This is a genomic window from Streptantibioticus rubrisoli, from assembly GCF_024436055.1.
GTDB classification, from domain to species: Bacteria; Actinomycetota; Actinomycetes; order Streptomycetales; family Streptomycetaceae; genus Streptantibioticus_A; species Streptantibioticus_A rubrisoli.
In genome coordinates this window covers 1-56,624 of the sequence record NZ_JANFNH010000008.1, presented here as the reverse complement: position 1 = coordinate 56,624, position 56,624 = coordinate 1, and the positions used below count along the sequence as shown (strand labels likewise).

Sequence of the window (56,624 nt, the reverse complement as noted above, 5' to 3'; positions counted from 1 at the left end):
GCGCTTCGGGCCGTTCCACCAACGGCCGTTGCAGCAGGTCGATCATGGCGGACGCCGTGTCGTGAACAACAATCTTCATGGCTCGGAACGGTAGGACCTCACGCCACGTGAGGAGCAAGCCGCATCGACGCGGAGCATCTCCTTGCCGGACAGGGGACGGTGCGTACCGCGAGCCCGGTGACGGCGGCGAGGGGTGGCGGCTCACGCCCCCGTGCGCCTTCCCGCCCTGGCGCAACAGTCATCATGATCGAAGCATCGACAGCGCACGAGACGGGGGAACACACGGTGACCCTTCCCATCCGCCGGACCGACTGGTGCCACTCCGGCGACGAAACGGCATCCACGCAGACATCCCACGGATTGATCGTCTTCCTGAACGGCACATCGAGTTCTGGCAAGTCGAGCATCGCCCGGGAACTGCTCACGATCCTTGACGAACCCTTCTTCCACCTGCCGGTCGACGCGTTCCATGCCATGCGAACGTCTCGCGAGTTTCCGGCCGAGCGGCTACCGGCGATACTCAAACGCACCTGGATGGGTTTCCACCGGGCGGTGGCCGGAATGGCCGCCGCGGGAAACAACGTTGTGGTGGATCATCTCTTCAGCGAGCCCTGGCGCCTTGATGACTGCCTTGATCTGTTCTTTCCCGAGGACGTTGTCCTCGTCGGTGTGCACTGTCCCCTACCGGAACTGGAACGGCGCGAGCACGCGCGCGGCGACCGCCCGCCGGGTCTGGCCGCCCGCCAGATCGACCAGGTGCACGCCCACGGGGTGTACGACATCGAGTGTGACACCAGTGTCGCCAGCCCCCTCGACTGCGCGCGGCAGATCAAGGACTTCCTGCCGCACCGACCGGCTCCCACCGCGTTCCAGCGGCTCGCCGCCGCTCGTCGGCGCGGTGCATGAACGCGGTTTTGTCGCGAGGCGGACCGCGGGGGCTGGAGCGGTCCGGCCGAGGTGGCCGGAAGTCGTGGTCGAGGGCAGCGTCGAGGGGATTCGGTATGCGTAGGTCGTCATGATATGCGTCGGGGAAGGTCCCGAAGCATCGGGTACCAGGACGTGTATGGGGGACATCATGCGGCGCTGGCAGGAAGTGCCCGCCTCGCTGGATCAGCGAGCGCGGCAACTCGTCGGGCGGCGGCGAAGGTTCAAGGCCGCTACCGGAGTTGGTGCGCGGGATGAGGCGAAGGATCACGGTGGTGCGGACGGTGCCGCCGGACCGGGCAATCGGCGGACCGGCGGGCGTACCTGTGTGACGATCGGTTGCGTTTCGGTGCTGGCCGCCGCCCTGGTCGCCGTGCTGCTGGTCACCCGGCCATGGCAGTACGAGGAGACCGGTACCGGCACGGTCCACGTCAGCGCCCAACCGGCATTCGTCTTCCAGCGCGGGCAGTGCCACCGGTGCCTTGTGCAGCGCCAGGCAGGCGAGCTGCGTGCCGGGTACAGCACGACCAGCACCGTGTTCGTGGATGTCAACAGCACGGGCTGGGAGGTCATCGAGGCACAGTGTCTGCTGCGGTACCACGGTTACGATCCCGGCGTGCCCGACGGGGAATACGACATGCAGGCCATGAACGCCACCGAGCGCTTCCAGCGGGACCACGGCCTGGTGGTCGACGGCAAGGTGGGGCCGGACACCTGGCGGGAACTGCGTCGAGACGATGGGCGGGGAAGCCACGGGTACCAGCGCGGCCACGCTCACCGATCCGGCTGGACAGACAAGGAACGGCCGGACCAAGGCCAAGGCGGCTGACCCGGTTGGGGCCCCGTCGCCGTCGCCTCAGCCGCCGTGCTTCTCCTCCTCCGGTGCCCACACCTGGCCCAACAACGCACCGCCGTACACCACGAAGCCCACACCGATCAGCCAGGACTGCACGACCAGCACGGTACCCAGAGCGCCGTAGCTGACCGCGTTGCTGACGATCAGTGGAGCGAAGACATGGATCGAGAAGCCGCGCAGCCCCACCAGGCCCGCCATGGTCGCCGCGGCGCCGGGCAGCAGAGCCCGCCAGTGCACCCGGCCGCCGATCAGGAACCACTGCCCCCACCAGAAGAACAACACACCGAGCAGCAGGGTCAGCGTCACCCGGATCGCCGACTCCCACCAACGGCGTTGCAGCACCAGACCCGTTTGCACCTCGCCGTACAGATAGGCGGTCATGGCGACCAGCCACACCGCCTGCCGCCAGACCTTGTGCCACCGTCCGCTGGGCAGCAGCCAGATCTTCTCGTAGCCGGTCTGCACGCTCGCGGCGAAGGTCAGGCCGAAGACCACCAGCGCCAGAACGCTGAACGCGCTGGTCGCGCTGAGCACCCGGGCCGGTGTGGCGAACAGGCGCTGCACCGAGTCGGCCGGACTGCCCGACAGCCCCATCCCGTCGACCACCCACAGGGCGAACCCCCGCCGTTTGAGGGGATTGGCCGCGGCCACCAGGATCAGCAGGGGGGCCAGCGTGACCACGGCCAGGGCGGCGAAGCCCATGGCGCGGTGCATGAGTTCCACCCTCTTGCCGTCGCGCCACAACTGCTCGGCCCTGGACAGCCGCCAGATGTGGTGCAGGCGCTCTCGCGCGCTGGCCATCACCTGGTGCCTCCCGGCACGGCAAAGGGTGGAGCGTCGGTGGCCATGGCGCCTCTCCTAGTAGTCGGCGAGCCCTGGAACGCCATATCCGCAAGCCCTTCATCCACCCTCTCGATATTCCCACGCGGATCGCGGCCGGTGGCTGACCCGTCACCTCGAGCGTCCATCAGATTCGCTGGTGGGATTGGGCAATCCGGGGTAGTGGCGGTGATGCGGGAGTGCGCCGCGGACACGGATCATGGTGACACTCCGACGCCTGGGAGGTGATCCGTCGGTGGAACAGCCGGGTGAGGACTCGGGCGCCGCTGAGAACCGGCGGTTCGGTCATCCAGGGCGGCCGGTGGACCGGCGGTCGCCGTTCTTCGTCGGCATGTGGGCCGCTGCCGGAGTGGCGGTTACGGTCGCGGTGGCGGAGATGGTGCTTGCCGTCCGCGCGGTGCTGGTGCTGATCGCACTGGCGCTCTTCCTTGCCGTCGGCCTGGATCCGGCGGTGCGCTGGTTCGGACGCCGCGGGCTGCCCCGCTGGGCGGCGGTGCTGGTCATCGCGCTCGCCGGAGTGGGTGTGCTGACCGGTTTCCTGTCTTTGGCCATCCCTCCGTTGGCCGATCAGGCCGAGCAGTTCGCGCACAGACTCCCCGGTTATCTGCATGACCTGCAGCGCGCCAATTCGTTCCTGGGTCATTTGAACCGGCAGTTCCATATCCAGCAGGCGCTTCAAAAGCTGCTCACCAGTGGCGGTGCGTCACTGGCGGGCGGACTGTTCGGGGCGGGCAAGCTGGTTCTGGGCGCCCTCGCCTCGGTGGTGGTCGCCGCAGTCCTCACGGTGTACTTCCTGCTGGGGCTGCCCACGCTCAAGGGCACGTTCCTGCGATTGGTTCCGGCCTCACGGCGGACCCGGGTCGAGCTCATCACTGACGAGGTGTTCGCCAAGGTCGGAAGGTATCTGGTCGGGCAGGGAATGCTCGCACTCATCGCGGCGGCGGGTACGCTCGCCTGGCTGGAGATCTTCAGCGTGCCGTACGCCCTGCTGCTGTCGTTCTTCGTGGCCCTGCTGGATCTCGTGCCCATGGTGGGTTCCACCATCGCGGGGGTGGTCGTGTCGTTGGTGGCACTCACCGTCTCCCTGCCCGTCGCCGCGGCCACCGGGGGCTTTTACACCGCCTACCGGCTCGCCGAGGACTATCTGCTGTCTCCGAGGATCATGGGTAAGCAGGTCGAGGTCCCCGCGATGGTCGCGATCGTCGCCGTACTGATCGGCGGCAGTCTGCTGGGAATCCCCGGCGCCCTCATCGGAATTCCGCTCGCCGCGGCGATCCGGCTCATCCTCGAAGAAGTGGTCTATCCACGCCTCGATGCCTCATAGGCGCACCTTGACGAGTTCGACGACCACATCGGCGGCAGCGTCCAGGTCGTCCACGGGCTGGCGCCTGGAGTGGTGACCCGAAGATCGGGTGGGCGGTGGCGCGCGGTAGAAAGGGCGCATGGCACTTCGCAGGCAGGGCATACGCAGGCAGGGCGTACGCACCGACAGTTCGGAGGCGTCCGTGAGGAGGCGCTTCGTCGGGGCGCTGATGTCGCTCATGGCCCTGTTCTTCCTCGTCTACGGCCCCTGCGGCTTCGCGTACGCCTCCCGGCTGGCGGGGACGCCGGGCACCTTCAAGGTCCTCTACTGCGCGTCGGTGCGCAGCGGCAGAGGCAACAACACCGTCTGCGACGGCACGTTCCAGTCCACCGACCGGCGCGTCACCGACGACGAGGCGGAGCTGGTGAACGACGTGGACGGCTCTGACCTCGGCGATCAAGTGCCCGTGACGAGAGCGAACCCCGGTGACTACTACATGGCAGGTCCCGCGTACGCCGTCGGGTGGCTCTGCCTGACGTTCGCTGGCGCCTTCCTTCTGGCGTGCGCGATACCGGCCGTCTGGACGGGCCAGTCCCCGCGGGCCGCTGTTCCCAGGTATCCCCGGCTGGCCCGTGGGGCTGCGCTCACCGCGCGTGCCGCCATGGTGTGTGTCGGCGTGTCCGGTGCGACGGCGCTGGTCCTGGCGGCGTTCTAGGAGCGCGTCGCCGCTACAGCCAACTGACCCTCGCTTCGGTGAGTTCGGCGCCGTCGGCCGGGGGCTGGCCGAGTCCTCCGGACCACACGGAGTTCAGGAGTCGTTCGACCACTTCCAGGATCTGCGGTACGCAGTCGCGCAGTCGCGCCGCGTCCGTTGGCGCTACCTCGGCTTCGGGCACGCCCGCGTCCGCCAGCACACCTGGCAGGTCCGAGAGCTTCTGCCCAAGCCATTTCAGCGGATCGGCGGACAACTCCCTGACGAACACCCGTCGCCCCGGCTCCCAGCCGTCGAACCTCGGGTGATGGTGCGTCCTGTTGAAGCTTCCGGTCGGCCCGGCCACCGACTCCAGCAGGTCAACTCTCCATACCGGTCGGTCGATTGAGATCGGGCGGGCGGAGTAGATCGAGCCCTTCAAGGCTCCCTCCGCGAGCATGCGCAGCTCAAGGCGTACGCCGTGCTCGGCGCCTTCCTGCCCCGGTTCGGGATCCGGGTCGATGAAGTACAGGTCGCTCACCACGACGCCGATCCGGTCAAATCCAAAGGCGTACAACACGAGAGACCGCCCTTCGGTTGCCTTCCCTGGCTGGGTGACTGCCGGTCAGGCCTCATGGTAGACGGCAACCGCGAACTGGGCACCAGGGCAAGGTCGTCGACCGCTTTCCCCGGTGCGCCCCATCCGGCGGGACGCGGGCGGTCGCGCGCCACCGGGGTGCCCGCATGGCGGCGCAGCCTACGGGTAGGCGAAGACCCACGCACGTGACAGCCGCCCAACCCCAAGGAGGCGTCATCACCATGGGCATCGGAGGATGCATCGGTCTCATCGGCTTGGGGGCGATTCTCACCTTCGCAGTCGACTGGCATGTCAAGGGAATCAACGTCGCCCTGGTCGGCCTGATCATGATGGCTGTCGGCATCATCGGCCTCGCCACTTACGTCAGCATCTTCAAGCGGCGGCGGATGCAGCCGCCCAGCCCCGCCGCACCCGTCATCGACGTTGAGGAACACCGCTTCTGAGCGGCGGCGCAGCGCGCCGGGCCGAGGGTGCCGCCCGTATCCTGTCGCGCGCCGCCCGAGCGGGGATCGGCGCGCCTGCGAAGCAGGCGCACCCGGCAGACCGAAAAATAGGTTGCGGGCAATCGAACGGTGGACAATCGAGACGCTACGATAGATGTCATGACGAACAGCGCGCCAGCCGGGATGCCGAAGCCACCACGCCTCGATGACCAGCTGTGTTTCGCGCTGCACGCCGCTTCGCGGGCGTTCGACAGCCTGTACCGGGTGCTGTTGCGGGAGTCAGGCCTGACCTACCCGCAGTATCTGGTGCTGCTGGTGTTGTGGGAGCACGGTGAGGTGGCCGTCAAGAGCCTCGGCGAGCGGCTGCGGCTGGACTCGGGGACGCTTTCCCCGCTGCTGAAGCGGCTGGAAGCGGCCGGGTTCGTGGAACGCCGCCGCAGCAACGAGGACGAGCGCTCCGTGCTCGTACGCACCACCGAGGCGGGCGACGCGCTGCGCGGCCGGGCCTGCGACGTCTCGATGGGTGTCGCCTCGGGCACCCGGTTGAACCTGGCCAAGGCCATCGCACTGCGCGACAGCCTCAACGAGCTCACCGAGGCGCTGGACCAGGCGGTCAAGAACACCTGACGCTAACGGTCCCGCTGTGGCCTGTGTGCCGTGAGCCGCCGAATGTCCTCGTCGCCGTAGCCGAGCGCGCTGAGCACCTCGTGGTTGTGTTGACCGAGGGTGGGCGGGGCCGAGCGCGGCGTTGGGCGGACGCCTTTGAAACTGACCGGGAAACCGACCTGCTCCAGCGGCCCGACGACGGGGTGTTCCACGGTCTGCACCATGCCGAGCGCGGCGGTCTGCTCCGACCCGTACACCTCGTCAAGGCCGCGGATCGGCGTGACGGGGATGCCGCCTGCCCTCAGTGCGTCACACCAGTGCTCGACGGTGTCATCTCGAAGTGTCTTCTCCAGTTCGGAGTTGAGCTCCGCGCGGTGGGTGACGCGGTCGCGGTTGGTGTGGAACCGGGGGTCGGCAGCCAGGTCGGGACGACCGATGAGGTCGCACAGCCGCCGCCACAGGGCGTCGTTGCCGACCGCGATCACGAAGTGTCCGTCGGAGGCCGGGTAGGCCTGGTACGGAACGAGACTGGGATGCCCGGAGCCCAGCCGGTGTGGTGCCTCCCCGGTCGTGAAGTAGCTCGTGGCCCAGTTGACGTGCAGCGCGAGCTGCGACTCGTAGAGCGAGGTGGTGAGGTACTGCCCGACTCCCGTACGGGCCCGTTCGACCAGCGCCGAGACGATGCCGATGGTCCCGAACAGCGCCGCGCCCAGGTCCCCCATGGCGTAACCGGCCTTGACCGGCGGGCCGTCCGGCTCACCGGTCAGGGACATCAGGCCCGCCGCCGCCTGCGCGACCATGTCGTAGCCGGGTTCCGAGCGCAGCGGTCCGGTCTCGCCGAACGCCGATATGTGCAGGACCACCAGCCTGGGGTAGGCGGCGCTGAGGCGGTCGTATCTGAAGGCCTCCTGGAGTGTGCTTCCGGGGCGGAAGTTCTCCACGACCACATCCGCTTCGGCGATCAGCCGGTATGCGGCCTCCTGGCCTTCGGCGGACTTCAGGTCCAGGGTCACCGAGCGCTTGTTGCGGTTGGCGGCCAGGTAGTACGCGGCGTCGGGGCCGTTGAACGGCGGACCCCACCGCCGGGTCGGGTCGCCGCCGTCGGGATGTTCGACCTTGACCACATCAGCGCCCAGGTCGGCCAGCGACATGGTCACATACGGCCCGGCCAGGATCTTGGAGAGGTCGACAACCCGGATTCCCTTGAGCGGGTTCGCGCCTGGTGCGGTCATCTGGCCCTGCTTTCCGTTGACGGGTCATCAGTCGGCGACGAGCAGTTGGTACGGCCCCGGCAGGACGATCAAGCGGGTGGCCATATTCTCGCCAGGACCGACGGCGCGGAAAACATCCCCGTCACCGGTCCAGCTAGTTCGTCGTGCGGAAACCGTCGCGCACCGTGTCGAAGACAGGGCGATACCGGCTCCAGTCGCTGCTGGGAGCCGAGAGGTAGATGGCGTGCTCGGCGCCGCCCTCGCGGCCGAAGCCAAGGTCGACGGCCTGGAACTGGCGGGCCCGCCCCCGGAAGGTGAACTGCCAGAGGGCGGCGGGCTGCCCGAGATAGCTGGTGTTCTGCATGCTCACCCGCTGGTAGCCGGGCAGCTTGGCTTTGACCTGCGGCTCTATTTGCTGCCAGTGCTGCAGGGGCGAGGCGCTGGCGGGGTCGATGACGTCGACGGTCAGGCCAACGAGACCGCTGGGATCGAGGTACTGGATCTCGGTGCCGGACTTCACCTGGCGCCGCCAGCCGTCGGGTACCGGGAACGAGGCGCCGAGCTGGTCCTCCTTGACCAAGTGGTATCCGTGGGGCACCGGTGGCGGCGTGGGCGTGCCCCGCTCGGTGGCCGGTGCGGACGGCGTCACCCCGGGGCCGGGGTCGGACGGGGCGGGCGTGGTCTCGTTGGTAGCGCCTGCCGTCCCATGGCCAGCCAGGAAGAAGTATCCGCAGCCCGCCGCCACGGCGACGGCCACCGCGACCCCGGCCAGCAGCAACGTACGGCCGCCGCGCTTCGCGGCTTCGGCGCGACGCCTTCCGGTCGGCTCGGGCACCCCGGCGGGCGCGGGCTTGGTCGTACCGGTCACCGACGACGGGGTCGGCTGCGGCTCGGTGGGCGGTTCGGGCGTCCCGTCCGTCGGCGCCTCCTGCGCCAGCTCGCGCAGGACCTGCTCGACGTACTCGGCTCCTGGCCGGTTCTCCGGCTCCTTGACCAGCAGCTTCGCGATGAGGTCGGCCAGCGGGCCAGCCTGCCGGGGAGGTTCGAGCGGATCCGCGGCGATGGCGTACGCGGTCTCGACGGGCGTGTCCTTGCGGAACGGCGGCCGCCCTTCCACCGCCTGGTAGAGGGTGGCACCCAGCGCCCACAGGTCCGAGGCGGGGCTCGGGCTGCCGCCCTTGAGCCGCTCGGGCGGGAGGTAGTCGATGGAGCCGATCAGCTCACCGGTCCTGGTCAGCGTGGAGGTCCCCACGGCCTGGGCGACGCCGAAGTCGGTGAGCACCACGCGTCCGTCGGTGCCCAGCAGGACGTTGGCGGGCTTGATGTCGCGGTGCAGCACTCCGGCCGCGTGGGCGGCGCGCAGCGCGGCGATCATGCGGCAGCCGATCCAGACCGCCTCGGTCGGCGCGATGGTGCCGTTCCGCTTGAGCAGTTCGCCGAGGGTGGACGAGGGCACGTACTCCATCACGATGCACGGCGCACCGGCGTCCTCGACCACGTCGTGGATGGTGACGACATCGGGATGGGTGATACGGGCCGCGCTGCGCGCCTCGCGGCGGGTGCGCTCGTGCAGCGTCGCGATCTCCTCGTCGGACAGCTGCAGCGGGGCGTGTACGCGTTTGACGGCGACCTGTCGGCCGAGCAGCTCGTCCTCGGCGCGCCAGACCGTACCCATGCCGCCGCGGCCGATCCGCTCGAGCAGCCGATACCGTCCGGCGACCAGCCGACCTATGTCCGTCTCCGGTCCCGCCACCGAATCCGACACCGTCCTGTCCTCCAGCTTTCATTCCGCTTAGACGCCCCACAGTAGTCACTGCCGTCCCAGCAGGAGTCCCCGCCCACCATGTGGGCGGGGGCGGAAGGTCGGCGACCCGCTCGGCGAGAGCCGCGATTGGGCGCCGTTGTGGCCGTGTGGCCAGCGGAATCCGCGCCGGTGGGGGTGGGGTGGCGATCGTGATGGCGTGTGCCCCGGCCGGTTGATCACCAACCCGTTCCGCTTCGGATTCCGCTACGGCCCGGTGCCGGTCTGCGCGAGTACCTGTGCGGCTGCCCGCCCGTCCCTCCAGCCAGGCCGGGACCGGCAGCAGCGGCCTGACAGCGGCCCACCGCGCGTCCGCCGTGTCCGACGGATACCACCGAAGACGTTCACCGCTGTCAGCCGCGTTCCCGTGCATATCCGCGCTCATCCAGACGATCCGCTGGCGCTCCGCCCACCGGCCGACGTCCTCGCCGCACACCTGCTCCCACCAGCACGGATGAGGTCATCGTCGGTAGCCGGATTGATTGATTGATTCCAGCGCGACCAACCCGAAGTCGACCTGCCCACAGGCGAGTTGACACCCCTGGAAGGTCTCCATCAGCCTGTGAGGCGCTTGGCGACTCATCCGATCAACGACGAACGGAAGGAGCACCACCATGCGCAAGAGACTTAGACGTACCGCTGCCGCCGTGCTGACGGCGGTGCTCGCGCTCTTCGGCGTCCTCACCTCGGTCACCACCGCACAGGCAGACCCCGGCCAGTGCACTACGCACCCCAACGGCCCCGAAGGCATCGCCACCTGTTCGGCGGTGCCCGCGGGCACGGTCTGGCAGGCCCAGGTCGTCTGCATGTGGCTGGACGGAGATGGCATACCGCACGAGTTCGGGGTGGTCGGGAACACGGTCACGGGGAACGGGACATCGACGGGGTTCTGCGGCTTCGGCTACTACGCGACGAAGTACATCTCGGCCGTCGTCCTGAGCGGGCCACCGGTCGGCGGGCCCTCAGGCCAGATAACGGGCCTCGCCAACAAGTGCCTTGACGTGCGGAACGCGCGAACGGCCAACAGCACACCGGTCCAGCTCTACGACTGCAACGGCTCCGGCGCCCAGCGGTGGACCGTCGCCTCCAACGGCACGCTGCACGCCCTCGGCAAGTGCCTGGACGTGCGGAACGGCGGCACCGGCAACAGCACACCAGTCCAGCTCTACGACTGCAACGGCTCCGGCGCCCAGCAGTGGAAGCCGCAGCCGAACGGCTCGGTAGTGAACCCGCAGTCCGGCCGCTGCCTGGACGTGCGGAACGCGGGCACCAACAACGGCACGCCAGTCCAAATCTACGACTGCAACGGCTCAGGCGCCCAGCAGTGGCATCTGCCCTCCTGACGACTTCTCAGTAGGCTGCGGTCTACTGGCACATGCGCCTTCGCGCTGTCACTGCACGTGAGGTACTCCGTGCGGCCCAAAGGGCGATCAGCCGGGTCGATCACGGTGACACATCGCCGAACTGACGCGACGGATCAACCCCTCCCCCACCGAAGACAGCGAGATCAGGGCCTCCTGGTCGCTCGGACCGGCTTCAACGCCCACCGAGCCACCAAGAGGCTCTGCCTTCATACGCTGCCACCAGTGGGTTTGACATGCCGGGATCTTCAACACAACCGGGTCCGGCGGCCGTTGGCCCGCTCCTACACCAGATCGAAGGGTTCCGGGAGGTGCCCTTCCCAGATCTGGCCGGAGGTCTGCTCGGGGTAGGGAACCGTCTTCGATTCGGCGTCCAGGACCCGAGTGAGCTGCTGGTCGGGGCGGTAAGCGGCCCAGCCGGGGTCGCCAGTGGTGACGAAGCCGATCCATGCCTGTTGGAGCTCCCGCGACACCGCGATGGCCTGTGGGCTGGGTGGGTCGCCGAGCAGCCCTTTGCCGTTCGGGCTGGCCAGCGTGCCGAATGCCAGGGGCACGTCCAGGCTGTGACAGGCACCCAGGGCCCCTCCGAAGGCCGGGGAGGCCAGTCGCAGTTCGAAGAGGAACGAGCTACCGCCAGCGGCGGCGTTCGCCTGGGCCAACTTCAGTGAAGGTATCCGGAAGAGAGCGTCGGAGTACACCGATTCCACCAACTGCTCAGCATTGCCGTGCGGGTGGGCGGCACGGTAGGCGTGGGCGCCGTCCGGTGCCGGGGCGAACAGGTCCAGGGCGGTACGGGCATCCTCGTCGGTGAACGTGCCCAGCCGTCCGCTCATGACGGTGAACAGACGGAATTCGTCCCGGGCATGTCCGACGAGGAGCTCGATTCCGTCCGCCCGGCCACTGGCCAGTGCGGCCCAGGGCGTCTCGCGCAGGACTTCACCGTCGACGACGGGGCATACGGCAAGACCGGTCTGGGAGAGCCGCCCCCAACTCCCGCGGTAGCCAGGGAGATCGGCGCTGAGGGAGGTGACCTCTTCAGCCAGGCGTAGGGGGCTGACATCGGCGAGGGACGCCGCGGTGGGCGTGGCGCCGAGCCGGTGCGCGAGCTCGGCGGCCACCTGTTCCGCCAGCGCGGGGGTGCAGTGGAGGCCGGGTACCGAGTGGGTGATGGCCCGTCGGAACAGGCCGCGCACCGGCTTCATCGTCAGCAGGGCAGCGATCGATCCCGCCCCTGCCGACTGTCCGGCGACGGTGACCTGGTCCGGGTCCCCGCCGAAGGCAGCGATGTTCCGCCGAACCCAGTGCAGTGCCGCGATCTGGTCCAGGAATCCTCGGTTGGGGGGCGCACCGTCGAGGAGCGCGAACCCCTCCGCGCCCACCCGGTAGTTGACGCTCACCACGACCAGTCCCGCCCCGGCCAGCGCCGCCGGATCGTACATCGGGTCGCCCGAGTCGGCCGCCATGTAGCCGCCGCCGGGAATCCACACCAGCACCGGCAACCGCGCCCTACCCGGATCCGGGGTGCAGACATTGAGGGTCAACCAGTCGGTGCCTTCCGGCGAACTCGCCGGGACCGGCCCGGACTGCGGTGGCACGGGGCCGAACTCGGCCGCCCTTCTTGTCCCTTCCCACCGCCGCGGCGGAACGGGGGCGGCGAAGCGGAGTGCGTCCACCGGTGGTTGGGCGTAGGGGATGCCGCGGAACTCCGCGTGCCCCTGCCGCCAGCGGCCCTCCACCACACCCTGCGCGGTTCGCACCCTTGGCCGTTCGGGCATGTCGCCTCCATCCTCAGCGGACCTCCAGGGTTATAGGTCAGATGTATTATGTCAATCGTATGGGAACGCGAACCCCAACGGAGAAGCCCACGATGCCGAAACAGGTGGATCACCGCGAACGCCGCGAAGCGATCGCCCGAGCACTTTGGCGGGTGGTGGAGCAGCACGGCGTCGCACACCTGACGATGCGCGAGGTTGCCCAGGAGGCGGGCATCTCCCTCGGGCAGTTGCAGCACTACTTCACCTCCCGGGAGGCGATGCTCTCCTTCGCCATGGACTTCGCGGCAGAGCAGACATCGCTGCGCGTCGACCAGGGCCTCCAGGAGCTGGGGGATCAGCCGCACCCGCGCGACGTACTGCGAGTGATGCTTACGGAGATGCTGCCCCTGCACGCCGACGCTCGCGCGACCAGCCGGATGAGCGCCGCCTACGTACTGGAGGCGCTGCATGACAGCACCGTCCATGCGCGGGCGCGGGAGGGGATCACTCAAGGGCGCGCCCTCGTCGAGCAGTTGGTCCGTCAGGCGATGGCCGACGGATACATCCAGCCTGACCGCGACCCGGTGACCGAGACCAATCTGCTGCTCGCCCTCACTGGTTTCACCACACTGATCGAACTGGACGTGATCGAGCCCCAGGACGTACTGACCGCCGTCGACGAATACCTGGACAGACTGTTCACCACGAGCGTGCCGCCACGACCGGCACCGGCGGCCACCGAGCAATCGACGTGATCGCGCCCACCGGCGCCCCATCAGGTGTGCCCGCCCGCGGGCCGCGTGGGTGTCACCGTTGGCCGACCGCCTCGGTGGACTCCGCGTACTGCGCCAGCCCGTAGCCCAAGGACCAGTCGATCGACTCGTTCTCGGTGACGGTGACGAACACGTTCCGGGGCTCGGTTCCAGCGTATTCGTGGGCGAGTTCGGCGATCCGCCGGTACAGCGCCCGCTTCTGCGCCGCGCTGCGGCCGGAACGCATCGTGATCGCGACGTACACGATGCCTTCGTCACGGGGCACGCCGAGGTAATCGCCGTAGCGCAGTGTGCTGTTGGTGCCGTCATGGCTGGTCAGTACCTGGAACCGGTCCTCGGGCGGGACGCGGATCGTTTCCACCAGGGCATCGCCCACGGCGCGGCCGAGCGCGTCGAGCCGATCGCTGTCGATCCGCAACGCGTCGATACGAACGAATGGCATGGCAGAGGATTCCTCTCAGGATGGCGTTGGGCGGCAGGCCTCCGATGATCCGATCGTACATACTAGTAGGTACACACATGCGGGCTGTTGGCGCGCGGTACGCCGCGACGGGCCAGACGGGCACGGCGCGGGCGGCCGGTGTGTGGCGCGTTGGCTACCAGTCGACCCGCAGGGTCAGTGGTGACTTGCTGGGGGACTCGTCGTCCCAGATCGTGTGGTGGCCCTCCGCGATGCGCAGTTCGGGGAAGCGGTCCAGCAACGCGCCGAGCCCCACGGACAGTTCGGTGCGGGCCAGATGGGATCCGATGCAGTTGTGCGGGCCGCGGCCGAAGACCAGGTGGGGGTTGTCGGCGCGGCACAGGTTGAGCCGGTCGGCGTCGGGAAAGACGCGCTCGTCGCGGTTGGCCGCGGCGAGCACCGGAAGCACCGCGTCGCCCGCGCGGATGGTGCGGCCGTGCAACTCGATGTCCGCCACCGCCTGCAGGACGACGACCCCGTTCATCACTGGTACGTAGCGCAGGAGTTCCTCCACCGCACCGGGCAGCAGACCGCGGTCGTCACGCAGCCGGGCGTACTGGCCGGGTTCGGTGAGCAGGGCCAGTACGGCGTTGCTCAGGAACATGGTGCTCGTGCGGTATCCGGCGATGAGCATGGACAGGCCGAAGTTCAGCACGCCCTCCTCGTCCAGGGTGCCGCGGTCGCAGTCGGACACGAGTTGGGTGAGCATGTCGTCGGCGGGCTCGCGCCGCTTGCGGTCCAGCAGCGTGTGGATGTACTCGCGCAGCAGGCGGGTGGCTTCGCGGCCCTCCTCCAGGGTGACCAGCGCGCCGAGGGCGGCGTCCGCCATGGGCAGGAAGTACTCACGGTCCGCGTACGGGATGCCCACCAGCTCACACATCACCAGCAACGGGAACGGCTCGCAGAACCCCACGACCACGTCGCCGGGCCGACCGCGCTCGGCGAACTCGTCCAGCAGAAGGTCGGCGCAGCGCTGGACGCACGGCAGTCGGCGCCGGATGGAACGCACGCTGAACGGCTCGGCCAACGCCCTGCGCAGGGCGGCGTGCCGTGGGCCGTTGAGTTCCATCATGGTGATCAGGCCCGGCTCGTCGTCGGCGCTGGCACCGCGGGCACCGGGCGGCCAGTCGTTGATGGTGGGTCTGACGAGGCGGGGATCCGCGATCAGGTCGCGCACATCGTCGTAGCGGGTGACGTACCAGGCGGTGGCGCCGATCGGCAGCCGTACCCTGGCCAGCGGACACTGCTCGCGCAGCCGTGGATATTCGGTGGGCGGTCCCATGCTGCCGGGTGGCGGGATGGGCATATCCATGTCGGGTGCCGGCGGCGCCGTCCGCGGTGTGCCGGTCACGGCTCGGTCCTCCCTCACCAGCTGACCGGCAGGGTCAGTGGTGACTTCGTCAGGGACTCGTCGTCCCAGGTGGGTGTGCCAGCCAGGCGCAGTAGTGGGAAGTGGTCGAACAACGCCTCAAGTCCCACGGTGAGTTCGGCGCGCGCCAGATGGGAGCCGAGGCAGTAGTGGACGCCCCGGCCGAAGGCGAGGTGGTTGTTGGCGGCCCGGCACAGGTCGAGCCGGTCGGCGTCGGTAAACACGCTCTCGTCGCGGTTGGCGGAGGCGAGCACGGGCACCACGGCTTCGCCCTTGCGGACCGTCTGCCCGTTCACCTCGACGTCCTCGGTGGCCAGCAGCAGGACGGTGCCGTTCATCACCGGCATGTAGCGCAGCACTTCCTCCACCGCGTCGGACATCAGATGCCGTGCGTCGCGCAGCCGGGCGTAGTGGCCGGGCTGGGCCAGCAGTGTGTGCACCGCGTTGGCCAGGAAGAAGCCGCTGATGCCGAAGCCAACGGTGAGCATGGACAACCCGAAGGCGAGCAGGTCCTCATCGTTCAACTCCCCCTCGCCGCACTGGTGGACGAGTTGGCTCAGCACATCGTCACCGGGTGATCGCCTTTTGCGTGCGATGAGTTCGCCGACGTACCCGCGCAGCAGATCGGTGACCCGGCGGCTCTCCCGCGCGCTCACCATCCCATCGAGCGCGTCGTCCAGTACGGGCAGGAAGCGGTTTCGGTCCTCGTACGGGATGCCCACCAGGTCGCACAGCACCAGCAGGGGGAACGGCTCGGTGAATCCGGCGACCAGGTCGCCGGGGCTACCGCGGTCCTGGAAATCCGCCAGCAGTCGCTCGGCGAGGCACCGGATGCGCGGCATGCGGTCCCGGATGGACCTGGCGCTGAACGCCGGACCGACTGCCCGACGCAGCGCGGCATGCCGTGGGCCCTCCAGTTCCGCCATGGTGGTCAGGGCGGGGCCGTGGTGAGCGGGGTCGTCGCGGCGGGCAGGCCAGTCGTTGATGGTGGGTCTGACCAGCCGTGGGTCGGCGATGAGTTCGCGTACGTCGTCGTAACGGGTGACGTACCAGGCGGTGGCGCCCAGCGGCATACCGACCCGGGCCACCGGGCAGTCGGTGCGCAGCCGTGCGTACTGCTCGGGCGGGCCCATGCTGCCCGGTGGCGGGAGCGGGAAGTCCAGCACGTCGGGTTCGCGGTCCGGCGCTTGGGGGGACGGTGCGGTCATGCTGGCTGGCCTTCCGGGTTGCCGTTTCTGGGGGAAGTGCCGCTACTTCGTGGGTCGTTCGATGTAGCCGGTCGCGTAGAAGTACTCCAGGTAGCGGTCCAGCAGGTCGGCGTCCACGGGCGGGCACGGCAGGTCGCCGACGGCGCGCTCGACGTTGGTGCGTCCCAGCGTCGGGAACGTGCCTTCGAAGTACATCTCCTTGACGGACATGTCCGCCTTGTGGCTGCGGTCCACGCACAGCGACACGAACGGTGCGGTGGGGCTGGTGGGATTGCGTGCGACATGACGGACCAGTTCGTCGACCCATTCCCGGTAGGGCAGTTGGCGGATCTGGTGCCCCGCGGCGCGCATCCGGTCGAGCATGGCGTGCAGCGTCGCCGGGCGGGGGTTGGTGAGGTGGTACGTGAGGTTGGTCGCGGGCTGTTCGGTGGCGATACGGACGACGGCTTCGGCGAGGTAGTCGGCGGGTACGAAGTCCAACGGGAGCGGGATGTCGGGGGCGAGGCCGGTCTCGGCGACGGTCTTGAACAGTGAGCAGATGGCGGTTTCGGTGTTGCAGGCACCGGTGTCGCGGTCGCCGGTGACTTCGTAGGGGCGGTAGACCGCGATCGGCAGGCCCTGTCGCGCGGCCTCCTGAAGTGACTGTTCCGCGACCCACTTGCTCTCGGCGTAGCCCATGGTGAGCCGGTCGGCGTGGTCCAGGGGAAGATCCTCGGCCACCTCGCGTACGCCCGCGGTACCGAAGCCAGCCACCACGGCGATGGTGGACAGGAAGTGCACGGGCACTGCGCGCTGCGCCGCCAGCCGCACCAGCTGTTTGGTGGCGCTCACATTGGCTCTGCGCAAAGCGTCGTACGGATAGAGGAAGTTGACCTGAGCCGCGGCGTGCACCACGAGGTCGAGGATGTCGGCGAGTTCGTCGGTGTGGCCGACCGGCAGGCCCAGGTCTTCCTCGGCGAGGTCGGCCGGGAAGCAGACGAGGCGGTCGGCCGGTGGGCGGGGCAGGCCGTAGCGGGCCAGGTTCGCCGTCACGCGGTGTTCGGCGTGGGTTCGGTCCCGGCTGCGCACCGGGCAGTGGATGCGGGCGTCGGTGCGGCGCAGCAACCGGTCGAGGAGGAAGGCGCCGACGAATCCGGAGGCGCCGGTGAGCAGTACGTCGCGGGGCCGCCGCCAGTTGGGGGCGGGTGCCCGGGGCGTTGGCAGGGTGAAGCCGAGCCGGGCTTCGGCCCGGTAGTCCACCGGGGACGACGTATGCGGTGACTTGCTGTGCTGGATGGCGTCCACGGCCGCGGTGTAGCCGCGCAGCGTGGGGTGCCGGAGCAGGCTGTGCACCAGGGTGCTGCCGTGCCGGGCGTCGATGTCCAGCGCGGTCAGAGTGCGGTTGACGACCTCGGCGGCCAGCAGTGAGTCACCGCCGAGTTCGAAGAAGTCATCGTCGGCGCCTGGTTGGGCGCGCAGCACGGTCTGCCAGACATCGGCCAACGGGCCGTGCTCGCCCGGGACTTCGACCGGTGCGACGCGGTCCGCGACCTCCCGCAGTCGGCGTCGGTCGACCTTGCCCGCCGCGGTGACCGGGAACTGCGCGACCTCCACCAGCCGGGCCGGGACCGCCGCCGGGGGCAGCCATGCTGCCAACTCCTTGCGCACCCGGTCCAGCGGCACCGCCTCTGCCTCGCGGGCGGGGGTGACGTAGCCGGTCAGGGTGTCGCCGTCCTCTTCCACGACGGCCTCGCCGACCGCGTCGTCCGCCCGTAGCCGGGCCTCGATCTCGTCCAGTTCGATGCGTTGTCCGCGCAGTTTGATCTGGCGGTCCGCCCGGCCGCGGTACTCCAGTTCGCCGTCCTCCCGCCGGACGGCACGGTCCCCGGTGCGGTACAGCCGGGTGCCGGGGGCGACCGGGCGCTCCACGAAGCGGGCGGCGGTCAGTTCGGGGTCGCCGAGGTAGCCCAGGGCCAGGCCCTCGCCGCCGACGAACAGTTCACCCTCCTCCCCCACCTCGGCGGGCGTGCCGTCCTCCCGCAGGACGTGGCAGACGGAATGCTCCAGGGGGCGGCCGATCGGCACGCTCTGCTGGCCCGCTGGGAGTTCACGCACCACGTAGGCGGTGGAGACCACGCTGTTCTCGGTCGGCCCGTAGAAGTTGACGACGGTGGTGTCCGGACAGGCCGCCAGTACGGCGCGGGTCAGGTCCGGATCCATCGCCTCGCCGCCCGCGGACGCGAACCGCAGGGTGCGCAGTGCCTGCGGCCGGGCGCGGGCCACGTGGTGGAAGACGCCCGTCGTCAGATAGGCGATGGCCACCCGCTCGGCGGCCAGCCGCTCCTCCAGCACCGCGGGCGAGAGCAGATCCTCCCGGTCGACCAGGACCAGGCAGCCACCGCCCAGCAGGGCGGCCCAGATCTCGATCGTGGAGGCGTCCGAGGACAGCCCGTAGGCGTGCAGCACCCGCTCGCCCGGGCGCGGTCGCTGTGCGACCAGGTCCGAGACGGCCAGCCGCACCACGCCGCGGTGCGGAACGGCCACCGGTTTGGGGCGGCCGGTCGATCCGGAGGTGAACATCACGTAGGCGCAGTCCGCCGGGGTGGTCCGCGGCCGCGGTACGTTGTCGGGGCTGGCGGGCGCCGGGGCGGCCAGGTCGATGTGGGTACGTACCCGGCGGAGTCGGCGGACGCTGCCGGGCAGCGTCACGACGGTTTGCACTCCGGCTTCGTCGGCCATGGCCTGGAGGCGGTGCGGCGGCGAGGTGTCGTCCAGGGGGACGTAGGCGGCGCCGGTCTTGAGGATGCCCACGAACGCGACCAGCGCTTCCAGCGAGCGGTTTCCGAGGACGCCCACGGTGTCGCCGTACCGCACCCCTGCGTGGTGCAGGCGGGCGGCCAACTCCTCGGAGGCTGCCTTGAGTTCACCGTAGGCCAGGGCGCGGCCGTGGTGCACGGCGGCGTGTGCACGGGGGCGGAGCGCCGCCTGTGCGTCGAACAACTCGTGCAGGCAGCCATCCTGCGGGCCTTCCGCATTCCGCGTCGCGCCAGCGATCGTCATCGCAGACCTGCCCCTCGCCCTTGCTAGTTGAATTCCGCGGCGAATGCGGAGAAGTCGGCGGTGCGCCAGCGCTGCGGGCGCATATGGAAGAGGATGTCGTCACTGAGTTGGCGTTCGTTGGCCTTCAGATACGCCGAGGCGGTCTCCGGGTCCAGATAGCGGTGCGCCAGCGCTTCGCGCTGGGCCGGTGGCACCGGATCGTCAACGGCCACGACCGGGCCTTCCACGCTGACGTACTGGTAGGGGGCGGATTCCTTTTGTGCGCACAGGCTGAACCGTCCCGACTCGCGGACCAGTCGGGCTTTCACCGACTCCCGTCCCGTCTGCACCAGTACCTCGCCGCCGGGCTCGTACCCGTACCAGACCGGCACCAGCAGTGGTGCCCGCACACCGCGTGGATCGTGCACTCCGAGCACCCCCACATGCATGTCGGCGAGGAACTTCTCCCGGTCTTCCACGGACATCGCCAAATCCACTGTCGGTTACGCCTTTCGGGTGGCGGGTGGGCTGCTGAAAAGAGGCGTGACAGAACGAGATTCGCATGTTCGGTGCCCGGCGCTGCGCCATGTACACCGACATGCCGGGCCAATCCCCGGGATGTAGGATTCGCGGCTCGCCATTGCGCCGATCGGGGATGGGCCACTCGGGTCGTGCGGCCGGAGTTGCGGGGTGCCGAGGGTGCCCGCAGTGTGTATCTGGCCACCGGCCGTATCGGTGAGCGGCACCGCCTTTGGCGGACGGCCGACCGAGTTCAACAGTCCGGCAGACGGGTGCCTGTTACACCCTGCCCGTCGAGCTTTCGACAAGGGGCTATGGCCGACGGTTTTCCAGAATCCGTCGTCAGCGAAAGGAAGCCACAGGACATGGGCGGAATAGGCAAGACACTCGCCGTACTGACCGGAACCGCGTTGGCCGCCGGACTCACCGCACCGGCCTACGGGACCAGCGCCGCCACCGTCGCGCACCCGGCCGTCAACCGGCCAGCCGCCGCTGGATCAGGCACGTCGGTGGTGGAGTGGAACCGTGAGCTCATCTCGATCCTGAGCGATCCGAAGGCCCAACCGGCCACCGTCCACCCGACGCGCAGCTTCGCGATCCTGCAGGCCGCCGAGTACGACGCGGTGGTGGCCATCACCCGGGCGGACCCCTCCTATCTGTTCTCGGTGGCCGCGCCGCGTGGCGCCCGCGCGGACGCGGCGGCGGACCAGGCGGCACACGACGTGCTGGTCGCCCTCTACCCGGCCATGCGGGCCCGGGTCGACCAGCGGCTGACCGGCCAGCTGGCCGCGATACCCGGCGGCGGCGCCAAGCGGAACGGCATCCGGGTCGGCGCCGCGGTCGCCCGTCGGCTGATCGCACTGCGCTCCCACGACGGCTCCTCGGCCGTACCCCCACGCTTCGTCCCCGGGGCCGGGCCGGGCGCGTACCGGCCGACGCCGGGCTCGCCCGCACCGGTGTACACCAACTGGGGCTCGGTCAAGCCGTTCGTGTTGACCAGCGCGAGCCAGTTCCGGCCCGCCGCGCCACCGCCGGTCAGCAGTGCCGCGTACGCGGCAGCGCTGAACGAGGTCGAGAAACTGGGCCAGGACACCAGCGCCACCCGCACCCCCGACCAGACCGCGTCCGGAAGGTTCTGGGCGGCGGCGCCCATCTGGAACCTCTGGAACCAGGCCGCACAGGACCTGGCGACCGCCCAGAACACCAGCCTGGAAAAGACGGTGAAAGCCTTCGCCACCCTCGACCTGTCGCTGGCCGACACCGTGATCGCGCTGTACGACGCCAAGTACCACTACCGGGTCTGGCGCCCGGTCACCGCCATCCGGCTGGGCGGCACGCACTACAACCCGCGCGTGATGGGCGACCCCGGCTGGACGCCGCTGCTGCCGACCGCGCCTGACCCGTCCTTCCCGGGCGCGCACGCCGCGCTCAGTCAGGTGGCGCAGTCGGTGCTCACCGGGTTCTTCGGCGCACAGCACCATCTCGCGCTGACCGCGAAGGGCACCACCCGGACCTTCGACAGCGTCCCGGCCGCCGCCAGCGATGCCGCGCTCAGCCGTATCTGGGCCGGTCAGCACACCAGCATCGACAACCGCTCGGGGCAGCAACTCGGTTCGCAGGTGGCCGAGTTCGTCAGCGGACACCTCTGACCGGGCCGGGCCGAGCACCGCTTCGGGACCTGAGCCGTTGACCGCCGTACGCGACGGCGCCCGGTGTGGTGACCGCACCGGGCGCCGTCCCACCGTGCGGGTCAGCCCTTGCTGACCGCCAGCAGGATCTCCGGCAGCCGTGCGACGACCCGGGGACCGGCGAGCCGCAGGCCAGCCCAGGCCGCGCCCAAGCCGTAGACCGCGCCGAGCGGTAGCAGGATCCACATCTGGCCGAACTCGCCGGAGACATGCAGCCAGATCGTCAGGGCGATCAACGGCGAACAGATCACGGCACCGGCGATCAGGCCGCCGAAGAGGGAGAGCCAGGCGATTCCGACCTGGCTTGGTGCGACGTTCTTGAAGCCGCTGCCCTGCGGGATCGAGTACGGGAACAGCGCCGAAGTCATGGCGCCCGTACCGAGGAGTGCGCCGAGCATGGCGAAGGACATGCCCAACACCTCCGGCAGCGACCGCCACGCACCGGTGACCGCGGCCACGCCGGTGACGGCGATCAGCACGTACGGGACCGCGATGAGCGACAACGCGTAGGCGCGGGCGCGCAGTTCGACGTAGGCGTCCCGAGGCGAGGCGATGGTCTGCAGGACCATCCAGAAGGCGGAGGTGTCCTGGCCGAACTGGTTGTACATCTGCATGCCGAGCAGTGCGGGGGCGAAGAAGGCGAAGTACAGGGAGCCGTGGCCCTGCGCCGCGTTGAGCATCGGCACCAGCACGCCGAGGGTCAGTGAGGACATCCACGCGGTCTTCGTCTTCGGGTCCCGCCAGATGTAACGCAGTGACCGCAGCATCACCGCGCCGGTACGGCCCGCGGGCAACGCGCCCGCGAGGCCCGAGCGGCCCGCACGCGCCTTGTCCGGCTGAGTGGCGGCCTGCAGGGTTGAGGAGTCCGGGGCGGTCATCAGCCGGGTCAGCGACCGCTGCCACCACCACAGCAGCAGCGCCAACGCCCCTGCGCTCAGGGCGAGTTCGGCCACCGCCGCGCCGTACGACCCGTCGCCCGCCGCCCGTACCGCGTCCATCGCCGAACCCGGCGGCACCCAGCGCAGGACGTCGGCGACCGGCACCAGGGCGTGCAGTCCCCCGGCGGCACCGAGTTTCCGTACGCCGAGGCTCACGAACTGCATGCCGACGCCGATGATCAGGCCGCTGAGCACCGCGAGGTCGCGGCCCCTGCGGCTGGTCAGCAGGCGCACGTTGGCGGTCGCCACCGCCCGGGCCAGCGCCAGACAGACAAGGAGCGTCAGCACCACGGCGAACACCCCGACGACCGCGGCCGCCGCGCCGTGTGCCGTGGCGATCACCGAACCGACGATGATGGCGAAGGTGAACGCCGGTCCGACGCCGATCAGGGACGCGGTCAGCAGCGCCGTCACCAACGGGACGGGCCGCAGCGGAAGCATCACCAGCCGGGTCGGGTCGAGGGTCTCGTCGCCGCTGGCGAAGAACAGCGGCACGACCGCCCAGCCCAGCGCGAGTACCACCGCGAGGAGGGTGGTCAGCGCGGCGAGGTGCGCGGTGCCGCGCAGCGCTGTCAGACCGAGCAGTTGGAGCGCGGTGAAGAGTGCGACGAGGACGATCGATGTGATGTAGACGGCCTTGCGGCCGGAGGACTGCCGTAGCCCGTTGCGCAGCAGCGAGAGCTTCAGCCGGACGAAGACCGGGGTCAGCGACGCGGCACCGGGGCGCGCCACCTGCTTCTGGGACGTACTGTTCATCGGGCCCCGCCGCCCAGCCAGTCCAGGTTGTCACCGGAGGCGGTGCGCTGGGCACCGACGAGTTCCAGGAACGCGGCCTGCAGGCTCGCGGCCGCGCCCCGTACCTCGGCGAGCGGACCCTGCGCCCGGATGCGGCCCGCGGCCATCACCGCCACCCAGGAGCACAGGGACTCCACCAACTCCATCACATGGCTGGAGAAGACAACGGTCGCACCGGAGGCGGTGTAGCGCTCCAGCACTCCGCGAATGGTCTGCGCCGAGACCGGGTCCACGCCCTCGAACGGCTCGTCGAGGAAGAGGACTTCGGGGTTGTGCAGCAGCGCCGCCGCCAGGCCTATCTTCTTGCGCATACCGGTGGAGTAGTCGACCACCAGCTTGTGCTGCGCGACCGCGAGGTCGAGCACGTCGAGGAGTTGGGTGGCCCGCCGGTCCACCTCGTCGCCGGGCAGGCCCCGCAACCGCCCTGTGTACTCCAGCAGTTCGCGCCCCGACAGCCGCTCGAACAGCCGCAGTCCCTCGGGCAGCACACCGATCCGCGACTTGACGGCGACCGGGTCGCTCCACACGTCGTGGCCGCCGATCTCCACCCGCCCCGAGTCCGGGCGCAGCAGTCCGGTGACCATCGACAAGGTAGTGGTCTTGCCCGCCCCGTTCGGCCCGACGAGCCCGATGAACTGCCCGGCGGGCAGTTCCAGATCGACCCCGGCGACCGCCACCTGCTGGCCGAACTGCTTCCACAACCCTTCGATGCGCACGGCGGGTGCCCTGCCTTGGTCCACTGGTGTTCCTCGTTCCCCTCGGATGGCCACAGGGGGCTGGTCGTGCCCCCGGTGTGACCAGCCTAGACTTCGCCGGATCACGAGGAAGCGGTGGCCCGTGCGGCAGAACCGTCACAGATACGTGGTCAGCCAGCGGTCCAGTTCTGCGAAGAATTGCTCGCGCGCCTCGGTTCCGGAGAGCACCAGATCGTGCACACCGCCCTTGATGCGTACGGTGGCCACATGCCGGCCCAGCCGGGGGGCGAGCGCGGCGATGTCGTCGGCGCGCAGCACGCCGTCGGTGTGGTGCAGCGCGTCGTCCCACTTGAGCGTGGTGGTGCTGGCGGTGGACGCCATCACCAGGACCGGGCAGTCGACCCGCAGCCCCCGGCGCACCCGGCGCTGCCCCTGTTGGATCGCGGCCAGCCAGCCGGGGTACAGCGGGAAGCCCTCGGCGGGTTTGAGCTTGAGGTCGAAGTCCCAACTGCCCCGGAAGTCGCGGTGCAGGCTGTGCACGTAGTGCGGGTTGAGCGGCGTCGGCAGCTTGCGGGTGGCCGCGAACCGGCCGAGCACGTCCAGGAGGGGAGCGCCGAGGGTGCGTACCGCGTAGGAGGCGGGCATCGACAGGAACGGGCTGTTCAGGAACAGTCCGTCGATGGTCCCCCGTCCCACCCGCCGGTCCGCGTACAGCGCGCTGACCAGCCCGCCGGTGGAGTGCCCGTTGACGAGCAGGGTGTCATGGCCGTCGACGTCTCGGATGATGCGGACGGCCTCGTCCAGTTCCTCGGCGTAGGTGTCGAGGTCGCGGACGAAGTTCGGCGAATGGTGGGGGCGCAGTGAACGGCCGTACTTGCGCAGGTCGAGGGCGTAGAAGTCGAAGCCGCGGTCGACGTAGAAGTCCGCGAGATGGGTCTGGAAGAAGTAGTCGGTGTATCCGTGGACATAGAGCACGGCCCGCCGTGTGCCCGCGGGCTGGGCCCGGCGGCGGACGAGGGTCGCCATGACCTCGCCCTCGTCATCGGGGGTCAACGGCAGGTCGACGGCTTGGTAGGGCTCGCCCAGTATGTCGGTACGGAAGTCCACGGCGCCGACTGTAGTGGCTTCGGTACAAGGGCGGCAGCGCCTGGGGGCCGTGGGCTTGGTCACTGCCCACTCGCCCTGGGCGGCAACGGCCGCAAGCGGCCGCCGTGTTGGTCTGTTGCGGCTGTCTACTCCGACTGCCGCTGCCGTTTGCCACCCGTACGGAAGGCGTGGATGCCATGGCCCTGCTGCTGCGCGGCCAGCATCGCCTGCTCCCAGGTCAACGCCCGGCCGTCGACGGCGAACAGCGGCCCTGTCTCCCGCTCCCCCGCCAACTCGCCCACCAACCGGGCCGCGCGCTCGCTCAACGCCATCTCCTGCTCGCCCTTCCCCAGCACGGTGCCCGCCCCCGCCTGGTCAAGACGGACATCGCAGACATCGAGCGACAACAGGTCCACGACCGGCAGTTCGCCTTCCCAGAGCAACAGCCACAGGGCGCGGTGCACGGTGTCGATGGATTCGTCGCAGAGGAGTTCTTCCAGCCGTTCGAGGGTGATGATTTCAGCCAACAAGGTCATGGTCCCGCAGTATGCCGTCACCCCCTGGCCCGGCATAGGGCCGGGTTGAAACGGCAATCAAGTGGTGACCCAGCGTGCGGCTCAGTGGCGCCACCAGTGCGTCTTGTGCCGCCGGGCCAGTGGTGGCTTGGTGGGCGCGGTGGCCGGGGGCGGCTGGGGCGGGTCCTGGGCGTCCGCGGGCGGGTGGAGGCCCTCGGTGGAGTAGTCGGTCCGCGCGATGGCGTCCACGAGTTGCTGTTCGGTGAAGTTCGCCGATCCGGGGATGTGCGGCACGAAGCCGACGAGCACGCCGTCGCTGACGACCTCGGCGTCCAGGCCCGCCGCGCCGTCGGTGTCCCACAGCGCCTCGATGCCCTCGTCGAGGACGACCCGGATTCCGAACTCGTAGACACCCACCTCGGCCAGGTGCGCCATCACACCCCGGGCACGCAGCGCCGCCACCAGCCGGTTGGCGCGTTCCTCATCCATGGTCACACCATAGATCCGGCACCCCGCGGGCGGCGGCTTCCGCTTTTGTGCCGGTGCGGCGCGTCCCACGGCCAGGACAGCAGTGGTCCGCGCCGCACCCGAGGCTGCGGTTCGGTAGCGCCATGAAGCGGCGCGGGGAACCGCGCGACCAGCCACGTTGGTGCCGCAGACGACCGACGGCACCTGGCCGCACTCCCAGCGGAGCGCTCAGTGCGCCGGGGGCAGGGTGAGCCGCTGTCCCGGGTAGATCACATCAGGGTCCGCGCCGATGACGTTCCGGTTGGCCTCGTACAGCCGCTGCCAACCGCCGGGGACGGCGGTCTGCGCCGCGACGCCGGAGAGGGTGTCGCCCTCGCGCACGGTGTACGAGGTGGTAGGGGCGGCCTCGGGGCGCGGGGCCGTTCCGCCGCGCGAACGGGCCTTGGGGGCGGCGTGCCGGGGGCCGCTGGGGCGCACCATCGGCTCTCGGCGGCCATCGTCACGCGTGAGGTGTGCCCGTACCGAGCAGACCGGCCAGGCGCCCGGCCCCTGCTGGGCGAGCACCGCCTCGGCCACGGTGATCTGCTCCGCCCTGCTGGCCAGATCGGCCCGCGGCGCGTACGCGGTTCCGCCGAACGCCGCCCAGGTCTGCTGGGTGAACTGCAGCCCACCGTAGTTGCCGTTGCCGGTGTTGATGCTCCAGTCGCCGCCGCTTTCACATCCGGCCACCCGGTCCCAGGTGGTGCCGGAGGCCGCGTCGCTGGTGCCGGGGCCGAGGAGCGGCAGGACGATGCCGAAGCTGCCGACGGTCAGGGCGGTGCGCAGCGACGGCAGGAGCCGTGGGGGCGCGGTGCGGCGGTGCCGCGGTCGTGCGGTCATAGGCCTTCCTCTCCACTGCGGTTCCGGCCCGCCGGTGGTCCCGGTGGGCTGTAGGCAGTACGGCAGTGCGGCCGTACCGCTCACAAGGCGCGAAGAGTTCACGGACCGCCGTGCGCCGCCCTGTGCCACCGCCCGATTACATGACGCTCCGTCAGTTCCTTGTGGCGGCTGGCACGCAAGTAGGCATAGGCGCACGGCAGTTGAACCATCCAACCCGAATCCACGCGCCATCGCCGAAGGCAGGCCGAGGCGGCGGCGCACGCCTACGGCACGGGCGCGGGTCCGTTCCGCCCAGATGCGGCGGGCTGGGTAGCGCGGTCGCAGTACCGCACGGTGCGACGAACGCGCCAGGAGGCGCACACCATCACCGGCCGCGCGATGATCCGCGTCTTGGACAACGCAAGGGAGCGGATCCACCGCCTGGTCCCGCTCGCGGACCGCCACCGCGAGCCGGACGGGCGAAACACGCACGGCTTCCTCCGCGTGGCGCAAACGCGACGGTCAGCTGTGGCCGCGACCGGAACTGACAGGGCGCGCCAGGATCACCCGTACGAACTCCTTACGTCGGTGGGAGATGGGTAACCAACAGATGGTTCCCCATGAACGGCTCGGTCGACGAACGACGCCACTTTCACAACGATCCGGCTTTCGCGAGGAGAGGACGTGCCATGCCCGTGACCGCAGTTCCGCTCGTGCCCACCCCAGGGCCACGGGGGCTCCCGCTGGTCGGCAACCTCCCCGCGTTCGGCAGGGATCCGCTGGGCTTCCTGGCACGGCTGCGGGACGAGTTCGGCGATGCGGTGACGTGGTCGTTAGGGCCGAGGCGGAGCCTGTTCATCTCCCACCCGCAGCACATCGCCGAGTTGCTGGGGGCGGTGGAGCGCGGCTTCGGCATCCTGCAGATCGGCTGGGCGTTCCGCCAGGTGACCGGGGAGAGCGTGATCCTCAGTGAGGGTGCCGACTGGCGCCGCAAACGCGCGCTAGTGCAGCCGACCGTCCGCCCCCGCCAGGTACGCGGGTACGCGGCGACCATGGTCGACTGCGCACGGGCGGCGAGCGATCGCTGGCGGGACGGCGAACGCATTGACGTACGTGCGGAGATGGCGCTGATCACCCAACGCATCGTGCTGCGCACCCTGTTCGGCAACGACCTGGGCGATCAGTCCCGTGCCCTCGGTGACGCGATGGGCGTGGCGCAGGAGGTGGTCGGGGCCGAGGTGCGGGGCATCAGTTTGTTCCTGCCCGCCTGGGTACGCACCCGGAACCGGCGGCGGCTGCTCACCGCCGTCGCCACCGTGGACGCCGAGTTGCACCGTCTGATCAGTGAGCGGCGAGCCAGCGGCTCCGAGGCCGGTGACGACCTGCTGGGCAGGCTGCTGGCCGCCCGGGACGACCAGGGCCGACCACTGTCGGCGAAGGAGGTGCGCGATGAGGCGGTCACGCTGTGGGCGGCGGGCCACGAGACCACCTCCACGACGCTGACCTGGACCTGGTACCTGCTGGCGTCCTCGCCCAGCGTCCGCGCCCGGCTGCATGACGAACTGCACCGGGTGCTCGGCGGCCGGGCGCCCACCATCGACGACTACGAACGGCTGACCTGGACCCAGCAGATCATCAAGGAGGCGCTGCGGCTGTACCCCCCGTCCTGGCTGATCCCCGCGGTGGCCCGGGACGGCGCCACGCTCGGCGGCACACCCGTCCCGGTCGGCACGACGGTGTGGTGCAGCCAGTGGACGACGCACCGCGATCCCCGCTGGTTCCCCGACCCCACGGCGTTCCGGCCCGAGCGCTGGGAGCCCGATGCCCCGGACGTGGTTCCCGATCACGCGTGGTTTCCCTTCGGCGGCGGCCAACGCACCTGTCTGGGCGCCCGGTTCGCGTTGGTGGAGGCGGCGCTCGTACTGGCCACCTTGGCCCAACACTTCCACCTCGACATCACACCAACCCAGGCGACCCCACAGGTCGGCCTGCTCCTGCAGCTAGCCACTCCCCTGCGCGCCACCCTCCGGCGGCTTCCTGCCGCGTCGCGGGGCGTGTGCCAGGCGTCGGCCTGAGTGGGGCGGCGGGCGACTTTTGTACCGTGTCGCGCACCCGTGCGAAGATCTTTGTGCACTGGTTCTGAGCGCGGAAGGCAACGATGCACCCGATATCCCTGGGCGACGACGGCGCTGAGCTGCGCCCGCTCGAACCGCGGCATGCGGGCGAACTGCTGGCCAACATCGACCGGGGGCGGCAGTTCATCGGGCGCTATATCGGACTGCCGGACAAGGTCACGGATCTGGAGTCCAGCCGGGCCTACCTCACCGCGTACGAGGAGAAGTCGGCGGCCAACGCCGGGCGGATCTACGGCATTTGGACGGACGGCCGACTGGTCGGCGGGGTCCTCTTCCGGACGATGGACGTCGGGCAGGGCACCGCCGAGGCGGGCTGCTGGCTGGAACCGTCAGCGGTGGGTAAGGGTCTGGTCACCCGGGCCGCGCGCGTGATCATCGACTGGGCCATCACGCAGTTGGGCATCCACCGTGTGGAGTGGCGCGCCTCGGCGGCGAACGAGGCCAGCATCGCCGTGGCCAGGCGCCTCGGTATGACGAGGGACGGCGTGCTGCGGGAGAGCTTCCTGTACCGGGGCGAGCGGCAGGACATCGAGGTCTGGTCGGTACTCGCGCCGGAGTGGCGAGCGGGCGAGTAGCCCACGAGGCACCATGGGCAGATGACCATGGACCCATCCACCACCCCACTTGTCGTGGCGCGTCTCCAGCGGTACGGCGAGGCGGAGTTGCGCGAGATATTCGGCGACGACAGCGATCCGTTCGGCGTGGCGTCGACCGGTCTGACGTGGCTGCCGAAGGAAGTGCACTTCGGCATCCGGCGGCACGGCCGCCTGCTGGCGCACACCGGACTGTTGAAGGCGCCGATCTCGGTCGGTGACCACACCACCGACGTGGTGGGCTTCGGCGGAGTTGCCGTCGCGCCCGAGTGGCGCGGACGGGGGCTGGCCCGGCTGGTGGTGACAGCCGCCCTGGAACACGCGCGCACCATGGGGCCGCGGCACGGGTTGCTCTTCTGCCGACCACCGCTCGTCGCCCTGTATGAGCGGCTCGGGTGGCGAACGCTGCCGGAACAGGTACGGGTCGAGCAGCCCAGAGGCCCCGTGATCATGCCGCTGCGCACCATGTGGACGCCACTTCGCGCCGACGCGCCCTGGCCGACCGGACCGGTGCGGCTACGCTCCCTTCCCTTCTGAACCACGCCCGCGACCCGCGCCGAGCGTCCCACCACGCCCCTGTTGTCCGCCGCGCGTCGCGCAACACCGTCAAGTTGCCTGAAGCACTGGCGAGTTGGCTGCCGCAAGAGGAAGGACATGACCGCCACAACAGCGCCTCCCTCAGCCACAAGGGCCGCGACCGCCGTATAGGTCGGCGGATGTACCTTTGGATCCGGGTGGCCTCCAACCGCGCAGCCAGGCGGTCGTTGGCACCACGGGGAAGCCTCATTCCGGGAGGACGTGACGATGACCACGCTCAAGGGCGACGCCGACTACGGCCGGATCGGCGAGGGCTACGCCCGGGTCCGTCGCGCCGACCCGCGGATCGCCGCACTGGTCCATGCAGCCCTCGGCGACGCCCGTACCGTCGTCAACGTCGGTGCGGGCGCCGGATCGTATGAGCCGTCCGACCGCCACGTACTGCCCGTCGAACCGTCTGCCGAGATGCGGGCGCAGCGCCCGGCCCGTCTCGCGCCCGCCATCCACGGCTTCGCTGCGGCGCTGCCCTTCGACGACGGCTCGGTGGACGCCGCCATGGCCCTGCTCACCGTCCACCAGTGGCCCGACGCCGCCGCAGGACTGCGGGAGATGCGCCGGGTGGCACGCGGTCCGGTCGTGGTGCTCACCTTCGACCCCGAGGCGTTGGGGCGGCTGTGGCTGATGGACTACGTGCCGGAACTGCGGGCGGTCGAAGCCCGCCGTTACCCCGCCATCGGCACCATCACCGCCGCTCTCGGCCCGGACACCGAAGTGCGTCCGGTGCCGATCCCGATCGACTGCGTGGACGGGTTCAGCGAAGCCTTCTACGCACGCCCGGAAGCGCTGCTCGACCCGGCGGTGCGCCGGGCGCAGTCGGGTTGGAGCTTCCTCGAACCGGGCGTCGAGGAGCCTGCGGTCTCGGCGCTCGCCGCCGACCTGGCCTCCGGCGCCTGGGACGAGCGCCATGGACACCTGCGTACTCAGCCGGAGTTCGACGGCGCGGTGCGACTCGTGGTCAGCCGCGGATCCGCGCCCAGGTGGCGAGGCGCTGCCTGAACACAGCGGGCGCGCCGCAGCGCACCCCTGTCGCAGCCTTGTCCCGTACATGATCAATTGGCCCGGTGTTACCGGTGCCGACAGCCGGGGACGTTACCAATGTCCCGTTCATCGGCGGTATTGTTGATCCCCACGGGCGAGGTACCGGACATGAGACTTCTGTGGCGAGCGCTCGGCGGCTTCCTGACCCTGATGGGTGCGCTCCTGGTGGCGGTGGTGCCCGCGAACGCGGCCAGCGGCAGCGGCAGCGGCAGCGGCAGCGGCAGCGGCAACCTGATCGTGAACGGGGACGCGGAAGCCGGGTACTGCACCACGGACTGGACGGCGGCGACCACCATCCCGGGCTGGACGGTGGAGTCCGGCAGCCCGGACGTCATCTGCTACTCGGCGGGCGGCTTCGGCCACCCCGCCAGCCCCGCGCCGGGCAGTGCCTTCTTCGCCCCGGGCAACCAGGGCGACGGCGCGATGCGGCAGACGGTCGACGTGTCCTCGGCGGCGAGCGCGATCGACGCAGGCGGGGTCAGCTACAACCTGTCCGGCTGGCTTGGCGGTTGGACGAACTACGCGGGGTACGTACAGGTCTCGCTGCGCTTCCAGGACGGCTCGGGTCAGCAACTCGGGCCCACCGTCGACCTGCCCACCGTCTCGGCCGCCGACCGCTCCAACACCACTTCCTTCCTGGCCCGCAGCAGCACCGGCGCGGTTCCGGCGGGCAGCCGCTCGCTACTGGTCGAGGTGCGGTTCCTGCAGTCATCCGGCGAGTCCGGCTATCTGGACAACCTGTCGCTGACACTGTCCACCCCGGTCAGCGCCGCCTCGCTCACTCCCCCGGCGTCCAAGGTGCCCGGCTACGACCATGTCTTCATGGTCATGATGGAGAACACCGACTACTCCGCCGTGATGGGCGATCCGACGGACACCCCGTTCCTGCACAGCCTGATGGCGCAGGGCGCGACCATGAACGACTACCACGCGGTCTACCACCCCAGCGACGAGAACTACCTGGCCGTCGCGGGCGGCGACACGTACGCCAAGGGCGCGACCTACTGGCCCAACATCAACGATCCCAAGGCCAACCTGGGCGACGAACTCGACGCCGCGGGCAAGTCCTGGAAAGCGTACGAGCAGGGCATGGGCACCCCCTGCAACACCACCACCGCACACGACTCGTACTACCAGCCGGATGACGCACCGTTCATCAACTACACGGACATCAGCGGCAACCAGAGCCGCTGCGCGGCCCACCTGTTCGACACCAGCCAGCTGACCACCGATCTGCAGAGCGCGGCCAGCACGCCGAACTTCTCGTGGATCGCGGCCGACGACTACTACGACGGCGAAGCCTCCGGCAACGGCAACGCCACCAGCCTGAAGACCCAGGACGGCTGGCTGCGGCAGACACTGGCGCCGATCACCCAGTCCCCCGCCTGGACCACGCAGAAGTCACTGCTCATCGTCACCTGGGACGAGGACAGCAGCGACCCGGACAACCACGTCGCCGCGATCGTGGACGGCTCCCAGGGCACCGTCCCGGCGGGCACCACCAGCGCCTCCCGCTACGACCACTACAGCACCGCCCGCACCATCGAGGCCGCGCTGGGGCTGCCCGGCATCACCGCCAACGACACCTACGCGGCACCGCTGAACGACGCCTTCGCGCCCGACTCCGCCCCGGCCCCGACCAGCACCCTGACCACCGGCACCCCGAGCGTCGCGAACGGGGCGAGCGTCACCTTCCAGTACGCGACGCCCCCGTCGACCACCAGCTCGACCAACTGGATCGGCATCTACCCGCAAGGTGTGACACCCGGCCAGAAGAACTCGCTGAGCTGGCAGTACGCACCGAACGGCAGCGGCAGCCTGACCTTCGACACCAGCGCTCTGCCCGGACCGGGCAGCTACGGCGTCTGGTACCTGTACAACGACGGCTACACGCCACTGGCGGGCCCGCTCACGCTGACCGTGAGCTGACGGAGGGCGGCTTCACGGCCGCACCCGCGGTGGCATTGGCGGCGGTTGGGCACTGTGGTAGAACCATCGTCGGCTCCGTGTGTACCCGTACGCGCACATATATCCGGGCAGCATGAGTACGCCGGGGCTCCACCGCCGTTCCACCGCCTGCCCGTTGACATCACCGCACGATCGACCGCCAGCCGTCGGATCGACCGTGGGCCGTCGACGAGGTGGGCGGTGCACGATCAGAAAAGGACATCGAAGACTTCATGACTCGATTCCTAGCCCGTTCCACCAGACGCGCCATGACCGGCGCCGTCGTCGTGGGAACGCTGGGCTCGATGCTGGCCACCGCGGTCCCGGCCAGCGCCGCTCCCGACCGGCCCGCCGCGCCCAGCGCCCAGCAGTCCAGCCCGGCCCCCGACATGGCGGCGCTGAAGCAGGCACTGCAGGGTGTCATCACCGCGGGGGCACCGGGTGTCTTCGCCCGGGTGGACGACACCAGCGGACACTCCGGCACGGTCAGCGTGGGCACCGGCGACATCGCCACCCGCACCCCGGTCAACCCCAGCGGAGACTTCCGCGTCGGCAGTGTCACCAAGACCTTCACCTCGGTACTGGTCCTGCAACTGGTCGCACAGCACAAGGTCGACCTCAACACCGCGGCCACCCACTACCTGCCGCACGGCGTACTGCCCGCCAACTCCACCATCACCGTGCGGCAGCTGCTGAACCACACCAGCGGTCTGTACGACTACACCAACGACCTGCTGACCGGTGACACCGTCACCGGATACCAGAAGTTCCGCTACCGGACCTACCGGCCGCAGGACCTGATCGCGGACGCCCTCAAGCACGGTCAGCAGTTCAAGCCGGGCAGCCAGTACAGCTACTCCAACACCAACTTCGTGGTGCTGGGCATGCTGGTCGAGCACATCACCGGCAAGCCGTACCCGACGGTGCTCAAGCAGCGCATCCTGGCACCGCTGAAGCTGACCCACACCGAGTTCGTGGTGCCGCGCACCACCATCGACGGGCCGCACGCCATCGGCTACCTCACCGACGACGACCGCTCCAAGCCGCTGTTCGACGCGACCAACCAGACCGCTTCGTGGATCTGGACCGCCGGTGCCCTCATCTCCAGCACCTCGGACCTCAACCGCTTCCTGCACGCGCTGACCACCGGACGCCTGCTGCCGCGCGCGCAACTGGCCGAGATGGAGACCTGGCAGACGGTGACGCCGACCTCCCAGTACGGCCTCGGGCTTCGCCAGTACGACCTGTCCTGCGGCACCAGGGTCATCGGCCACGACGGCATCATCGAGGGCTACCAGACCTACACCTACAGCACCAAGGACGGCTCGCGACAGGTCACCGTCTCCGCGAACGCCTCCAACAACTCCGATGTCTTCGCCGCCGAACGGCGCGCCCTGGAACCGGTGTTCTGCGGCAGGCCCGCCCCCGCCGCCCAGCGGCGCAGCCAGACCGTGGACACCCAGCGCATAGCGCAACAGGAAATGCCCAGCGCCCGCTCCCAGACCTCGGGGACCTCGGACCTGCTGGCAACTCCGTGATGTGAGGGCTGGGTTGGGGCCCGGGGCTGCCGCGCCGGGCCTCAACCGATCGTGGCGAGCAGCAGGGCCGCGTCGTCCAGCAGCTCGTGGCGGGCCTCGATGGCGCCGATGATGTGGTCGGCCAGTTCCTCCAGTGCCGTGGGCCCGCCGATCATCACGGTTTCGAGCTGGTCGAGGCCCTGGTCCAGATCCATGCCGTGGAACTCCACCAGGCCGTCGGTGCACATCAACAACGCGTCGGAGGCGGACAGTTGGAGCTGCACGGCCGGGTACGGGGAGGCGTCCGCCTTGTCGAGCAGGCCGAGCGGCGGTCCGCCGGGAACGACCGGGCGGCTGCAGCCGCCGTCCGCGCGTCTGATGAGCGGCCCCAGATGTCCGGCCCGTACGATGCTGGCCCAGCCCGTGGTCGGATCGAGGTCCGCGTAGATGCAGGTGGCGAAGCGCTCGGTGTCCAGGTCGTGCAGGAACGCCGAGGCGCGGCTGATCACGGTGGACGGCGGGTGCCCTTCGGTGGCGTAGGCGCGCAGGGCGATCCGCAACTGACCCATGATCCCGGCCGCGTGCACGTCATGACCTTCGACATCGCCGACCACGATGCCGATCCGGTGCGGAAAGAGCGAGATGACGTCGTACCAGTCGCCGCCGATCTCCCGGCCGCTCTGCGCGGGCCGGTACCGTACGGCGATCCGGGCACCCAGGCAGTCGGGGATGCGGGACGGCAGCATGGCGTGCTGCAGGCCGACGGCCAGTTCGTGTTCGTGGTCGTAGAGCACCGAGCGCTGGAGGGACTGGGCGATGGTGGATCCCAGGGCGAGCAGCAGGTTGCGTTCGCCGGAGGTGAACCCCGGGCGGTCCTGGAAGGCGATCGCCAGGGCGCCGACCGGTTGTGCCTGCGCGACCAGTGGCAGTATGGCGGCCCTGGTGAAGGCGGTCGCCTTCAGATACGGCCACATCCTGGGGTAGCGGTCGCGCAGCTCGTGTCGGCTGAGGAAGCGCGGAGTGGCGGTGCGGACCGCCTCGGCGAAGGGCATCGCGGCGGTCACCCGGGAGACCGACAGGTCCCTAACCAGCGCGTCGGGCAGCCCGGCGGCACCGACCACCCGGGTGTGGCCCTGTTCGACCAGGCCCAGGGCGATGGACGTGGCGCCGATGCGTTTTCGGGTCTCCTCGCTGGTCACGGCCGTGGTGACGTCCTCGACACTGAGTGCCTGGGACAGCGCGTAGGTGAGTCCCTGGACGACATCGGTCTGCCGCTGCCGGTCGACCCTGAGGGCTGTCTGCTCCGCGAAGTGCTGGAGCTCGTCGCTCGCGTCGCGCACGATGCCCACCACCCGCCGGACCTGCCCGGTGGCATCGCGCAGCACCCGCCCCTGGATGTGCGTCCAGCGGACGGTGCCGTCGGGGTGGCGCACCCGGAAGTAGGCGCCGTAGCTGGGCCGGGACGCCAGCGCCCGCGCGATGAGTGCCTGCAGGCCCGGCAGGTCGTCGGAGACGATCCGGCGCCCGAGGCTGCGGGCCCGGCCGTCGTACTCACCGGCCCGCAGTCCCATCACGGCGAGCCCACCGGCGTCCAGGGCGAGGGTGTCGGCCTGCGGATCCCACTGGAAGCTGCCCATGCCGTTCAGGGCGAGGGTGGACCTGACGTTGCCCGGCGCAGCGGTGTGCGGTACGGTCCGGTCCCGCCCCCGGTACGAGATGTTGTGCCGTTTCATGTCGGCCTCCGCCACGGCCGCGGGCGCGAAACGCTGGACGTCGGGGGGTCCCCGCACGTTGCCCCATATTCTACCGTTCGCCGCTTTTGCGGCTTTGTCGGGGCGGCCCGGGCTCAGGCCGCGGGGAACTTGGCGACGTACTCCGCGAACGGCTCGATGCCCACTTCGGCCCGCAGCGCATCCATCCGCTCGGGGTCCCGGCAGGGCCACGGGACGGGCGAGCCGTCCTTGATCCCGGCGATCTGTGTGCCGTAGATCTGCTCGCGCCCGTCGTTCACCAGCACACGGTCGCGCAGGAAGGCAAGCTCCCGGCGGCCGGCCGTGCCTTCGGCCACCACCTGTTCCATCAGCCGCAGCGCGCGCCGCTGCACATCGAGTTGCCGGTCGGCGTGCTGGGCGATCAGCCATGCGGCGCGGGCCGCTTCCTCGCCGACGAGTGCGGCCGTCGGCCAACCGTACTCGTCCATGATCTCGCCCAGCCGGTCACCGTGCCGCGCGGTAAGCCGCCGCCAGGCCAACTGGTCAACGGGGTCCGGGCTGTTGGCGCGGGGGGCGCTGTGGTGGTCGGCCTCCGCCATGCTGATCAGTTCCGCCGCGAGTACGGCGAGGTCGTGCGTCACTGTCCTTGCTCCAAGGGGCAGTTGGGTGCTGTCCCGGGTAACGGTAGACGCGCGCACCGCCGCGAAGATCGTCCCCGAGCACGGTGACAACACGGGCCCCGGCCAGGGATACTGGATCTACCCCGAAACACCTCAGCGCCGGACGGCCGAGCGTCGAGCGCGCGGCGGAAGCCGCTCCTCGTCGCCGAGCAGCGGTGAACGGGCCAGTACGGCAACGCAGATGGTGATGGCGGCGGCACCGGCGATCGCGGGCAGCAACCACCAGCCCTGTCGCACCTCTTCGTGGAAGGCGACCACACCCCACAGCACGGAGACCAGCGGGTCGGAGAGCGTCAGCCCGGGCTGCGCGGCGAGCAGCCTTCCGGCGTGCATCGCCGACTGGAGGAAGAACATCCCGGCGATGCCGGAGACGACCATGGCGTACAGCTGCCAGGACGTGCAGACGGCGGCGACGCCCCGGCCGCCCTGTGCGACCGCCCCCTTCATCAACGCGGCGGTCAGCCCGAACTGGCAGCCCGCCGCCACCCCGAAGCACACCGCCCGCCGCCCGCCGAGCTCCGGCCGCTCCGCGACCTTCCCGGTACGCCCCCACAGCACCGCGGCCGCCACCACCGCCACGTTCACCCCCACGCCGACCAGCCACACGACCCAGTCCACCGACTGCGCGTTGCCCCCGGACGGCGCCAGGCAGAACAGCATCACCGCCAGCCCCACGGTCATCCCCGCGACCGAGGACCATTCACGCCGGTGCAGCGGGGCGCGGAACACCCAGGAGGCGAGGATCAGCGTCAGCGGCAGCTCGAAGACCAGGATCGGCTCCACCACCGACAGTTCGCCCACCGACAGCGCGGCGGCCTGGAGCAGGAAGCCCGCCGTGACACCGAGCACCCCGAGGTACCACACCGGGCGGCCGAACAGCGCCTGGATCAGCCGCAGGCTCAGGCTGTCCTCGGCGGGCAGGCCCAGGTTGGCCTTGCGCTGGAGCACCGACGAGACCGCATTGGCGCAGGCGGCGAGTATGGCCAACACATGAGTCAGCACAAGGGTCCCGTTTGCTCCTGCCCGCCGGGGCGGGCGCCCTCCACGGTGATGCCGTGCTCACGTAGCGGACCGACCGTGAAGCCCTGTTGACGGCAGCATTCCACCAGGTCCGGGAGCGCTCGCAGGGCGACGCGCCAGGAGTCACCCCCGGACGTCCGGTCGGTGTCGTGCAGCAGTACCGTGCCGCCACCGCGCAGCCCCCGGCCCACGCGGTCGGCGACGCCACGCGCCGTGGCACCCGGCACCCACTCCCGCCCCCACGCGGACCACAGCACCGGGCGCAGCCCCATCCGGTGCGCCGCGGCCCACCGGCCGCCGGTGAGCACGCCGTACGGCGGCCGGTACCACCGCGGCCGGACCCCGCAGACGGCGCTGACGGCCGCGACGGTGCGCCGTATTTCCCGCAGATCGCGCGGCGGCGTGGTGGGCCACAACGGGTGGCGGTGGTCCCAGCCGTGTACGGCGACCTCGTGACCTCGGGCGACCAGTTCCCGGCCGGTCCCGGGCGCGTCCAGCAGGGCGCGGCCGAGCACGAAGAAGGTGGCGCGCACCGCCAGCCGGTCCAGGGCGTCCAGGAAGTACGGCGTGCTGCGCCCGTCCGGGCCGTCGTCGAAGGTGAGCGCGATGTGCCGGGGGTGGCCGCGCCCGTCCAGGGCCGGGAACAGCGCCCGGCGCACCGGCGGCAGCCAGGTCCCGGCCGGGCCGATGTGCCCGGCCACCCCGGCGAGCGCGCACATCGACAGCGCGAGGGGCGCGGTGGGTGAGGGGACGGCACGCACGTGGCCAGTCTCGCGCGCCCCCACGCACCCCTGCGACCGGAGCACATCACCCGACAGGCGGTACGCCGCAGCGCTGGCGGAAGTCGGCCGCTGCGGGAAGGGTCTTGGTGTGGCCCTACGGTTCGTGATCCTCAGCGCGCGCATGGGCGCGGGACATGACATGGTCGCCGCCGAACTGGCTCGGCGGCTGGCCCGGCGCGGGCACAGGTCGGAGACGATCGACGTCCTCGACCTGCTCCCGGCCCGCCTGGGCGTTCCGCTGCGTACCTGCTACGCCACGGTGATCCGGCACGTTCCGGTGGTCTACGACGCGATCTACCGGACGTACTTCCTACCGGGCGGTGACGGCGACACCATGCCGGTGGTGCTGCCCGCGGCCCGGGCGCTGCGGCGGCGGCTGGCTGCCGATCCGCCGGACGCGTTGGTGTCCACGTTCCATCTGGGCGCGCAGATCTGCGGGCGGCTGCGCGACGAAGGGGCGCTGCGGGTGCCCAGCGCCGTGGTGATCACGGACTTCGCGGTGCACCGGCAGTGGGTCCATCCGGGTAACGACACGCATCTGTGCCCGACCCCGCAGACCGCCGAGGACGTGCGGCGGCTGGGCGGCCGGGGCGCACTGGCGGTCGGGCCGGTGGTGGCGGACGCGTTCCACGGTCTGGCGGGCCGTGGGAGGGCCTCCGGCCGCGTCCCCGTGCTGCTGTCCACCGGTGCGTGGGGGGTGGGTTCGCAGTTGGCGGAGACGGCCGCACTGCTGGGCGGCGACGGCTGGCTGCCTATCGTGATGTGCGGGCGGCGCCGGGCGCTGCGGCGGCGGCTGGACCGGGTGCCGGGCACGGTCGCGCTGGGCTGGGTGCAGGACGTACCGGCGCTGATGTCGTCCGTCGCGGTGCTGGTCATGAACGCCGCCGGGCTGACCGCCGCGCAGGCGCTGGCGGCCGGGGTGCCGGTGGTCAGTTACCGGCCGATCGCGGGACACGGGGTGCACAGCGTCCACCGCATGGCCGAGTCCGGGCTGTGCGTCCTGGCGCGCACTCCGTGGGACCTGCTGCGGACGCTGCGTGAGCTGGCCTGTGACGGTCCGGTACGGCAGGCACGGATCGACGCGGGGCGGGCGCTGTTCACCGCCGATGCCGCCGACGTGCTCGCCGACGTCGCGTTGAAGGGGGTACCGCGCTGAGCCAGGCGGGTGTCAACGGCCGGGCACGGACGGCTCATTCGACTATCCGTTATGGGATGTCTGGGGAAGAATGACCGTGATGCGTCTCCAGAGGAGGGCTCCTGATGGAAGCCGCGCGAGCGTCCGCGGGCAGTCCGCTGCCGCACGGTGGACATGTGGTGGCCCGCCCGGCCATGGCCGCGCCCAGCAGTGCGCCGGTGGCATTGATCACCGGTGCGTCCTCGGGGATCGGCGCCGCGGTCGCGGCCCGGTTCGCCGACGGCGGCCGCTGGCGGGTGGTGCTCAACGGACGTGACCGCACCCGGCTGGACCGGGTGGCCGCGGCCATCGGGGGGATCCCGGTGGCCGGTGACCTCAGCGACCTCGAAGGATGCCGGCGGCTGGTCGGCAGCGCGGTCGAACTGGCCGGCCGGGTGGACCTGCTCGTCGCCGCGGCCGGTATCGGCTGGGCGGGACCGTTCACCGAGATGCCCACGACCGCGATCGACGAGATCCTCGCCGTCGATCTGGCCGCCGTGGTGCACCTGGTCCGGCTGGTACTCCCGCAGATGCTGCGACGTGACGCCGGGCACCTGGTGCTGGTGGGATCGATCGCCGGGGCCGTCGGTGTCCGGCAGGAGGCCGTGTACTCGGCCGCCAAGGCCGCGCTGTCCACGTTCGCCGACAGTCTGCGGTACGAGCTGCTGGGCAGCCGGGTGCGGATCTCCACGGTGCTGCCCGGAGCCGTGCAGACCCCGTTCTTCGCCCGCCGTGGCGCCGTGTACCAGCGCTCCCGGCCACGCCCCGTCGACCCCGCGCGGGTCGCGGACGCGGTCTGGGACGCCGTGGCGCACGACCGCAGCGAGGCGTTCGTGCCCGGCTGGCTGCGCTTCCCGGCCCGCCTCAACGGCGCGGCGCCCGCGCTGTTCCGGCAACTGGCGGCGCGGTTCAGCTGACCGGCGCGGAGGGCGAGTTCAGACGGCGGCCGCCTCCCGTACCTCCTGGGCCAGCCGCTTGTCGATCGCGGCATGCACCAGACCGTCGGTCAGCCGCGGTATCTCGGACTTCTTGACGAGTCCGGCCAACTTCTGGGCGGAGGTGGGCAGTCCGAGCCGCTCGGCTCCCTCCTTCGCCTTGCGGTCCACGTACGGTGCGAACTCCGGCCAGACCGCCTGGACTTCGCGCAGGAAGATGTCGACACCCACCGGGCCGATGCCGGGGATGTCGCGCAACGCCTTCTTGGGGTCCGACTCCTCGCGCAGTCGGCGCAGGTCCCCGTTGTAGCGGTCGAGCAGCAGCTCGGCGGCCTGGCCGAGTTGCGTGGAGGTCCGCTCGTCGTAGCGGCGGTAGCCGCCTTCGCCCAGCGCGTCCACGCGCTGCTGCCAGCTGGCGTCCGCCATCTTGCGGGCGTCGCGCATGCCCGCCTTGAACAGCGCACGGGCCGAGGCCACCGCGATGTCCGCCTTGATGCGGGCACTGAGCAGCATCGACAGCACCAGCATCTGGTACAGCGCGGCCGGGGTGTTCCTGGCGGTGATGCCCGCCTCGGCGGCGTAGGTCTTCTTCTGCCGGTCGAGCAGGGCTCGCACGACGGCTTCGTTCTTCGAACCCATGAGTGATCACCTACGCGGGTTGTCGGATCGATCCACTCACCCCGACTATCCCGCGGATCACCACGCTCCGCACCCAGGGGGCCGCCGACACCGGGGGCGGGTGCCTACCCCAGCGGCGCTGCCCGATCCGCTGGCCTCGGCGAGCAGCGTCGTGAGGTTCCGCGGCCGTTGTTACGCCGCGGTCACCCAGGCCGAGCGGACCGAACCCGCGGCGCAACCACGCCGCCCCGCCGCGATCCCCCGAGGGCGCCAACTGGCCGCCGATCAAGCCTCGTTGCCATCAGCCACGTTGCCACTCGGCGGCGCCCAGGAACACGCCAGCGCGCCGCCGACGAGCCCGCAGAGCAGTCCGAGCAGAAAGCCGCCGAAGTTGGCGAGCGGCAGCGAGATCAGCGCCAGCAGCATGGCCGCGATCCCCGCGAAGACCCGTACCTGCTGCTGGAACCAGAGGGTGAACCCCAGCACGATCAGCAGCACCCCGATGACCAGCGATCCGGCTCCGGCCGTCGTCGACAGTGCCAGCGGGATCCCTGCCAGGCTCAGCTGGGCGTAAGGGACGTAGATGACGGGCACGCCCGCCGCCATGGTGAACGCCCCAGCCCAGAACGGCCGGGTACCGCGCCAACGCCTGAAGGCCCGGCGGGCGTTGCCGATCGCCGGGCGCGCACCGGAACCCGTCAGGAGCTGCGCGAGGTCAGAAGCACTCATGGTGCCCCGCCCTGAGCCGTACCCTGATGTCCGGCACATCGAGGGTGACCGCCGTGACGGCGACCGCCTGCCAGCGTGCGTCGGCCAGGAAGACGGTCGATGCCTGCTGGGCCACGCCGTTGGGGTCGAAGAACCGCGAGTGCCGGTCGCCCGGGTTGACCGGTCCCTTGGTGAGGGCGCCCGCCGCCACACCGATGTTCAGGCCGTGGCTGTTCTGCTGGCGGGCCGTGATGGACGTCGCGTCGATGAAGATGTCCCGTGCCTCGGCCCTGCGTACCCGGTCCGCACCGGTGAGCCGCAGGGTGTAGGGGCCGAGGAACGGCACCTCAGTCACCACCGACTCGCACAGCCCCCGGATCAGCGCGTACCTCAGCCCGGTGACCTCGACCGGGATGCGCACGCCGTTCCTGGTCACGTCGATCGTGCTGTACGCGCTCATACCGTGCCCGACCAGCGAGTCGACGGACAGCTGGAACCGTTGTCCGGAGACGAAGAACGACGCGGCCAGCGCGCCTTTCGCTATGCCGATGCCGAGGGTGGTGGCCACCGCCATGCCCGGCACCATGATGACTGCGAAGCGCTTCCAGCGCGTTCTGCCGAGGCTGTGCGACATCCCCTTCCTCCCTCTGCAACGGCCAGCCGCAGCGCGCCGCGTGCCTGGGAAACAGGACTTCACCGGCGCGGAGGGCCGGGCAGGACGGCCCCTCCGCATCCGGTGACGTTCGCCAGCCTGTTGGGTACGGCGACTTTCGGCATGTCAGCGCGAGCAGACGAGTGAGGCGGCTAGGCCGGTTCGGTTGCCACGGGCTCGACCCGAGCCGGTCCGCCGGTGGCCGCACGAGGACCGGGAAGATCCCTGACGCGCCGGATCGGAGAGAAGAACAGGACCAGTGCCCCGAGCGGAATCCCCGCCGTGGCGATCCACATCGCCGCGCGCAGGCCGAGCGCGGTACCGAGCGCTCCGCCGAGTAGTGCTCCCAGCGGGATGGTGCCGTAGCTGAGGAACGCCATGCTCGCGGTGAGACGACCCAGGAGTTCCGGCGGGCAGTAGCGTTGTTGGAAGCTCGCTTTGATCACGTTCCCGGCCACGACGCCCGCGGAGACACTGAAACCACCGACAACGAAGGCAACGGCCCCGAGCCCGCTGACAGTCAACGGGATGAGCAGGGCCAGCGTCGCGAGCCCGAGTTCGAACAGCAGCGTGGCCCGCGCCGTACCGATCCGGTCGGCGACCCGGCGGGCGACGAACGCCCCGGCGACACCCCCGGTACTTACGGCGGCGATGAGCGCGCCGACCACACCAGGAGCAAGACCCACGCCGCGGACCAGGAAGACCACCCTGATCGACTGGTACCCCATCAGGGCCAGGTTGGATGCCGCCGCGAACAGTGCCAGCGTGCGGAACCAGGGGTCGGCGCCGATCAGCCGCAGCCCTTCGCTCACCTCGACGAATAGCGCGTTCGGGCGCCGTACGGTCCCGGTCGTCCGTGGCTCGCGGTGCCGGATGCCCACCAGGCACACCAGGCAGGCCAGGAACGTGGCGGCGTTGACGTACATGCCGTTCACCGCGCCCGCCCACTGCGCGATGAGGCCTCCGCAGCCCTGCCCGGCGATCTGTGCCGCGGACGCGCTGCCCTGCAGTTTGGCGTTGCCTTCCGGCTGGTCGGCGGGCGCCACGATGCTGGGGAGATAGGCGCTGTAGGCGGTTTGGAAGAACACCGCCGCCGTACCGGTGAGCAGTGCTACGGCCATCAGCAGGCCGATGCTCAGCCGATCGCACCAGGCGGCGACGGGGACGACCGCGAAGAGCAGCAGCGAGACCGCCGCGGTGACCAGCATGATCGGCCGCCGGGGCAGCCGGTCCACCCATGCGCCCACCGGAAGTCCGATGACCAGCCACGGGGCCCAGCTGGCGGCGGTCAGCAAACCGACGTCCAACGTGCTGGCGCGCAGCTCGGAGACGGCGACCAGCGGCATCGCCACCCCCGTGACGGACGCGCCGAACTTGCCCGCGACCTCTGCGCACCACAGCAGCCGGAAGTCCCGGTGATGCCGCAGCAGTTGGCTCATCCGGTGTCTCGCTGCCGGCGCGGAAAGGACTGCAGTTGCACGACGACCGGAACGGTGTCAGGGTCCTGGACAGCCGAGTAGCGGGCGATGGTCTCCGTCAGTTCGGCGTTGAGTGATGCCAGTTGGGCTGGCGTCAGCCGTAGGTCGCACCAGTCGGAAAGGGTGCCCGCCGCGCGCCACTCGTCGTCCCAGTCTTCGTTGACGTAAGTGATGACCCGGTCGAAGTGCAGCTGCACCAGTTCGTGGAGGTAGACCGAGAGCGCGCCGCGACTGTCCGGATCAGCGCGGAAGTCAGCGGTGTTCAGCTCGTTCGGGACGGCGACCCGCCGCCACCAGCGCTCGCGTCTGGTACCGCGCCCGGTCTCCTCTTCGATGAAGCCGTGCTCGGCGAGATGGCGCAGATGCCAACTGACGGTTCCGGTGTTCTCCCCGAGGCGTTCGGACAGCCGGGTGGCGGTGGCAGGACCGTCGAGACTGAGCATCTCGAAGATCCGCATCCGCAATGGGTGAGCCAGCCCCCGCAGACTGCGGGCGTCTATGCGCCGGGGGGTTGTGCTGGGTTGGGGTGTGCGTTCGACTTCGTCGGTCATGCCGACAGCATAGGTTGCAGAGGACTCTCTGCACAGAGTCCTCTGCAACCGCCCCATCGGCAACTTCCGCCGGGAGGTGGGGACTTCGGCCCTGCGACCGGGAAGCGACTGTTGTTCCGTCAGGCTGCGGTGTCTGGTGAGTTGGTTCAACCGGTCAGACCGACGAGCACTCGGCGCAGCAGCGGCTCGAACTGGGACTGGGGTCGGGAGGCGGCGTTCGAGGTTGGCTGGTGGGCCAATGCCTGTGCCACGAGCGGGTGGCGTCCCGCGGCGGCAGTCTTCATCAGGTAGGCGGCCTGGGCCCGTTGGCGGTCCGTGGGAGAACGCCGCACGTGCAGTTCGGCTCGGGCGAACTGGGTCACCAGTGCGTTCAGCAGGCCGATGGTCTCCAGTTTCGACTGGTCGGACAGCGCGGCGGGGGCCAGCGCCCGCAAGGCGTGCTCAAGGTAGTCCAAGCCGTTGGGGCCGAGCCGTAGCGGTTCGGTGGGAATGTCGAGCAGCCACGGGTGGCGCAGGCAGACCTTTTTGGACTGAGCGGCAAGGGCCAACAGGTCCTCGACCGGGTTCCCGGTGAGCGGAACGGTGAGGTCGATCTCACCGGCCACGGCGTCGGCCATGAGGTCCAGCAGCTCCTCGCGATCGGCGAGGTAGCGGTACAAGGACGCCGGCCCGGTGGCCAGTCTGGCGGCCACCTGTCGCATGGACACCGCCGCGAGGCCCTCCGCGTCAGCGAGTTCGACCGCGGCGGCGGTGATCTGGCCGCGGCTGCGCTCGGGCACCGGGCCGCGCGCTCCGCGTTCGGGCCGTTCCCACACGGTCACCGGCTCCTCGGCCACCGATCCTCCCTGTTCCTCGCATGGTCTCGTGCCCTATCCTAAAACGGCGAACAACGATCGCAGTAATAGGAGGCGTCATGAACGTGCCCTCGTCACCGGTCTGGACCCCCACCCGCTGGGCTGAGAACGGCGACGTCCGGCTGGCCTACGACCAACTGACAACGGGCGGCGACGGGGAACCCCTGCTGCTCGTCATCGGACTTGGCGCCTCACGGCAGTGGGTTCCGGACGGGCTGTGCCACCTCTTCGCCAAGCTGGGCTTCGCGGTGGCCCGCTACGACCAACGCGACGGCGGCCAGTCCACCCACCTGGCGCCCACCGCCACCCGTAACCCCTTCGCCGCCCTGTTCGGCAAACGCGGCGAGGCCTACACCGCCGAGGACATGGCCGACGACGCCATCGCCGTCATGGACGCCCTCGGCTGGCAGTCGGCCCATCTGTTCGGGATGTCCCTGGGCGGCGCCATAGTCCAGCGCATCGCGATACGCCACCCCGAGCGCGTCCGTACCCTCACCTCGATGGCAGCCGTCCCGGGAGACGTCAAGGGGCTGGCCACCTGGCGGTATCTGCGCACGGGGACGCTGGCGAAGCTGGCCCGGATGAGGTTCCCGGCCACACCCGAGGGCACCGTCGAGGCCGGGGTCGCCCTCGCCCGACTGATCGCCTCGCCCGGCTACCCCTTCGACGAGCAGGCCGCCCGCGCGGCCGCCGAGCGCATCGCGGACACCGGTATCCAGGACGCGCAGGCGCAGAGCCGTCAGATCGGCGCCCAGTGGCACGGACCGGCGATCAGCACCATCACCAAGCCCACTTTGGTTCTGCACGGCGACGGCGACCCGCTCATCAAGCCGACCGCGGCCCGCGCGACAGCGTCCCGCATTCCCGGCGCCCGTCTGGTCACCCTGCCCGGCGTGGGCCACGACCTCCCCCAACCCGTGTGGGAGGAGATCACCACGCAGATCCGCCAACTCGCGGACACCGCATCCCAGCAGTCACTGAGGCAATGACCCACTTGACGCCCTCAGAGGGAGCCCCCTCCGGGACCGTGACTGGCGGTCAAGGCGCAGCGCGCGGATGCCGCCCCCGCACCGCTGCGCCGTTCGGGTGAAGCGGTGCGCGCCCCCGCGCGACACCCCGTACGTCCGGTCCCCGGTCGGCTCGCCCGGCCGGGGACCGGCGCCCTGGAGGGGCACTAGTTCACTTCCACGTTATGTGTTGGATTCACCTGATCCATGGAGCGTTAACCAAATGGCCTAGTTGAGCGGGCGCCCGGCTCGTCCGAATGGTTGCCTCGGAAGCTACCTGGCATACCGCCGTTCAGGCCCCGGCATGACGAAGATCCACGGTGTTGTGCCGACGAGGAGAGGGTACGGTCCGATGAGGCTGTGTTTCATCGTCGAGGATTGCTACCGCCGCGACAGCATGCCCCTGGCCGTGGCCCGCCAACTGGCGGCGTGGAACCATCACATCGATGTGTTCGAGCCGGGGCGGTCCATAGCCAGGGTCTCCGACCTGGCACACCAGTCCACGCACGATGCCTGGATACTCAAGACCGTCTCCGGTGGCCCCGGGCTGAGCGTGCTGGAGGCGGTCGCGGCAAGCGGGTTGACCACCATCAACGACGCCCGGGCGATCCGGCTGGTGCGGGACAAGGCGGTGGCGGCGGCCGTCGCCCGCCGGGCCGGTCTGTCCTTCCCCCTGACGTACTTCGCGGCCGCGCCCACGCTGCTGGACCAGATACCGGATGAGCACTATCCGCTGGTCGTCAAGCCCACCGGTGGAAACTCGGGCCGCGCGGTGCGTCTGGTGACCAGGCCCACCGAGCTGAGCGACGTCGCCGGATCGCTGGCCGGTGAGGGCTTCCTGCTGGCCCAGCCGTACGTGGTCAACCCCGGTGTGGACGTCAAGGTCTACAGCATCGGCGGGGAGTTGCACGCCACGGTCCACCGCTCACCGCTGCACCCGGGCGTCGCGGTGCGCGGTCACCGTACGACGGTGACGTCCGAGTTGGCGCGGCTGACCACCGCCGTGGGCGAGGTGTTCGGGCTTGACCTGTACGGGGTGGACCTGTTGGAGGGTCCGGATGGATGGGTCGTGGTCGACGTCAATGACTTCCCCAGCTTCCGTTGTGTCCCCGACGCGATCGAGCGGGTGGCCCGCCGGATCCTGCGGCTGGCCGCCGTGGGCCGTACCGAACGCGAGGAGCGCGCCGCGCTGTTGGGCACCCGGCTGAAGACCAGCCCTGGAAGCCAGGACAACACCCCGGCCGGTCCCAGGCCGCAGGTCCCGGTGTCCGACGAATCCACGGGAGCGGTGCTGCCATGAGGGTCTGCCTGCTCACCCACCACGCGGAGCATCCACTGCTGGCCGCGCTGCCCCACCTCCTGGGTCGACGGCACCGCGTCACGGTCTTCGACGCCGACGACCCGGACTGCGGGGACCTCGGACCGACCGCGGACCTGTATCTGCTCAAGTCCCATTCGCCGCGTGCCGTGTCGCTCGCCCGGCGGCTGGAGCGCCTCGGCGGCCGGGTGGTGAACGGCGCCGACGCGACCGAACGCTGCCTGGACCGGGGGCAGATGGCCGACCTCGCCCGAAGGTCCGGCCTGCCGTTCCCCAACACCCGCCGTCTCGCCCGGCTTTCCGACCTGGCCCACGCTTCGGCACCGGGCTTCCCGCTCATCGTCAAGAGCCGCGCCAGCCGCTGCGGGGACCTGGTGGCCCGACTCGACCGACCGGAGCAGGTGCGGGCATTGGAGGGTGACTGGGCCGACGAGCCCGTCGTCGTCCAGGAGTTGGTCGCCAACGACGGTCTGGACCACAAGCTGTGGGTGATCGGTGAGCGGGTGTTCGCCGGTCTTCGGGGCAGCCCGTTGGACGGCGTCGCGTCCAAGGTGACCCGCATGCTCGATCCGTGGCGGCTGCCAGCGGGTTGGCTCGACCTGACCCGGACCGTGGGCGAGGTGTTCGGCCTGCGGATCTACGGCGTCGACATCCTCGACACCGGCGACGGGCCGATGGTGGTCGACGTCAACCCGTTCCCCGGATGCCGCGGAGTCCCGGGCGCGCCCCGGGCACTCGCCACCTTCGTACGGCAGGCGACGCCGCACCGCAATCCTGCGCCACGGCAGGCGGCGGCGTCGCCGGTGGCGGCGCTGCACGAGGCGGTACGCGACCTGGTCGGCGCGCTCGACCGTGACGCCGCTCCGCTGCGGGTCTCGTCGCTTCGCCGCAAGCCGGGGCGTGGGCTTACCGCGAGCTACCGCTGCGCCACCGGGGCGTTGGTGACCGTACGGCTCGATGAGTCGGCGCTGGCCAACCCGCGTGCGGGCGAGCTGTTTTCCCGCGTCGACCCGGCCGAACCGCGCGGCCGCTGGCCCGGCGTGCTGCGCTGCCCTCGGATCGGCCTGACGCTGCAGTCCTTCCCGCACGACGCCGAGCTGCCCGCGTTGCCCGCCGCCTGCGCCACCGCGCCGCCGGACGGCGCCGTGGCCACCGCGTTGACGGCGGCGGCCAGGACGGTGCTGGAGGATCCCCGGGCCCGCGTCGAGGAGGTGCGGGCGACCCCGGTCCGCTACAAGCCCGCGGCCCGTTGTGTACTGCGCTACGAGGTACGGCTGTCCAGCGGGGAGGAACTGGTCTTCTTCGGCAAGCTCTACCGCGATCTTGCCGACGCGGCGGCCGCCCACCGACTCGGCGAGCGGCTGTGGGCGGTCGGCGGTGAACAGGCCGCCGTCCCAAGGACGTTGGGCCTGGTCGAGGAGTTGGGGCTGGTGCTCACCGAGACGGCGGGCGGCGCCCACGGTGGCGGCCAACTGCCCGGCACGGCGCTGCTCCGGCCGCCGCGGCGGGCGCGCGACGGGGTGCGTCCACCGCACGCGGCGCTGGCCGCCAGCGCGGCGGCGCTCGCCTGGCTGCACACCAGCACGGTCTCGTCCGGGCGGACCGCGCCGGACGGCCCCCGCTACGCGGCCCGGGTGCGTGCCTGGGCGCACGCCCTGTCCGGCGAGCTGGACGGGACCGTCCAACCGCTCGCCGAGGCGCTGGAGCGGACCGGGACCGCCCAAACCGCCCTCGTACACGGCGCGTTCAAGCCCAGCCAGCTCGTCTTCTGCCCGCCCGGTCATCCGGTCATCACCGATCTGGACGGCACCGGCCAGGGCGATCCGGCGCTCGACGTGGGGTACTTCCTGGCGTATCTGCGACCGACGCGGCCACGCGGCAACCGCGCCTGGTACGAGGCGGCCAGGGAGGCCTTCCTCGGCGCGTATCTGGCGGCGCTGGCCGACCGGGGCGCCGACCCGGGGCGGTTCGCGGCGGTACCGCGACGCGCCGCCCTGTTCGACGCCGCACTGCAACTGAAGATCGCTTCGCGCCGGGTGCGCCGTCTGAGCAGCCCCCGCCCCGCCGAACCGCGCGCAGTCGCGGCGGAGATCGAGCGGTGCCTGGAACGGTTCGCCGAAGGGGGGAACGGATGATCCGCTTCCTCTACCGCGCCCTGCGGGGCCGTCGGCTGCTGGTCTGCCTCGCGGTCGCGCTGACCTTCACCGCCGTGGCGAGCGATGTCCTCGCGGCCTTCCCCTTCAAGATCATCCTGGACAAGATCGTCAATCACCGGGATCCCCGCATCCCGGGCACCGGCTGGCTGCTCGACGGCTTCGACCGGTTTGGTGACCGCAGCGGACTGAACCCCATGGAGTCGCACACCCAACTCGGCGTGCTGCTCTTCGCCGGACTGGTGTTCCTCGCCCTCGGGCTGATCAGCGCGGTGGTGGCGTTCGTCCAGCTCTCCGTGGCGGCGTTCGTCGGCCAGGACCTGGGGGCGAGGCTGCGCAAGCAGCTGTTCACCCACATCGAGCACCTCGGCCTCGACTGGCATGTCCGCCAGCAGGTCGGCGAGGTCGTCCAACGGGTGAGCGGCAACATCACCGACATCGAGAAGCTGGTCACCGACGGACTGGTCGACCTGCTGTCGGGGGTGCTGACCCTCGCCGGGATCCTCACCGTGATGCTGGTGATCAACTGGCAGTTCACCGTACTGGCGATGTGCATCGCCCCCCTGTTGTTCGTGACCGTCCTGCTCTACACCCGGTGGGTCAAACGGGCCTCCAAGGAAGCGGCCCGCGCGGCCGGGCAGGTGGCCCGGGTGGCCAACGCGTCCATCACCGCGATCGTGGAGCTGAAGGCGTTCACCCTGGAGCGCTGGGCGGCCCGGGCCTTCGCGGGCCATGTGGACCGGCAGCGGCGCTTCGGGCTGCGGGCCGGGCGCCGACAGGCCGAGTTCAACCCGCTGGTCATGGTCTTCATCACGGTGAGCGACGTGGTGATCATCACCTTGGGCGCCTGGATCGCCGCCGGGCATGCCCACGGCTACTCGCTGGGGTTCCTCACCGTTCCGGCCACCAGCTTGACCATCGGCACCCTGACCGTCTTCCTCGCCTACTCCAAGCAGCTCTACCAGCCGATGCGCGACCTGTCGAAGCTCACCCTGCTGGCGTCCACCGCGTCAGCCGCGGCCGCACGCATCGAGGAGATCCTCGACCAGCCCCCTGAGGAACGCTCCGCCGCCCCCCGCTACATCGGCCCCTCGCGGCTGCGCGGTGAAGTCGCCTACCGCGGCGTGGTGTTCGGCTACGAACCGGACCGGCCGGTGCTGCACGGGGTGGACCTGGAGATCCGCCCGGGCACCCGGCTCGCCCTCGTCGGGCTGTCCGGCAGCGGGAAGACCACCTTGACCAGGCTGCTGCCGCGCTTCTACGAGTCCTGGCAGGGCACCATCACCGTGGACGGCGTGGACGTGCGCGACTACCCGCTGCCGGTCCTGCGCGACAACATAGCCGTGGTGCCGGAGGACGCGATCCTGTTCGAGGGGACCGTGCACGACAACATCGCCATCGGCCGCCCCGGCGCCACCGACGGGCAGGTGATCGCCGCCGCCCAACAGGCCCACATCCACGACACGATCACCGCGCTGCCCGGCGGATACCAGGCCGAAGTGCGGGAGTTGGGCAAGAACCTCTCCCGCGGCCAGCGGCAGCGCATCGCCATCGCCCGGGCCCTGCTGCGCGACGCGCCCATCCTGATCCTGGACGAGCCGACCTCGAACCTGGACGTGGAGGCCGAGGCGGAGGTCATGCGCGCGCTGGAACACCTCACGCGCGGCCGTACCGTGATCGTCATCTCCCACCGGCTGAGCACCCTGGGGCAGGTGGACGAGATCGTCGTCCTGCAGGCGGGCCGTATCGCGGAGCGCGGCACGTACCAGCAACTACGGGCGTGCGGTGGCCCGTTCGCCCGGCTGCTCGCGGAACAGAACCGCTATGCGGCCGAGCCTCCGCCGCTGACCCCGGTGGACGACACCGTCGGGTGATCCGGGGGTGCTGACGGCACCGTCAGCACCCCCGGCGCGCGTGCGGCTCAGTCCACCAGGTCAAGCGCCGCCCGAACCACGCTGTCGGTGTCGATGCTGTGGTAGCGGTAGACGTCCTCGATGGCACCGGACTGGCCGAAGCGGCTGACGCCCAGCGTGGTCACCGGCACGTTGTTGATGGTGGCGAGGAACGCCAGCGTGTGCGGGTGGCCGTCGAGCAGGGTGACCATCGGCACCGCCCGCTCAGCGGGGAAGACCTGGTCGAGCAGCCAACCGGTACCGTCCTGCAGCCCACGACGGCTCTGCACGGCACGGAAGACCAGGTCCGGGCTGGTCACGCAGATCACATCGGCGGCGAAGCCGAGCGCGGCCAGCCGGTCCGCCGCGGCCAGCGCCTCCGGGACCAGCGCGCCCATCACCGCCAGGGTCACCGCGGGCCGCTCGGCCCGCCGCAGCACGTAGGCACCGGCCACGGCCTGGCGGCGGCGGCGCTCGCGGGCGGCCGGATCGGACGGCACCGCGGCCAGCGTCTGGTCAACCGGGCGGGTGGACAGCCGCAGATAGGCCGAACTCCCGTCGGGCTTGCCCAGGTTGGCCAACGCCGCCAGCAGACACCACTCGGTGTCTATGGCGAAGGCGGGCTCGTAGCTGACGCAGTCCGGCTGTTCGATGCCCAGCGACGGCGTGGTGATCGACTGGTGCGCACCGCCTTCCGGGGCGAGGGTGACGCCCGAGGGGGTGCCCACCAGGATGGACTGGCCGCCCGCGTACATCCCGAACGACCATGGCTCCAGGGCACGGTTGACGAACGGGTCGTACACCACGCCGATGGGCAGCAGGGGTTGGCCCCAGCGGCTCCAGGTGGCACCCAACTCGCCGAGCAGGCCGACCAGGTTGGTCTCCGCGATGCCCAGTTCCAGATGCTGGCCGGTGGGCTTCTCACGCCAGTGCAGGATGGTCTCGGCGTCGTCGGCGAACCAGTCGGGGCGCTCGGTGTGCGACCAGACCCCGGCCTTGTTGAGCCAGCCGCCGAGGTTGGTGGAGGAGCTGACATCGGGGCTGACGGTGACGATCCGGTCGGCGGCCTGCGGTGCCTGCCGGGTCAGGTCGAGGAGCAGTCGGCCCAGTGCCTGCTGGGTGTTGCCGGTGCCCGACGGGGTGCGGCCGATGTCGGTGGGCAGCGCCGGGGGCGCGGTACGCGGGAACTGCGGGCGCCGCAGCCGGTCGGCGGCCGTACGGCACAGCGCAGCCTCCGGGGTGCCGTCGGCGAAGCCCTGCCACGGGTCGTCCAGGTCGGTGCCCAAACGCCCCGCCAGCTCGCGCATCTGGGCTTCGGTCAGCAACGAGGAGTGGTTCTGCGGGTGGCCCTCGCTGGACAGGCCGTACCCCTTCACCGTGTAGCCGAAGATGACCGTCGGCCGGGTGTCGTCGATGCTGCGGTACGCCTCCAGCAGGGCGCCGAGGTCGTGCCCGCCGAGGTTGCGTACGGCGGCGCGCAGCGTGTCGTCGTCCAGTTCCGCGACCAGCTGGGCGATGGGCGCGGCCGTGGAACCGGCGCCGGGCAGGCGCTCGCGCAACTGCTCCGGGGTGCAGCGCAGCAGCCGCTGGTACTCGGGGTTGCCCATGGTGTCCAGCCGCTTGCGCAGCATCTCACCGCCGGGGCGGGTGAACAGTTCCTCCAGCAGCTGCCCGTACTTGACGGTGATCACCTGCCAGCCCGCGGCGTCGAACATGCCCTGCAGCCGACCGGCGGCGATCCCGGGCACCACGCGGTCCAGCGACTGCCGGTTGAAGTCAACGATCCACACGATCTCGCCGAGGTCGGGGACCATCGGGTCCTGGATGGCCTCCCAGATGGCGCCCTCGTCCAGTTCGGCGTCACCGAGCAGTGAGTACTGCCGTCCGCGCCCCGCTCCGCCGAACCGCCCCTCGACGTAGCGCCGGGCGATGGCACCCCAGATGGGGGCGGTGGCGCCGATGCCCACGGAGCCGGTGGAGTAGTCCACCGGGTCGGGGTCCTTGGAGCGGCTGGGGTAGCTCTGCAGACCGCCGAAGGACCGCAGCGTGGTCAGGTACTTCGCGTCCAACTCGCCCAGCAGGTAGTTGATCGCGTGCAGTACGGGCGAGGCGTGCGGCTTGACGGAAAGCCGGTCGTGGGCGGTGAGTTCGTGGAACCACAGTGCCGTCATGATCGAGGTCATCGACGCGCTGGACGCCTGGTGTCCGCCGACCTTCAGCCCGGAGGGGTTGGGGCGCACCCGGTTGGCGTGGTCGATGATCGCCGTGGACAGCCACAGCACCCGGCGCTCGACAGCGCCGAGCACGGCCAGTTCGTCCTCCGCGACACCGCCCGCGATCCGCGGTTGGGCCGACGCGGCACTAGTGATCACGCTCCACCACCTCTGGTGCCATAAGCACCGTTACTCGGGTTGACTCCGCTCTATGCTCCGTAAGTAGACACACGACTCACCATTTGCACAACGTCTCTTGCCTCAAGTGAGCATTGTGCTCACTTGCCCAGGACGAAAGGAGGCTTGAGTGAGCACAGTGAACAGCGGCCCGCGCGTTGACGCCACCGACGCCCGGATACTGCTCGCGCTGGCCGACGATCCGCGGGCCACGGTCCTCGCGCTGGCCGAGCGGCTGCGGCTGTCCCGGAACACGGTGCAGGCCCGGCTGGCCAAGCTGGACGAGAACGGCGCGCTCGGCTCGTTCGAGCGCCGGGTGGACCCCGGTGCGCTCGGCTATCCGCTCACCGCGTTCGTCACCGCCCAGGCCGACCAGCATCATCTGGCCGAAGTCGCCGACCGACTCAAGGACATTCCGGAGATCGTCGAGGTTTTCGGTCTCAGCGGCCCAACGGATCTCCTGGTGCGAGTGGTTGCCGCCGACACCGAGGACCTCTACCGGGTCGCGGGGAAGATCCTCGACTGCCCCGGCATCGAACGCACCAACACGGCCCTGGCCATGCGAGAACTCGTACCGCACCGGCTCACCGAACTGCTGCGCAGATCCGCCGCCACCCGACCGGCTCCGACGGGCCGCCGCGCCCGCGACTGAGGACCCGTGCGGGCGGGGAGGCCGGTGGCGTAGTCCACCGGCTCGGCCATGACCCTTTCGAGCATCATCCGGGCCACCGCGCCCAAACGCGGGCTGATCGCCTGATAAACGTGGTAGCGGCCTCGGCTGAGGCTCCGCATGGCTCCGGCGGGATTCAGCGTGGCCAGGTGCTGGGTCAGGTGCTGGCCGACCGCCCGCGATGTGGCGCCGACGCACGCGCGAGCCGCGTCACGCGCTTCCGGGTTCGGTCAGCACGGGGAGGCGCCCTCGCAGCCCGCCCCTCACACTTGCTACATTGCGCAACAATGCAACCAGGAGTCGACACGAGTCATCCACAGAACCGGAAGCACCAGTTTCTGCGTCCTTCACAAACAGGACCTATTGCGCTGCCGGACGGACGTGTCGGCGGGCCGGACGAGGAAGGCGAATGACAGGCCAGAGCGCCGAAGCCCCGAGCGAGTCGATGCGTCCGCCGCGAGAGGCGGCACGGCAGTCACGCCGAGTGCCGGGCCCCCGCGGCCGAGCGGCGGGCGGCCCACCCAGAGCGGGCGCGGGGCAGGCCGTCGGCCGCGCCGCCCGGACCAGACGGAACAAACCAGGTGCGGCACCGCTCAGCGGGATCGTCCTGCTGGCGTTGGCGCTGCCGGTGGCTGGTGCCTTCGTGGACGAGCTGTTGGGGTCAGCGCTGGGCTGGGCCTTCGCGATCGCGGCGGTGCTCGCGGCGGTGCTGGTCGCGATGAACTGCACTCGGGACGGCGCCTGGCTGGTGCTGTCGGCGCCGCCGCTGGTGGTGGCGGCGATCACCGTCGTCACCGAGCAGTTGGCGAACCCGTCCGCCTCACATGGCAAGCTGGCAACGTCGGCCGTGCACTGGGCCGTTGACGCGTTCCCGGCCATGGCGGCGGCCGAGGTCACGGTGATCGCCGTACTGGCTGGGCGAGTTGTCCGGTCCAGGCGTAACAGGAGGAGCAGCGGTGCGTGACGAACGCGGTACCCAACCACGCGATGGGGCAGGGGGCCGTGCCGCCCGCCGCGGCAGCAAGGCGCCCCGGCGCTCGCCGTTGGTGGTTGTCGGGCGGGCCGTGGTGTGCTTGTCCTCGGCGGCGGTGCTGGCGGCCAGCGGGGTCTCCTGGGCCGCGTACCACTGGATCACCAGCGGTCTGAACACCTCCGACGCGCTGGACAAGGTCGGCGCGCACGGGCCGAAGCACCTGGACAACTCGGTGAACCTGCTGTTGATCGGCCTGGACTCGCGCAAGGACATGAACGGCAACGACCTGCCGAAGGAGTTCGTCCAGGACCAACTGCACGCCGGGTCCAGTGACATCGGGTACTACAACACCAACACGTTGATCTTGATGCACATACCCGCGGACGGCGGCAAGGTCACCGCGTTCTCCATCCCGCGCGATGACTATGTGCAGACCTTCAACGGGGATGGCA

Annotated in this window: 51 protein-coding genes and 1 pseudogene (1 of these 52 running past the window's edge); 24 read left to right on the top strand and 28 right to left on the bottom strand. The window is 70.3% G+C overall.

What is annotated here, in order from left to right; all coding sequences use genetic code 11:
* Positions 1-79: the 5' portion of a DUF2268 domain-containing putative Zn-dependent protease gene (locus NON19_RS11250; RefSeq protein WP_255926901.1), read on the bottom strand. Its footprint begins 812 nt before the window's first position; 79 of the gene's 891 nt are visible here — the first part of the coding sequence; its start codon is at positions 77-79; its stop codon lies off the left edge, out of view.
* A 164-nt stretch (positions 80-243) separates the two neighbouring features.
* On the opposite strand from NON19_RS11250, the gene NON19_RS11245 reads away from it, so the two are divergent.
* Together NON19_RS11245 and NON19_RS11240 are read left to right on the top strand one after the other, a co-directional pair.
* Positions 244-906, top strand: coding sequence for a chloramphenicol phosphotransferase CPT family protein (locus NON19_RS11245; protein WP_372514095.1), 663 nt, complete (start codon positions 244-246; stop codon positions 904-906).
* Between the two features lie 157 nt (positions 907-1,063).
* Positions 1,064-1,753, top strand: coding sequence for a peptidoglycan-binding domain-containing protein (locus tag NON19_RS11240; protein WP_255926900.1), 690 nt, complete (start codon positions 1,064-1,066; stop codon positions 1,751-1,753).
* Positions 1,754-1,780: 27 nt separating this feature from the next.
* Here NON19_RS11240 and NON19_RS11235 read toward each other — a convergent pair whose 3' ends face one another.
* Entirely contained in the window at positions 1,781-2,581 is an 801-nt protein-coding gene (locus NON19_RS11235; protein WP_255926899.1) for a YhjD/YihY/BrkB family envelope integrity protein, read from the bottom strand.
* 274 nt (positions 2,582-2,855) lie between these two features.
* Here NON19_RS11235 and NON19_RS11230 point away from each other — a divergent pair, with 274 nt between their 5' ends.
* Together NON19_RS11230 and NON19_RS11225 are read left to right on the top strand one after the other, a co-directional pair.
* Positions 2,856-3,944 (top strand): AI-2E family transporter, encoded by a 1,089-nt coding sequence (locus NON19_RS11230; RefSeq protein ID WP_255926898.1) that lies wholly within the window; start codon positions 2,856-2,858, stop codon positions 3,942-3,944.
* A 118-nt stretch (positions 3,945-4,062) separates the two neighbouring features.
* A complete protein-coding gene (locus NON19_RS11225; RefSeq protein WP_255926897.1) occupies positions 4,063-4,638 on the top strand; it encodes a hypothetical protein in 576 nt (191 codons plus the stop codon).
* Between the two features lie 13 nt (positions 4,639-4,651).
* On the opposite strand, the gene NON19_RS11220 is transcribed toward NON19_RS11225, so the two are convergent.
* Positions 4,652-5,194, bottom strand: coding sequence for a hypothetical protein (locus NON19_RS11220; RefSeq protein ID WP_255926896.1), 543 nt, complete (start codon positions 5,192-5,194; stop codon positions 4,652-4,654).
* A 239-nt stretch (positions 5,195-5,433) separates the two neighbouring features.
* Here NON19_RS11220 and NON19_RS11215 point away from each other — a divergent pair, with 239 nt between their 5' ends.
* On the top strand, positions 5,434-5,655 hold the full coding sequence (locus NON19_RS11215; RefSeq protein ID WP_255926894.1) for a DUF6458 family protein: 222 nt from the start codon (positions 5,434-5,436) through the stop codon (positions 5,653-5,655).
* A gap of 159 nt (positions 5,656-5,814) precedes the next feature.
* Positions 5,815-6,282 (top strand): MarR family winged helix-turn-helix transcriptional regulator, encoded by a 468-nt coding sequence (locus NON19_RS11210; protein ID WP_255926892.1) that lies wholly within the window; start codon positions 5,815-5,817, stop codon positions 6,280-6,282.
* 2 nt (positions 6,283-6,284) lie between these two features.
* Here NON19_RS11210 and NON19_RS11205 read toward each other — a convergent pair whose 3' ends face one another.
* Together NON19_RS11205 and NON19_RS11200 are read right to left on the bottom strand one after the other, a co-directional pair.
* Positions 6,285-7,493 carry a CaiB/BaiF CoA transferase family protein gene (locus NON19_RS11205; protein WP_255926890.1) on the bottom strand — a complete coding sequence of 403 codons (1,209 nt, stop codon included), beginning with the start codon at positions 7,491-7,493 and terminating at the stop codon, positions 6,285-6,287.
* 133 nt (positions 7,494-7,626) lie between these two features.
* Complete coding sequence (locus tag NON19_RS11200; protein ID WP_255926888.1) at positions 7,627-9,237, bottom strand: serine/threonine-protein kinase; 1,611 nt, start codon at positions 9,235-9,237, stop codon at positions 7,627-7,629.
* 650 nt (positions 9,238-9,887) lie between these two features.
* On the opposite strand from NON19_RS11200, the gene NON19_RS11195 reads away from it, so the two are divergent.
* On the top strand, positions 9,888-10,616 hold the full coding sequence (locus NON19_RS11195) for a ricin-type beta-trefoil lectin domain protein (RefSeq protein ID WP_255926886.1): 729 nt from the start codon (positions 9,888-9,890) through the stop codon (positions 10,614-10,616).
* 302 nt (positions 10,617-10,918) lie between these two features.
* Here the strand turns inward: NON19_RS11195 and NON19_RS11190 are convergent, their stop codons facing one another.
* Positions 10,919-12,409 carry a carboxylesterase/lipase family protein gene (locus NON19_RS11190; protein ID WP_255926884.1) on the bottom strand — a complete coding sequence of 497 codons (1,491 nt, stop codon included), beginning with the start codon at positions 12,407-12,409 and terminating at the stop codon, positions 10,919-10,921.
* A 92-nt stretch (positions 12,410-12,501) separates the two neighbouring features.
* On the opposite strand from NON19_RS11190, the gene NON19_RS11185 reads away from it, so the two are divergent.
* The gene (locus NON19_RS11185; protein WP_255926882.1) at positions 12,502-13,143 is read left to right on the top strand and encodes a TetR/AcrR family transcriptional regulator; all 642 of its coding nucleotides are present in this window, start codon (positions 12,502-12,504) and stop codon (positions 13,141-13,143) included.
* A gap of 52 nt (positions 13,144-13,195) precedes the next feature.
* Here NON19_RS11185 and NON19_RS11180 read toward each other — a convergent pair whose 3' ends face one another.
* The 5 genes from NON19_RS11180 to NON19_RS11160 all read right to left on the bottom strand — a co-directional run bounded on the left by NON19_RS11180 (position 13,196) and on the right by NON19_RS11160 (position 19,701).
* Positions 13,196-13,603: a tautomerase family protein gene (locus tag NON19_RS11180; protein ID WP_255926880.1), complete on the bottom strand. Its 408-nt coding sequence runs from the start codon at positions 13,601-13,603 to the stop codon at positions 13,196-13,198.
* Between the two features lie 154 nt (positions 13,604-13,757).
* On the bottom strand, positions 13,758-14,972 hold the full coding sequence (locus NON19_RS11175) for a cytochrome P450 (RefSeq protein ID WP_255926879.1): 1,215 nt from the start codon (positions 14,970-14,972) through the stop codon (positions 13,758-13,760).
* A 14-nt stretch (positions 14,973-14,986) separates the two neighbouring features.
* Positions 14,987-16,198, bottom strand: a complete 1,212-nt coding sequence (locus NON19_RS11170; protein WP_255926877.1) for a cytochrome P450 — start codon at positions 16,196-16,198, stop codon at positions 14,987-14,989.
* A 42-nt stretch (positions 16,199-16,240) separates the two neighbouring features.
* Entirely contained in the window at positions 16,241-19,237 is a 2,997-nt protein-coding gene (locus tag NON19_RS11165) for an amino acid adenylation domain-containing protein (RefSeq protein WP_255926875.1), read from the bottom strand.
* Positions 19,238-19,260: 23 nt separating this feature from the next.
* The gene (locus NON19_RS11160; protein ID WP_255926873.1) at positions 19,261-19,701 is read right to left on the bottom strand and encodes a pyridoxamine 5'-phosphate oxidase family protein; all 441 of its coding nucleotides are present in this window, start codon (positions 19,699-19,701) and stop codon (positions 19,261-19,263) included.
* Between the two features lie 399 nt (positions 19,702-20,100).
* Between NON19_RS11160 and NON19_RS11155 the strand changes: the two genes are divergently transcribed.
* Positions 20,101-21,384, top strand: a complete 1,284-nt coding sequence (locus NON19_RS11155) for a vanadium-dependent haloperoxidase (protein ID WP_255926871.1) — start codon at positions 20,101-20,103, stop codon at positions 21,382-21,384.
* A 101-nt stretch (positions 21,385-21,485) separates the two neighbouring features.
* On the opposite strand, the gene NON19_RS11150 is transcribed toward NON19_RS11155, so the two are convergent.
* From NON19_RS11150 to NON19_RS33145, 6 genes are all read right to left on the bottom strand, one after another.
* Positions 21,486-23,117 (bottom strand): transporter, encoded by a 1,632-nt coding sequence (locus NON19_RS11150; RefSeq protein ID WP_255926869.1) that lies wholly within the window; start codon positions 23,115-23,117, stop codon positions 21,486-21,488.
* Positions 23,114-23,896, bottom strand: coding sequence for an ABC transporter ATP-binding protein (locus NON19_RS11145; RefSeq protein WP_255926867.1), 783 nt, complete (start codon positions 23,894-23,896; stop codon positions 23,114-23,116). The genes NON19_RS11150 and NON19_RS11145 overlap by 4 nt, the downstream gene beginning before the upstream one ends.
* A gap of 111 nt (positions 23,897-24,007) precedes the next feature.
* Positions 24,008-24,958: an alpha/beta hydrolase gene (locus NON19_RS11140; protein WP_255926865.1), complete on the bottom strand. Its 951-nt coding sequence runs from the start codon at positions 24,956-24,958 to the stop codon at positions 24,008-24,010.
* Between the two features lie 125 nt (positions 24,959-25,083).
* Entirely contained in the window at positions 25,084-25,473 is a 390-nt protein-coding gene (locus NON19_RS11135; protein WP_255926863.1) for a hypothetical protein, read from the bottom strand.
* A gap of 81 nt (positions 25,474-25,554) precedes the next feature.
* Entirely contained in the window at positions 25,555-25,941 is a 387-nt protein-coding gene (locus NON19_RS11130; RefSeq protein ID WP_255926861.1) for a hypothetical protein, read from the bottom strand.
* 207 nt (positions 25,942-26,148) lie between these two features.
* Positions 26,149-26,799 carry a LysM peptidoglycan-binding domain-containing protein gene (locus NON19_RS33145; RefSeq protein WP_303653585.1) on the bottom strand — a complete coding sequence of 217 codons (651 nt, stop codon included), beginning with the start codon at positions 26,797-26,799 and terminating at the stop codon, positions 26,149-26,151.
* A 668-nt stretch (positions 26,800-27,467) separates the two neighbouring features.
* On the opposite strand from NON19_RS33145, the gene NON19_RS11115 reads away from it, so the two are divergent.
* The 6 genes from NON19_RS11115 (at position 27,468) to NON19_RS11090 (ending at position 34,626) form a co-directional block, all read left to right on the top strand.
* Entirely contained in the window at positions 27,468-28,853 is a 1,386-nt protein-coding gene (locus tag NON19_RS11115) for a cytochrome P450 (RefSeq protein WP_255926859.1), read from the top strand.
* An 83-nt stretch (positions 28,854-28,936) separates the two neighbouring features.
* Positions 28,937-29,488: a GNAT family N-acetyltransferase gene (locus tag NON19_RS11110; protein WP_255926857.1), complete on the top strand. Its 552-nt coding sequence runs from the start codon at positions 28,937-28,939 to the stop codon at positions 29,486-29,488.
* Positions 29,489-29,509: 21 nt separating this feature from the next.
* Positions 29,510-30,043 carry a GNAT family N-acetyltransferase gene (locus tag NON19_RS11105; protein WP_255926855.1) on the top strand — a complete coding sequence of 178 codons (534 nt, stop codon included), beginning with the start codon at positions 29,510-29,512 and terminating at the stop codon, positions 30,041-30,043.
* A 267-nt stretch (positions 30,044-30,310) separates the two neighbouring features.
* The gene (locus NON19_RS11100; RefSeq protein ID WP_255926853.1) at positions 30,311-31,099 is read left to right on the top strand and encodes a class I SAM-dependent methyltransferase; all 789 of its coding nucleotides are present in this window, start codon (positions 30,311-30,313) and stop codon (positions 31,097-31,099) included.
* A gap of 150 nt (positions 31,100-31,249) precedes the next feature.
* Positions 31,250-33,070: an alkaline phosphatase family protein gene (locus NON19_RS11095; RefSeq protein ID WP_255926851.1), complete on the top strand. Its 1,821-nt coding sequence runs from the start codon at positions 31,250-31,252 to the stop codon at positions 33,068-33,070.
* Positions 33,071-33,321: 251 nt separating this feature from the next.
* Entirely contained in the window at positions 33,322-34,626 is a 1,305-nt protein-coding gene (locus NON19_RS11090) for a serine hydrolase domain-containing protein (protein WP_255926849.1), read from the top strand.
* A gap of 41 nt (positions 34,627-34,667) precedes the next feature.
* Here the strand turns inward: NON19_RS11090 and NON19_RS11085 are convergent, their stop codons facing one another.
* The 4 genes from NON19_RS11085 to NON19_RS11070 all read right to left on the bottom strand — a co-directional run bounded on the left by NON19_RS11085 (position 34,668) and on the right by NON19_RS11070 (position 38,778).
* The gene (locus tag NON19_RS11085; protein WP_255926847.1) at positions 34,668-36,338 is read right to left on the bottom strand and encodes a SpoIIE family protein phosphatase; all 1,671 of its coding nucleotides are present in this window, start codon (positions 36,336-36,338) and stop codon (positions 34,668-34,670) included.
* Positions 36,339-36,451: 113 nt separating this feature from the next.
* A complete protein-coding gene (locus NON19_RS11080; RefSeq protein WP_255926845.1) occupies positions 36,452-36,958 on the bottom strand; it encodes a DUF6624 domain-containing protein in 507 nt (168 codons plus the stop codon).
* Positions 36,959-37,090: 132 nt separating this feature from the next.
* On the bottom strand, positions 37,091-37,987 hold the full coding sequence (locus NON19_RS11075; RefSeq protein ID WP_255926843.1) for a DMT family transporter: 897 nt from the start codon (positions 37,985-37,987) through the stop codon (positions 37,091-37,093).
* Between the two features lie 5 nt (positions 37,988-37,992).
* Positions 37,993-38,778, bottom strand: a complete 786-nt coding sequence (locus tag NON19_RS11070; protein WP_372514089.1) for a polysaccharide deacetylase family protein — start codon at positions 38,776-38,778, stop codon at positions 37,993-37,995.
* Positions 38,779-38,887: 109 nt separating this feature from the next.
* On the opposite strand from NON19_RS11070, the gene NON19_RS11065 reads away from it, so the two are divergent.
* Together NON19_RS11065 and NON19_RS11060 are read left to right on the top strand one after the other, a co-directional pair.
* Positions 38,888-39,955 (top strand): MGDG synthase family glycosyltransferase, encoded by a 1,068-nt coding sequence (locus tag NON19_RS11065; RefSeq protein WP_255926841.1) that lies wholly within the window; start codon positions 38,888-38,890, stop codon positions 39,953-39,955.
* Positions 39,956-40,059: 104 nt separating this feature from the next.
* Entirely contained in the window at positions 40,060-40,890 is an 831-nt protein-coding gene (locus tag NON19_RS11060; protein WP_255926839.1) for an SDR family NAD(P)-dependent oxidoreductase, read from the top strand.
* Between the two features lie 18 nt (positions 40,891-40,908).
* Here the strand turns inward: NON19_RS11060 and NON19_RS11055 are convergent, their stop codons facing one another.
* The 6 genes and pseudogenes from NON19_RS11055 to NON19_RS11030 form a co-directional block, all read right to left on the bottom strand.
* On the bottom strand, positions 40,909-41,547 hold the full coding sequence (locus tag NON19_RS11055; protein ID WP_255926837.1) for an HhH-GDP family DNA glycosylase: 639 nt from the start codon (positions 41,545-41,547) through the stop codon (positions 40,909-40,911).
* A 300-nt stretch (positions 41,548-41,847) separates the two neighbouring features.
* Positions 41,848-42,255, bottom strand: a pseudogene (locus NON19_RS11050) (DUF6114 domain-containing protein); the annotation flags it as partial.
* The gene (locus tag NON19_RS11045; protein WP_255926835.1) at positions 42,242-42,868 is read right to left on the bottom strand and encodes a DUF6230 family protein; all 627 of its coding nucleotides are present in this window, start codon (positions 42,866-42,868) and stop codon (positions 42,242-42,244) included. The pseudogene NON19_RS11050 and the gene NON19_RS11045, both read right to left, overlap by 14 nt.
* 170 nt (positions 42,869-43,038) lie before the next feature.
* Positions 43,039-44,325, bottom strand: a complete 1,287-nt coding sequence (locus NON19_RS11040; RefSeq protein WP_255926833.1) for an MFS transporter — start codon at positions 44,323-44,325, stop codon at positions 43,039-43,041.
* Positions 44,322-44,915 carry an ArsR/SmtB family transcription factor gene (locus NON19_RS11035; RefSeq protein ID WP_255926831.1) on the bottom strand — a complete coding sequence of 198 codons (594 nt, stop codon included), beginning with the start codon at positions 44,913-44,915 and terminating at the stop codon, positions 44,322-44,324. The genes NON19_RS11040 and NON19_RS11035 overlap by 4 nt, the downstream gene beginning before the upstream one ends.
* 146 nt (positions 44,916-45,061) lie before the next feature.
* The gene (locus NON19_RS11030) at positions 45,062-45,751 is read right to left on the bottom strand and encodes a TetR/AcrR family transcriptional regulator (RefSeq protein WP_255926829.1); all 690 of its coding nucleotides are present in this window, start codon (positions 45,749-45,751) and stop codon (positions 45,062-45,064) included.
* Positions 45,752-45,828: 77 nt separating this feature from the next.
* Here NON19_RS11030 and NON19_RS11025 point away from each other — a divergent pair, with 77 nt between their 5' ends.
* From NON19_RS11025 to NON19_RS11010, 4 genes are all read left to right on the top strand, one after another.
* Complete coding sequence (locus NON19_RS11025; protein ID WP_255926827.1) at positions 45,829-46,758, top strand: alpha/beta fold hydrolase; 930 nt, start codon at positions 45,829-45,831, stop codon at positions 46,756-46,758.
* 370 nt (positions 46,759-47,128) lie between these two features.
* Complete coding sequence (locus tag NON19_RS11020) at positions 47,129-48,076, top strand: ATP-grasp domain-containing protein (protein WP_255926825.1); 948 nt, start codon at positions 47,129-47,131, stop codon at positions 48,074-48,076.
* Entirely contained in the window at positions 48,073-50,229 is a 2,157-nt protein-coding gene (locus tag NON19_RS11015; RefSeq protein WP_255926823.1) for a phosphotransferase, read from the top strand. Before NON19_RS11020 ends, NON19_RS11015 begins: the two co-directional genes overlap by 4 nt.
* On the top strand, positions 50,226-52,121 hold the full coding sequence (locus tag NON19_RS11010; RefSeq protein ID WP_255926821.1) for an ABC transporter ATP-binding protein: 1,896 nt from the start codon (positions 50,226-50,228) through the stop codon (positions 52,119-52,121). The genes NON19_RS11015 and NON19_RS11010 overlap by 4 nt, the downstream gene beginning before the upstream one ends.
* Before the next feature lie 47 nt (positions 52,122-52,168).
* On the opposite strand, the gene NON19_RS11005 is transcribed toward NON19_RS11010, so the two are convergent.
* Positions 52,169-54,511, bottom strand: coding sequence for a thiamine pyrophosphate-binding protein (locus tag NON19_RS11005; RefSeq protein ID WP_372514087.1), 2,343 nt, complete (start codon positions 54,509-54,511; stop codon positions 52,169-52,171).
* Between the two features lie 157 nt (positions 54,512-54,668).
* Here NON19_RS11005 and NON19_RS11000 point away from each other — a divergent pair, with 157 nt between their 5' ends.
* The 3 genes from NON19_RS11000 to NON19_RS10990 form a co-directional block, all read left to right on the top strand.
* A complete protein-coding gene (locus NON19_RS11000) occupies positions 54,669-55,181 on the top strand; it encodes an Lrp/AsnC family transcriptional regulator (RefSeq protein ID WP_255927058.1) in 513 nt (170 codons plus the stop codon).
* Between the two features lie 427 nt (positions 55,182-55,608).
* Complete coding sequence (locus NON19_RS10995; protein WP_255926819.1) at positions 55,609-56,163, top strand: DUF6542 domain-containing protein; 555 nt, start codon at positions 55,609-55,611, stop codon at positions 56,161-56,163.
* The coding region (locus NON19_RS10990; protein WP_504979127.1) for an LCP family glycopolymer transferase at positions 56,156-56,624 on the top strand (469 nt) is incomplete at its 3' end. The genes NON19_RS10995 and NON19_RS10990, both read left to right, overlap by 8 nt.

Excerpts from the sequence above, each read along its gene's own strand:
- NON19_RS11165 (WP_255926875.1), bottom strand. The coding sequence starts at position 19,237 with ATGACGATCGCTGGCGCGACGCGGAATGCGGAAGGCCCGCAGGATGGC.
- NON19_RS11155 (WP_255926871.1), top strand. The coding sequence starts at position 20,101 with ATGGGCGGAATAGGCAAGACACTCGCCGTACTGACCGGAACCGCGTTG.
- NON19_RS33145 (WP_303653585.1), bottom strand. The coding sequence starts at position 26,799 with ATGACCGCACGACCGCGGCACCGCCGCACCGCGCCCCCACGGCTCCTG.
- NON19_RS11060 (WP_255926839.1), top strand. The coding sequence starts at position 40,060 with ATGGAAGCCGCGCGAGCGTCCGCGGGCAGTCCGCTGCCGCACGGTGGA.
- NON19_RS11210 (WP_255926892.1), top strand. The coding sequence starts at position 5,815 with ATGACGAACAGCGCGCCAGCCGGGATGCCGAAGCCACCACGCCTCGAT.
- NON19_RS11025 (WP_255926827.1), top strand. The coding sequence starts at position 45,829 with ATGAACGTGCCCTCGTCACCGGTCTGGACCCCCACCCGCTGGGCTGAG.
- NON19_RS11085 (WP_255926847.1), bottom strand. The coding sequence starts at position 36,338 with ATGAAACGGCACAACATCTCGTACCGGGGGCGGGACCGGACCGTACCG.
- NON19_RS11105 (WP_255926855.1), top strand. The coding sequence starts at position 29,510 with ATGACCATGGACCCATCCACCACCCCACTTGTCGTGGCGCGTCTCCAG.
- NON19_RS11240 (WP_255926900.1), top strand. The coding sequence starts at position 1,064 with ATGGGGGACATCATGCGGCGCTGGCAGGAAGTGCCCGCCTCGCTGGAT.
- NON19_RS11090 (WP_255926849.1), top strand. The coding sequence starts at position 33,322 with ATGACTCGATTCCTAGCCCGTTCCACCAGACGCGCCATGACCGGCGCC.
- NON19_RS11130 (WP_255926861.1), bottom strand. The coding sequence starts at position 25,941 with ATGGATGAGGAACGCGCCAACCGGCTGGTGGCGGCGCTGCGTGCCCGG.
- NON19_RS11245 (WP_372514095.1), top strand. The coding sequence starts at position 244 with ATGATCGAAGCATCGACAGCGCACGAGACGGGGGAACACACGGTGACC.
- NON19_RS11095 (WP_255926851.1), top strand. The coding sequence starts at position 31,250 with ATGAGACTTCTGTGGCGAGCGCTCGGCGGCTTCCTGACCCTGATGGGT.
- NON19_RS10995 (WP_255926819.1), top strand. The coding sequence starts at position 55,609 with ATGACAGGCCAGAGCGCCGAAGCCCCGAGCGAGTCGATGCGTCCGCCG.
- NON19_RS11115 (WP_255926859.1), top strand. The coding sequence starts at position 27,468 with ATGCCCGTGACCGCAGTTCCGCTCGTGCCCACCCCAGGGCCACGGGGG.
- NON19_RS11020 (WP_255926825.1), top strand. The coding sequence starts at position 47,129 with ATGAGGCTGTGTTTCATCGTCGAGGATTGCTACCGCCGCGACAGCATG.
- NON19_RS11010 (WP_255926821.1), top strand. The coding sequence starts at position 50,226 with ATGATCCGCTTCCTCTACCGCGCCCTGCGGGGCCGTCGGCTGCTGGTC.
- NON19_RS11150 (WP_255926869.1), bottom strand. The coding sequence starts at position 23,117 with ATGAACAGTACGTCCCAGAAGCAGGTGGCGCGCCCCGGTGCCGCGTCG.
- NON19_RS11225 (WP_255926897.1), top strand. The coding sequence starts at position 4,063 with ATGGCACTTCGCAGGCAGGGCATACGCAGGCAGGGCGTACGCACCGAC.
- NON19_RS11215 (WP_255926894.1), top strand. The coding sequence starts at position 5,434 with ATGGGCATCGGAGGATGCATCGGTCTCATCGGCTTGGGGGCGATTCTC.
- NON19_RS11110 (WP_255926857.1), top strand. The coding sequence starts at position 28,937 with ATGCACCCGATATCCCTGGGCGACGACGGCGCTGAGCTGCGCCCGCTC.
- NON19_RS11170 (WP_255926877.1), bottom strand. The coding sequence starts at position 16,198 with ATGACCGCACCGTCCCCCCAAGCGCCGGACCGCGAACCCGACGTGCTG.
- NON19_RS11045 (WP_255926835.1), bottom strand. The coding sequence starts at position 42,868 with ATGTCGCACAGCCTCGGCAGAACGCGCTGGAAGCGCTTCGCAGTCATC.
- NON19_RS11185 (WP_255926882.1), top strand. The coding sequence starts at position 12,502 with ATGCCGAAACAGGTGGATCACCGCGAACGCCGCGAAGCGATCGCCCGA.
- NON19_RS11135 (WP_255926863.1), bottom strand. The coding sequence starts at position 25,473 with ATGACCTTGTTGGCTGAAATCATCACCCTCGAACGGCTGGAAGAACTC.
- NON19_RS11160 (WP_255926873.1), bottom strand. The coding sequence starts at position 19,701 with ATGTCCGTGGAAGACCGGGAGAAGTTCCTCGCCGACATGCATGTGGGG.
- NON19_RS11035 (WP_255926831.1), bottom strand. The coding sequence starts at position 44,915 with ATGACCGACGAAGTCGAACGCACACCCCAACCCAGCACAACCCCCCGG.
- NON19_RS11180 (WP_255926880.1), bottom strand. The coding sequence starts at position 13,603 with ATGCCATTCGTTCGTATCGACGCGTTGCGGATCGACAGCGATCGGCTC.
- NON19_RS11040 (WP_255926833.1), bottom strand. The coding sequence starts at position 44,325 with ATGAGCCAACTGCTGCGGCATCACCGGGACTTCCGGCTGCTGTGGTGC.
- NON19_RS11205 (WP_255926890.1), bottom strand. The coding sequence starts at position 7,493 with ATGACCGCACCAGGCGCGAACCCGCTCAAGGGAATCCGGGTTGTCGAC.
- NON19_RS11100 (WP_255926853.1), top strand. The coding sequence starts at position 30,311 with ATGACCACGCTCAAGGGCGACGCCGACTACGGCCGGATCGGCGAGGGC.
- NON19_RS11235 (WP_255926899.1), bottom strand. The coding sequence starts at position 2,581 with ATGGCCAGCGCGCGAGAGCGCCTGCACCACATCTGGCGGCTGTCCAGG.
- NON19_RS11195 (WP_255926886.1), top strand. The coding sequence starts at position 9,888 with ATGCGCAAGAGACTTAGACGTACCGCTGCCGCCGTGCTGACGGCGGTG.
- NON19_RS11055 (WP_255926837.1), bottom strand. The coding sequence starts at position 41,547 with ATGGGTTCGAAGAACGAAGCCGTCGTGCGAGCCCTGCTCGACCGGCAG.
- NON19_RS11190 (WP_255926884.1), bottom strand. The coding sequence starts at position 12,409 with ATGCCCGAACGGCCAAGGGTGCGAACCGCGCAGGGTGTGGTGGAGGGC.
- NON19_RS11015 (WP_255926823.1), top strand. The coding sequence starts at position 48,073 with ATGAGGGTCTGCCTGCTCACCCACCACGCGGAGCATCCACTGCTGGCC.